This is a genomic window from Kribbella sp. NBC_01510 (assembly GCF_045040325.1).
In the GTDB taxonomy this organism is placed as follows: Bacteria; Actinomycetota; Actinomycetes; order Propionibacteriales; family Kribbellaceae; genus Kribbella.
This window is the reverse complement of sequence record NZ_CP109418.1, coordinates 1,362,373-1,418,379: the sequence shown is the minus strand read 5'-3', so window position 1 is coordinate 1,418,379 and position 56,007 is coordinate 1,362,373. Positions and strand designations below refer to the sequence as shown.

59 protein-coding genes (2 of these 59 cut by a window edge) are annotated in these 56,007 nt (G+C 68.2%); 39 read left to right on the top strand and 20 right to left on the bottom strand.

Features of this window, described 5'->3' with window-relative positions; translation table 11 throughout:
* The 8 genes from OG558_RS07040 to OG558_RS07005 form a co-directional block, all read left to right on the top strand.
* A protein-coding gene (locus OG558_RS07040) for a histidine phosphatase family protein (protein WP_329484788.1) crosses the window boundary here: on the top strand, positions 1-34 show its 3' portion. 590 nt of this gene lie to the left of the window's left edge; 34 of the gene's 624 nt are visible here — the last part of the coding sequence; the start codon falls outside the window, past its left edge; it ends in the stop codon at positions 32-34.
* On the top strand, positions 34-603 hold the full coding sequence (locus OG558_RS07035) for a TlpA family protein disulfide reductase (protein ID WP_405072121.1): 570 nt from the start codon (positions 34-36) through the stop codon (positions 601-603). Before OG558_RS07040 ends, OG558_RS07035 begins: the two co-directional genes overlap by 1 nt.
* Before the next feature lie 17 nt (positions 604-620).
* Complete coding sequence (locus OG558_RS07030; RefSeq protein WP_329482346.1) at positions 621-1,364, top strand: cytochrome c biogenesis protein CcdA; 744 nt, start codon at positions 621-623, stop codon at positions 1,362-1,364.
* Position 1,365: 1 nt separating this feature from the next.
* Positions 1,366-2,949 carry a cytochrome c biogenesis protein ResB gene (locus OG558_RS07025; protein ID WP_405069469.1) on the top strand — a complete coding sequence of 528 codons (1,584 nt, stop codon included), beginning with the start codon at positions 1,366-1,368 and terminating at the stop codon, positions 2,947-2,949.
* The gene (gene ccsB, locus OG558_RS07020; RefSeq protein WP_405069468.1) at positions 2,946-3,926 is read left to right on the top strand and encodes a c-type cytochrome biogenesis protein CcsB; all 981 of its coding nucleotides are present in this window, start codon (positions 2,946-2,948) and stop codon (positions 3,924-3,926) included. The genes OG558_RS07025 and ccsB overlap by 4 nt, the downstream gene beginning before the upstream one ends.
* 1 nt (position 3,927) lies before the next feature.
* Positions 3,928-4,179 (top strand): DUF4229 domain-containing protein, encoded by a 252-nt coding sequence (locus OG558_RS07015; protein WP_329482343.1) that lies wholly within the window; start codon positions 3,928-3,930, stop codon positions 4,177-4,179.
* A 392-nt stretch (positions 4,180-4,571) separates the two neighbouring features.
* Positions 4,572-5,177: a TetR-like C-terminal domain-containing protein gene (locus tag OG558_RS07010; protein WP_405069467.1), complete on the top strand. Its 606-nt coding sequence runs from the start codon at positions 4,572-4,574 to the stop codon at positions 5,175-5,177.
* Between the two features lie 59 nt (positions 5,178-5,236).
* Positions 5,237-6,820: an MFS transporter gene (locus OG558_RS07005; RefSeq protein ID WP_405069466.1), complete on the top strand. Its 1,584-nt coding sequence runs from the start codon at positions 5,237-5,239 to the stop codon at positions 6,818-6,820.
* Between the two features lie 70 nt (positions 6,821-6,890).
* On the opposite strand, the gene OG558_RS07000 is transcribed toward OG558_RS07005, so the two are convergent.
* Genes OG558_RS07000 through OG558_RS06990 form a run of 3 tightly spaced genes read right to left on the bottom strand, consistent with a single transcriptional unit; the run spans position 6,891 to position 8,748 of the window.
* Entirely contained in the window at positions 6,891-7,373 is a 483-nt protein-coding gene (locus OG558_RS07000; RefSeq protein ID WP_329482340.1) for a GNAT family N-acetyltransferase, read from the bottom strand.
* A complete protein-coding gene (locus tag OG558_RS06995) occupies positions 7,373-8,395 on the bottom strand; it encodes a M48 family metallopeptidase (RefSeq protein ID WP_405069465.1) in 1,023 nt (340 codons plus the stop codon). The genes OG558_RS07000 and OG558_RS06995 overlap by 1 nt, the downstream gene beginning before the upstream one ends.
* A complete protein-coding gene (locus OG558_RS06990) occupies positions 8,392-8,748 on the bottom strand; it encodes a hypothetical protein (RefSeq protein ID WP_405069464.1) in 357 nt (118 codons plus the stop codon). Before OG558_RS06990 ends, OG558_RS06995 begins: the two co-directional genes overlap by 4 nt.
* Before the next feature lie 82 nt (positions 8,749-8,830).
* Here OG558_RS06990 and OG558_RS06985 point away from each other — a divergent pair, with 82 nt between their 5' ends.
* A complete protein-coding gene (locus OG558_RS06985) occupies positions 8,831-9,955 on the top strand; it encodes a PLP-dependent cysteine synthase family protein (protein WP_329482337.1) in 1,125 nt (374 codons plus the stop codon).
* 11 nt (positions 9,956-9,966) lie between these two features.
* Here the strand turns inward: OG558_RS06985 and OG558_RS06980 are convergent, their stop codons facing one another.
* Positions 9,967-11,121: a hypothetical protein gene (locus tag OG558_RS06980; protein WP_329482336.1), complete on the bottom strand. Its 1,155-nt coding sequence runs from the start codon at positions 11,119-11,121 to the stop codon at positions 9,967-9,969.
* A 176-nt stretch (positions 11,122-11,297) separates the two neighbouring features.
* Positions 11,298-12,170 (bottom strand): 1,4-dihydroxy-2-naphthoate polyprenyltransferase, encoded by an 873-nt coding sequence (locus tag OG558_RS06975; RefSeq protein ID WP_329482335.1) that lies wholly within the window; start codon positions 12,168-12,170, stop codon positions 11,298-11,300.
* Between the two features lie 63 nt (positions 12,171-12,233).
* On the opposite strand from OG558_RS06975, the gene menE reads away from it, so the two are divergent.
* Genes menE through menD form a run of 3 tightly spaced genes read left to right on the top strand, consistent with a single transcriptional unit; the run spans position 12,234 to position 15,900 of the window.
* Positions 12,234-13,334 (top strand): o-succinylbenzoate--CoA ligase, encoded by a 1,101-nt coding sequence (gene menE / locus OG558_RS06970; RefSeq protein ID WP_405069463.1) that lies wholly within the window; start codon positions 12,234-12,236, stop codon positions 13,332-13,334.
* Positions 13,331-14,263 (top strand): o-succinylbenzoate synthase, encoded by a 933-nt coding sequence (locus tag OG558_RS06965; RefSeq protein ID WP_405069462.1) that lies wholly within the window; start codon positions 13,331-13,333, stop codon positions 14,261-14,263. The genes menE and OG558_RS06965 overlap by 4 nt, the downstream gene beginning before the upstream one ends.
* On the top strand, positions 14,260-15,900 hold the full coding sequence (gene menD, locus OG558_RS06960; protein ID WP_405069461.1) for a 2-succinyl-5-enolpyruvyl-6-hydroxy-3-cyclohexene-1-carboxylic-acid synthase: 1,641 nt from the start codon (positions 14,260-14,262) through the stop codon (positions 15,898-15,900). The genes OG558_RS06965 and menD overlap by 4 nt, the downstream gene beginning before the upstream one ends.
* On the opposite strand, the gene mptB is transcribed toward menD, so the two are convergent.
* The 4 genes from mptB to OG558_RS06940 form a co-directional block, all read right to left on the bottom strand.
* Complete coding sequence (gene mptB / locus OG558_RS06955; protein ID WP_405069460.1) at positions 15,887-17,329, bottom strand: polyprenol phosphomannose-dependent alpha 1,6 mannosyltransferase MptB; 1,443 nt, start codon at positions 17,327-17,329, stop codon at positions 15,887-15,889. The two genes, menD and mptB, sit on opposite strands and share 14 nt — an antisense overlap.
* A gap of 49 nt (positions 17,330-17,378) precedes the next feature.
* The gene (locus tag OG558_RS06950) at positions 17,379-18,179 is read right to left on the bottom strand and encodes an ABC transporter permease (RefSeq protein ID WP_405069459.1); all 801 of its coding nucleotides are present in this window, start codon (positions 18,177-18,179) and stop codon (positions 17,379-17,381) included.
* Complete coding sequence (locus tag OG558_RS06945; protein ID WP_405069458.1) at positions 18,176-19,177, bottom strand: ATP-binding cassette domain-containing protein; 1,002 nt, start codon at positions 19,175-19,177, stop codon at positions 18,176-18,178. The genes OG558_RS06950 and OG558_RS06945 overlap by 4 nt, the downstream gene beginning before the upstream one ends.
* A gap of 210 nt (positions 19,178-19,387) precedes the next feature.
* Positions 19,388-20,017, bottom strand: a complete 630-nt coding sequence (locus OG558_RS06940; protein ID WP_329482328.1) for a PadR family transcriptional regulator — start codon at positions 20,015-20,017, stop codon at positions 19,388-19,390.
* A 57-nt stretch (positions 20,018-20,074) separates the two neighbouring features.
* On the opposite strand from OG558_RS06940, the gene OG558_RS06935 reads away from it, so the two are divergent.
* Both OG558_RS06935 and OG558_RS06930 read left to right on the top strand, forming a co-directional pair.
* Complete coding sequence (locus OG558_RS06935; RefSeq protein WP_405069457.1) at positions 20,075-20,902, top strand: GNAT family N-acetyltransferase; 828 nt, start codon at positions 20,075-20,077, stop codon at positions 20,900-20,902.
* Complete coding sequence (locus OG558_RS06930) at positions 20,899-21,735, top strand: GNAT family N-acetyltransferase (protein WP_405069456.1); 837 nt, start codon at positions 20,899-20,901, stop codon at positions 21,733-21,735. Before OG558_RS06935 ends, OG558_RS06930 begins: the two co-directional genes overlap by 4 nt.
* Here OG558_RS06930 and OG558_RS06925 read toward each other — a convergent pair.
* Positions 21,728-22,345, bottom strand: coding sequence for an MBL fold metallo-hydrolase (locus tag OG558_RS06925; RefSeq protein ID WP_405069455.1), 618 nt, complete (start codon positions 22,343-22,345; stop codon positions 21,728-21,730). The two genes, OG558_RS06930 and OG558_RS06925, sit on opposite strands and share 8 nt — an antisense overlap.
* 2 nt (positions 22,346-22,347) lie before the next feature.
* The gene (locus OG558_RS06920; RefSeq protein WP_405069454.1) at positions 22,348-23,619 is read right to left on the bottom strand and encodes an isochorismate synthase MenF; all 1,272 of its coding nucleotides are present in this window, start codon (positions 23,617-23,619) and stop codon (positions 22,348-22,350) included.
* A gap of 142 nt (positions 23,620-23,761) precedes the next feature.
* On the opposite strand from OG558_RS06920, the gene OG558_RS06915 reads away from it, so the two are divergent.
* The 17 genes from OG558_RS06915 to OG558_RS06835 all read left to right on the top strand — a co-directional run bounded on the left by OG558_RS06915 (position 23,762) and on the right by OG558_RS06835 (position 42,441).
* Positions 23,762-24,460 carry a demethylmenaquinone methyltransferase gene (locus OG558_RS06915; protein WP_405069453.1) on the top strand — a complete coding sequence of 233 codons (699 nt, stop codon included), beginning with the start codon at positions 23,762-23,764 and terminating at the stop codon, positions 24,458-24,460.
* Between the two features lie 153 nt (positions 24,461-24,613).
* Positions 24,614-25,927, top strand: a complete 1,314-nt coding sequence (locus tag OG558_RS06910) for a geranylgeranyl reductase family protein (RefSeq protein ID WP_328526922.1) — start codon at positions 24,614-24,616, stop codon at positions 25,925-25,927.
* Positions 25,928-26,032: 105 nt separating this feature from the next.
* Positions 26,033-26,392: an NADH-quinone oxidoreductase subunit A gene (locus tag OG558_RS06905; protein WP_132147066.1), complete on the top strand. Its 360-nt coding sequence runs from the start codon at positions 26,033-26,035 to the stop codon at positions 26,390-26,392.
* A 3-nt stretch (positions 26,393-26,395) separates the two neighbouring features.
* Positions 26,396-26,950, top strand: coding sequence for an NADH-quinone oxidoreductase subunit B family protein (locus OG558_RS06900; RefSeq protein WP_329482322.1), 555 nt, complete (start codon positions 26,396-26,398; stop codon positions 26,948-26,950).
* A complete protein-coding gene (locus tag OG558_RS06895) occupies positions 26,947-27,654 on the top strand; it encodes an NADH-quinone oxidoreductase subunit C (protein WP_405069452.1) in 708 nt (235 codons plus the stop codon). The genes OG558_RS06900 and OG558_RS06895 overlap by 4 nt, the downstream gene beginning before the upstream one ends.
* Positions 27,654-29,006, top strand: a complete 1,353-nt coding sequence (locus OG558_RS06890; RefSeq protein ID WP_405069451.1) for an NADH-quinone oxidoreductase subunit D — start codon at positions 27,654-27,656, stop codon at positions 29,004-29,006. The genes OG558_RS06895 and OG558_RS06890 overlap by 1 nt, the downstream gene beginning before the upstream one ends.
* Positions 29,007-29,738 (top strand): NADH-quinone oxidoreductase subunit NuoE, encoded by a 732-nt coding sequence (gene nuoE, locus OG558_RS06885; protein ID WP_405069450.1) that lies wholly within the window; start codon positions 29,007-29,009, stop codon positions 29,736-29,738.
* A 2-nt stretch (positions 29,739-29,740) separates the two neighbouring features.
* Complete coding sequence (gene nuoF, locus OG558_RS06880) at positions 29,741-31,042, top strand: NADH-quinone oxidoreductase subunit NuoF (RefSeq protein WP_405069449.1); 1,302 nt, start codon at positions 29,741-29,743, stop codon at positions 31,040-31,042.
* The gene (locus tag OG558_RS06875; protein ID WP_405069448.1) at positions 31,039-33,474 is read left to right on the top strand and encodes an NADH-quinone oxidoreductase subunit G; all 2,436 of its coding nucleotides are present in this window, start codon (positions 31,039-31,041) and stop codon (positions 33,472-33,474) included. Before nuoF ends, OG558_RS06875 begins: the two co-directional genes overlap by 4 nt.
* Positions 33,471-34,781: an NADH-quinone oxidoreductase subunit NuoH gene (nuoH, locus tag OG558_RS06870; protein ID WP_405069447.1), complete on the top strand. Its 1,311-nt coding sequence runs from the start codon at positions 33,471-33,473 to the stop codon at positions 34,779-34,781. Before OG558_RS06875 ends, nuoH begins: the two co-directional genes overlap by 4 nt.
* Positions 34,774-35,331: an NADH-quinone oxidoreductase subunit NuoI gene (gene nuoI / locus OG558_RS06865; RefSeq protein ID WP_405069446.1), complete on the top strand. Its 558-nt coding sequence runs from the start codon at positions 34,774-34,776 to the stop codon at positions 35,329-35,331. Before nuoH ends, nuoI begins: the two co-directional genes overlap by 8 nt.
* Complete coding sequence (locus tag OG558_RS06860) at positions 35,328-36,137, top strand: NADH-quinone oxidoreductase subunit J (RefSeq protein ID WP_329482314.1); 810 nt, start codon at positions 35,328-35,330, stop codon at positions 36,135-36,137. The genes nuoI and OG558_RS06860 overlap by 4 nt, the downstream gene beginning before the upstream one ends.
* Positions 36,134-36,433: an NADH-quinone oxidoreductase subunit NuoK gene (gene nuoK / locus OG558_RS06855; protein WP_328525962.1), complete on the top strand. Its 300-nt coding sequence runs from the start codon at positions 36,134-36,136 to the stop codon at positions 36,431-36,433. The genes OG558_RS06860 and nuoK overlap by 4 nt, the downstream gene beginning before the upstream one ends.
* 11 nt (positions 36,434-36,444) lie before the next feature.
* On the top strand, positions 36,445-38,316 hold the full coding sequence (nuoL, locus tag OG558_RS06850) for an NADH-quinone oxidoreductase subunit L (protein WP_405069445.1): 1,872 nt from the start codon (positions 36,445-36,447) through the stop codon (positions 38,314-38,316).
* On the top strand, positions 38,313-39,836 hold the full coding sequence (locus tag OG558_RS06845; protein WP_405069444.1) for an NADH-quinone oxidoreductase subunit M: 1,524 nt from the start codon (positions 38,313-38,315) through the stop codon (positions 39,834-39,836). Before nuoL ends, OG558_RS06845 begins: the two co-directional genes overlap by 4 nt.
* Positions 39,836-41,422 (top strand): NADH-quinone oxidoreductase subunit NuoN, encoded by a 1,587-nt coding sequence (gene nuoN, locus OG558_RS06840; protein WP_405072120.1) that lies wholly within the window; start codon positions 39,836-39,838, stop codon positions 41,420-41,422. The genes OG558_RS06845 and nuoN overlap by 1 nt, the downstream gene beginning before the upstream one ends.
* Positions 41,419-42,441, top strand: coding sequence for a polyprenyl synthetase family protein (locus tag OG558_RS06835; RefSeq protein ID WP_405069443.1), 1,023 nt, complete (start codon positions 41,419-41,421; stop codon positions 42,439-42,441). The genes nuoN and OG558_RS06835 overlap by 4 nt, the downstream gene beginning before the upstream one ends.
* Here the strand turns inward: OG558_RS06835 and OG558_RS06830 are convergent.
* Entirely contained in the window at positions 42,438-43,952 is a 1,515-nt protein-coding gene (locus OG558_RS06830; RefSeq protein ID WP_405069442.1) for a phospholipase D family protein, read from the bottom strand. The two genes, OG558_RS06835 and OG558_RS06830, sit on opposite strands and share 4 nt — an antisense overlap.
* A gap of 125 nt (positions 43,953-44,077) precedes the next feature.
* Complete coding sequence (locus OG558_RS06825) at positions 44,078-44,590, bottom strand: hypothetical protein (protein ID WP_329482307.1); 513 nt, start codon at positions 44,588-44,590, stop codon at positions 44,078-44,080.
* A 74-nt stretch (positions 44,591-44,664) separates the two neighbouring features.
* Here OG558_RS06825 and OG558_RS06820 point away from each other — a divergent pair, with 74 nt between their 5' ends.
* Both OG558_RS06820 and OG558_RS06815 read left to right on the top strand, forming a co-directional pair.
* On the top strand, positions 44,665-45,429 hold the full coding sequence (locus OG558_RS06820; protein WP_405069441.1) for a hypothetical protein: 765 nt from the start codon (positions 44,665-44,667) through the stop codon (positions 45,427-45,429).
* Between the two features lie 52 nt (positions 45,430-45,481).
* Complete coding sequence (locus tag OG558_RS06815; protein ID WP_405069440.1) at positions 45,482-45,784, top strand: hypothetical protein; 303 nt, start codon at positions 45,482-45,484, stop codon at positions 45,782-45,784.
* A gap of 3 nt (positions 45,785-45,787) precedes the next feature.
* On the opposite strand, the gene OG558_RS06810 is transcribed toward OG558_RS06815, so the two are convergent.
* The 3 genes from OG558_RS06810 to rarD all read right to left on the bottom strand — a co-directional run bounded on the left by OG558_RS06810 (position 45,788) and on the right by rarD (position 47,764).
* On the bottom strand, positions 45,788-46,264 hold the full coding sequence (locus OG558_RS06810; RefSeq protein ID WP_329482305.1) for a cupin domain-containing protein: 477 nt from the start codon (positions 46,262-46,264) through the stop codon (positions 45,788-45,790).
* Positions 46,265-46,302: 38 nt separating this feature from the next.
* Positions 46,303-46,785 (bottom strand): Rrf2 family transcriptional regulator, encoded by a 483-nt coding sequence (locus tag OG558_RS06805; protein WP_329482304.1) that lies wholly within the window; start codon positions 46,783-46,785, stop codon positions 46,303-46,305.
* A gap of 61 nt (positions 46,786-46,846) precedes the next feature.
* A complete protein-coding gene (gene rarD / locus OG558_RS06800; protein WP_405069439.1) occupies positions 46,847-47,764 on the bottom strand; it encodes an EamA family transporter RarD in 918 nt (305 codons plus the stop codon).
* Between the two features lie 108 nt (positions 47,765-47,872).
* Here rarD and OG558_RS06795 point away from each other — a divergent pair, with 108 nt between their 5' ends.
* The gene (locus tag OG558_RS06795; RefSeq protein WP_405069438.1) at positions 47,873-48,625 is read left to right on the top strand and encodes a sugar phosphate isomerase/epimerase family protein; all 753 of its coding nucleotides are present in this window, start codon (positions 47,873-47,875) and stop codon (positions 48,623-48,625) included.
* Here OG558_RS06795 and OG558_RS06790 read toward each other — a convergent pair whose 3' ends face one another.
* From OG558_RS06790 to OG558_RS06775, 4 genes are all read right to left on the bottom strand, one after another.
* Entirely contained in the window at positions 48,626-49,660 is a 1,035-nt protein-coding gene (locus OG558_RS06790) for a hypothetical protein (protein ID WP_405069437.1), read from the bottom strand.
* Positions 49,657-50,205, bottom strand: a complete 549-nt coding sequence (locus tag OG558_RS06785) for a SigE family RNA polymerase sigma factor (RefSeq protein WP_405069436.1) — start codon at positions 50,203-50,205, stop codon at positions 49,657-49,659. Before OG558_RS06785 ends, OG558_RS06790 begins: the two co-directional genes overlap by 4 nt.
* An 82-nt stretch (positions 50,206-50,287) precedes the next feature.
* The gene (locus tag OG558_RS06780; RefSeq protein ID WP_405069435.1) at positions 50,288-51,535 is read right to left on the bottom strand and encodes a DUF445 domain-containing protein; all 1,248 of its coding nucleotides are present in this window, start codon (positions 51,533-51,535) and stop codon (positions 50,288-50,290) included.
* Between the two features lie 35 nt (positions 51,536-51,570).
* Positions 51,571-52,785 carry an MFS transporter gene (locus OG558_RS06775; protein WP_405069434.1) on the bottom strand — a complete coding sequence of 405 codons (1,215 nt, stop codon included), beginning with the start codon at positions 52,783-52,785 and terminating at the stop codon, positions 51,571-51,573.
* 163 nt (positions 52,786-52,948) lie between these two features.
* Here OG558_RS06775 and OG558_RS06770 point away from each other — a divergent pair, with 163 nt between their 5' ends.
* The 5 genes from OG558_RS06770 to OG558_RS06750 form a co-directional block, all read left to right on the top strand.
* Complete coding sequence (locus OG558_RS06770) at positions 52,949-53,392, top strand: SRPBCC domain-containing protein (RefSeq protein ID WP_329482297.1); 444 nt, start codon at positions 52,949-52,951, stop codon at positions 53,390-53,392.
* Positions 53,393-53,485: 93 nt separating this feature from the next.
* The gene (locus OG558_RS06765; RefSeq protein WP_405072119.1) at positions 53,486-53,728 is read left to right on the top strand and encodes a putative quinol monooxygenase; all 243 of its coding nucleotides are present in this window, start codon (positions 53,486-53,488) and stop codon (positions 53,726-53,728) included.
* 104 nt (positions 53,729-53,832) lie between these two features.
* Positions 53,833-54,984 (top strand): alpha-hydroxy-acid oxidizing protein, encoded by a 1,152-nt coding sequence (locus tag OG558_RS06760; protein WP_329482294.1) that lies wholly within the window; start codon positions 53,833-53,835, stop codon positions 54,982-54,984.
* On the top strand, positions 54,981-55,625 hold the full coding sequence (locus tag OG558_RS06755; RefSeq protein ID WP_405069433.1) for an HAD family hydrolase: 645 nt from the start codon (positions 54,981-54,983) through the stop codon (positions 55,623-55,625). The genes OG558_RS06760 and OG558_RS06755 overlap by 4 nt, the downstream gene beginning before the upstream one ends.
* Before the next feature lie 119 nt (positions 55,626-55,744).
* Positions 55,745-56,007: the beginning of a serine hydrolase domain-containing protein gene (locus OG558_RS06750; protein WP_405069432.1), read on the top strand. Its footprint extends 889 nt past the window's final position; 263 of the gene's 1,152 nt are visible here — the first part of the coding sequence; the start codon lies at positions 55,745-55,747; the stop codon falls past the right edge of the window.

The window sequence follows — 56,007 nt, the reverse complement described above, 5'->3', positions numbered from 1 at the left end:
CAAGAACCCGAAGAAGTTCGTGGGCGGCGCGTGATGTTCCGCCGTACGACGCTCCTGGTCGCCGGGCTGTTGCTGATCGCAGGCTGCAGCTCCGGCCAGCAGGCCGCGCAGAACCGGGAGGGGCAGGCCGGGTTCGTCAGCGGTACGGGGAACGTCTCGCTGTTCGCCCCGGCGGATCGCAAGCCGGCGCCCGCGCTGACCGGTACGACGCTGGACGGGAAGCCGTGGAGCCTGGCCGACCAGACCGGCAAGGTAGTCGTGCTGAACGTCTGGGGCTCGTGGTGCCCGCCCTGCCGCAAGGAAGCACCGGACCTGGTCGCGGCCGCCAAGGAGCTCGGCCCGACGGTGCAGTTCATCGGGCTGAACACCCGTGACCTCGACCCGGCGCCGGCCCGCAAGTTCGTGCAGGAGTTCGGCGTGCAGTACCCGAGCATCTACGACCCGAACGGCAAGGCCCTGCTGCGGTTCCGCGGCCAGATCTCGCCAAAGGCGATCCCGACCACGCTGGTGATCGACAAGTCCGGCAAGGTTGCGGCGCGGGTGGTCGGCGAGGTTTCCAAGGACACCTTGCTCGGCATGGTCCATGATGCTGCCGCCGGCTGACCGAAGGAATCAGCACCGTGGGTGAGTGGTTCGCCGAGTCGATGACGGGTTCGATGCTGGTGGCATTGCCGATCGCGGTGCTGGCCGGTGCGATCTCGTTCTTCTCGCCCTGCGTCGTACCGCTGCTGCCCGGCTACCTCTCCTACGTCACCGGACTGTCCGCGGCCGAGCTCGGATCGGACAAGCGCGGCCGGATGCTGGCCGGGACGGCCTTGTTCGTGGCCGGGTTCTCCGCGGTCTTCATCCTGACCGGGGTGGTGTTCGGCAAGGCCGGCGACCTGCTGATCGATCACCAGACCGCGATCACGCGGGTACTCGGCGCGCTGACCGTCGTACTGGGTCTGGTCTTCCTCGGCGGGTTCGGCTTCCTGCAGAAGGACATGCGGGTGCATCGGGTGCCGGCGGTCGGGATCGCGGCGGCGCCGCTGCTCGGCGTACTGTTCGGATTCGGCTGGACGCCCTGTATCGGGCCGACGCTCGGGACCGTGATGACGCTGGCCACGACCGAGGGCAGCACCGCGCGGGGTGCGATGCTGGCTCTGGTGTTCAGCCTCGGGCTCGGTATCCCGTTCATCGTGGCGGCGCTGGCGTTCCGGCGGATGCTGGGCGCGGTGGCGTGGGTCCGCAGGCACCAACTGCTGGTGATCCGGATCGGCGGCGTACTGATGATCGCGGTGGGGCTACTGCTGCTGACAGGAGTGTGGGATGCGATGACCGCGGACCTGCGGCAGTGGGTCGCCAACTTCGGGTCGGCGGTGTGACGTGACCGAGGTCAAGGACCACATCACCGCACCGACCGGGGGCTCCGGCAACGAACCGCCCGCCCTCGGCCTGGTCGGCTGGCTGCGCTGGACCTGGCGGCAGCTCACCTCGATGCGGACCGCGCTGGTGCTGCTGTTCCTGCTCGCGCTCGGCGCGGTGCCGGGCTCGCTGATCCCGCAGACGGCGATCGACCCGATCAAGGTGTCGGACTTCCTCACGGCGCATCCGAAGCTCGGGCCGTTCTACGACAAGCTCGGGCTCTTCGACGTCTACAAGTCGCCCTGGTTCTCGGCCATCTACCTGCTGCTGTTCATCTCGCTGATCGGGTGCGTGGTGCCCCGGCTCGGCGTGTACCTGAAGGCGATCCGGGCCAGGCCGCCGAAGCCGCCGCGCAACCTCAACCGGCTGCCCGGGTACGAGCGCTTCACCGTCGACTCCGAGGGCGACGTCCTCGAGCTCGCGACCCGGGAGCTGAAGCGCCGCCGCTTCCGCGTCCAGGCGTACGACGGTGCCGTCGGGGCGGAGCGTGGTTACCTGCGTGAGGCGGGCAACCTGCTGTTCCACTTCTCGCTGATCCTGGCGCTGATCGGGGTCGCGTGGGGTTCGCTGTTCGGCTACCGCGGCACCGTCCTGGTTGTCGTGGGCAACGGTTTCTCCAACACGGTCGCGCAGTACGACGACTTCACGCCGGGGCGGGCGTTCAGCGGTGATCAGGATCTGCCGCCGTTCTCCCTGACGGTGAAGGACTTCCAGGTCAAGTTCCAGGAGGACGGGCCGCAGCGCGGTGCGGCGCGGGAGTTCAAGGCCCAGCTGTCGTACCAGGAGACACCGGACGCGCCGGAGAAGTCGTACGAGCTGCAGGTCAACCACCCGCTCAAGCTCGACGGCAGCAGCCTCTACCTGCTCGGCCACGGCTACGCGCCGCGGGTGACCGTGCGGGACGGCAACGGGCAGGTCGCGTTCTCCGGGCCGGCGCCGTTCCTGCCGCAGGACAGCAACTTCTCGTCGTTCGGCGTGATCAAGGCGCCGGACGCCCGGCCGATGACGCTGGGCTTCGAAGGCTTCTTCCTGCCGACCGCGGTGATCGACCAGCGCGGTCCCGCCTCGGTGTTCCCCGACGACCTGAACCCGATGCTGGTGATGACCGGGTACTACGGCCGCCCGCAGCCGGAGACCGGGAAGCCGGAGTCGGTGTACCAGCTGGACAAGACCAAGCTCACGCAGTTCGAGCAGAACGGCGACAAGTGGCGCTTCCAGCTCGCGCCGGGCCAGACCCAGGCGCTACCGGACAAGGCCGGCACGATCACCTTCGACGGCTACAGCCGCTGGGTGAAGCTGCAGGTCAGCCACACTCCCGGCACGGATCTCGCGCTCGCGGGCATCCTGCTGGCCATCCTCGGGCTGATGGGCTCGCTGTTCGTGCATCCGCGCCGTACCTGGGTGCGGGTCCGGACCGAGGACGGGCGTACGGTGGTCGAGGTAGCAGGGCTGGACCGCGGACCCGAGCGTGGCCTCGGGGACGAGATCCGGGCCATCGGTGCGGTACTCAGACCTGATCGATCGAGCACGCAGGAGACATCATGAGCCCGGAGACCTACGCGCACGTCTCCAACCTGCTGATCCCGACCGCCACCGTGATCTACGCCCTGGCGATGATGTCGCACGCGATGGAGTGGGCCCTCGGCCGCTCGGCGATGGCGAACACGGCCGCGGTGAAGGAGGAGGTCCTGGTCGCCTCCGACGGCGAGCAGGTCACCGCGGGCTCGACTGACCTACCTGACGCCACCGGGAGCATGGAGCGGCTGGAGGCAGCCAGCAGGATCGGGCTGCTGCTGACCTGGCTGGCGTTTGTCTTCCACCTCGGCGGAGTGGTCACGCGCGGCCTGGCGGCCGGCCGGGTGCCGTGGGGCAACATGTACGAGTTCTCGATCACGGCGTCGCTGGCGGTCGCGATCGTCTATCTGATCTTCGTGCAGCGCTACAAGCTCCAGTGGCTGGGGCTCGGCGTGACCCTCGTGGTCGCCGCCGTACTGGGGCTCGCGACGCTCGCGCTGTACACGCCGGCCGGTCCGCTCGTGCCGGCGCTGCACTCGTACTGGCTCGTCATTCACGTGTCCTCGGCCGCGATCTCCGGTGGTGCGTTCACCGTCGGCGGCCTCATCTCGGTGCTCTACCTGATCAAGGCCCGGGCCGAGCGGAAGGTGCTGGCCGGCGGCACGATGTCGGCGTCGCTGCGCCGGCTGCCGAGTGCGGAGTCGATGGACAGTACGGCGTACAAGGTGCTGGCGTTCGCGTTCCCGCTGTGGACCTTCGGGGTGCTGGTGGCCGGGCCGATCTGGGCCGAGTACGCCTGGGGCCGGTACTGGGGCTGGGACCCCAAGGAGGTCTGGTCGCTGGTGACCTGGGTGGTGTACGCCGCCTATCTGCACGCGCGGGCGACCGCGGGCTGGCGGGGCCGCCGGGCCGCGACGATCGCGATCGTCGGCTGGTTCGTGTTCATCTTCAATTTCGTCGGGGTCAACCTGTTGGTTTCCGGTCTGCACTCCTACGCTGGGGTGTGAGATGAAGGAGTTCGCCATCTACACCGGCCTGCGGGCGGCGCTGTTCGCCGTCTGCTTCGCGGTGCTGTGGTTCGCGCTGAACACCTGGCTGAGCCTGTTCCCGCTGCTGCTGCTCGCGCTGATCGCCTCGTCGATCCTGTCGATCTTCGTCCTCCGGGCCGCCCGCGACCGGCTGGCCGGCAAGATCGAGCACCGGGCCGAGAGGATCTCGCACCGGATCGAGCAGGCCCGCACCGCCGAAGACGACGACTGACCCCACGGCCGACGACTGACCCCACGGCCGACGACTGAGCGCACGGCCGACGACTGACCCCACGGCCGACGACGCCGACCGGGCTCACCGGCGTACGTCGCCTGCCCCACCGGCAGCTCGTCTCGGGGCAGAAGCCGGGGGCTTGACCACCCACTGGTGGGTTTGGACAGGCAATAACTTGTCCCACCCCACCAGTTGTTGTCTCAGCCCCCTGGACCTTGGTGGCGCGGCAGGCAGGTGTACCAGTGGAACAACTGGTACGCAGAGTGACGTAGCCCACTCTTGATTCCTCCGGAAAATCCTTTGTGCATCCCTTCACATCAGTCGTAGTGTGGTTGATGAAACGAAACCGTTTCGTTCTATCAGCTACTAATGGCTTACGCAGGGTGATTATGGTCGAGACAGCAGGAGTGCGGCAGCGGCCGCGGGTCGAGGGTGGTCGCGAGGAGGAGATCCTCGACGCGACCGTCGCGGTGGTGGCCGAGCTGGGCTACGACCGGCTGACCATGGACGCGGTGGCGACGGCGGCGAAGGCCAGCAAGGCGACGCTGTACCGGCGCTGGACCACCAAGGCCGAGCTGGTCGTCGACGCGATCAGCCGGGCCAAGGGCTGCCCGATCCCTGAGGACGTCGACACCGGCAGCCTGCGGGGCGACCTGATCTCGATGTCGTGTGGTGACGGCGGCTTCACCGACGAACTGCCGATGTCGGTGATCGCCGGTCTGCTCACCGCCCTGCACCGCGACCCGGAGCTGCAGAAGGCGTTCCAGGAGCGCTTCCTCGCGCCCCGGCAGGACGTGGTCGCCACGGTCTACGCCCGAGCCGTCGAGCGGGGCGAGATCGCACCGGACGTCGACATCGAGCTGCTGTCGGTGACGCTGCCGGCGGTCGTCATCCACCACGCGTACATCCTCGGCGTCGAGCCCACGGACGAGCTGATCCTCCGAGTGATCGACAACGTGATCCTGCCTGCGGCGCGGGGGTCGCAGGTGAGCTGACCGGTGAGGGGCCGGTTCGCGACAAGCAAGACAGTCTGCCCAAGAGGGGAAGTTTTCTTATGTCCGAAGAAGTCATCAACGCCGATCCGCCGGAGAACCGGCCGGTCGACTCGGTGACCGAGCCAACTCTGTCCGATTCAGAGGCAGGCCACGGTCACCGCAACCTAGGCATCGCGCTCGCGCTGATCTGCATGGCGCAGCTGATGGTGGTCCTGGACGGCACCATCGTCAATATCGCGTTGCCGCACATCAAGGACGATCTGGGCTTCAGCAACGCGACGCTGCCGTGGGTGGTCAACGCCTACGCGCTGGCGTTCGGCGGCCTGCTGCTGCTCGGCGGCCGGATCGGGGACATCCTCGGCCGCCGCAAGGTCTTCGTCTTCGGCGTCGTGCTGTTCGGCCTGGCGTCGTTCGTCGGCGGTATCGCCCAGACCGAGGGAGTGCTGCTGGTCAGCCGGATCCTGCAGGGCGTCGCGGCCGCGGCGGCTGCGCCGAACGCGCTCGCCCTGATCACCACCACCTTCCCGGCCGGTAAGGAGCGCAACCGCGCGATGGGCGTGTACGCCGCGATGTCTGGGGCCGGTGCGGCCGTCGGTCTGATCCTGGGCGGCCTGCTGACCGAGGCGTCCTGGCGGTGGACGTTCTTCATCAACACGCCGATCGGCCTGATCGTGGCGGTGCTGGCGTTCCGGTTCCTGGGTGAGTCGGCCCGGCAGACGGGCAAGTTCGACCTGCCCGGTGCGATCACCGGCACGCTGGGTCTGACCTCCCTGGTCTACGGACTGACCCACGCCGCCTCGAACGGCTGGGGCGACGCGGCAACACTGGCCTACATCTTCGGCGGTCTGGCCCTGATCGGGATCTTCCTCGTCATCGAGGCCCGCTCGCGGCACGCGCTGCTGCCGTTCCGGATCCTCGCGAACCGGACCCGTGGGGTCAGCTTCTTCGTGATGCTGATCGTCGGTGCGGCGATGTTCTCGATGTTCTACTTCCTGGGCATCTTCGTGCAGAGCATCATGGGCTACAGCGCGCTGAAGACCGGTATCTCGTTCCTGCCGTTCAGTGTCGGCATCGTGCTCGCGGCGCAGGTCGCGTCGACGCTGGTGGCCCGGATCGACCCGCGGTGGATCGCCGGTACCGGTGGCGTGCTGGTCTCGGCCGGCATGTTCGGGTTCAGCCGGCTCGAGATCGACTCGACGTACCTGACCCACCTGCTGCCGTACATCCTGGTGCTCTCGTTCGGGATGGGCCTGATCTTCGTGCCGATCACGCTGACCGCGGTCAGTGGAGTCGCGCACGAGGACTCCGGTGTCGGCTCCGCGGTCCTGAACACGGTCCAGCAGATCGGTGGTGCGATCGGTCTGGCGCTGCTCGGCACGATCTCCACCAGCGCGATCAAGGACAAGTTCACCGAGCTGGCCCCGGGCCTGCAGAAGGCTGCCGAGGCTGGGCAGTCGCCGGACCAGATCAAGCAGTTGCAGGGTCAGTTCACGGCGCTGGCGACGACGCACGGCTTCACCCGGGCCTTCGTCTGGTCCGCGTTCCTGGCGCTGGGCGCGGCCGTGATCACGCTGATCGGCTTGTCGATCAAGCACGAGGATCTGGCCACGGACAACGCTGACGGACCCGTCCACGTGGGCTGAGGCTCCGAAGAAGACCCGAAGGGCCCGCTTCCCGGGAGGGGGGAAGCGGGCCTTTCGTCGTACTCGAGGGTCAGAGCGGCTTGCGCATCACGATCTCGCGGTGGATACCGTCCGCCATCAGGTCGCCCAGCTCGTCGGTGTCGGCGAAACCGCTTCGGAGGTAGAGGTTGTGCGCCGGGTCGTTGCCGTCGACAACCGACAGCTTCAGGACCCGGGCGCCGGCGTCACGGGCCCAGTCCTCGATCGCGGTCATCAGTGCGTCACCGACACCCTGGCCGCGGCCGGCCGGGGCGATCCACATCGACACGAGCTCGGCGGCCTCGGGCTCCTCGGCAAGGAGTCCGCCGGCCATGCCGACCGGCGTACCGTCGAGCGAAGCGATCAGCTGATACGCGCCGGGCACGCTGAGCCGCTCACGCCAGCGGTCCTCGGGCGCGTCCGCCCAGTCCGCGAGCTGAGAGCCGAACGCGTACGGCGCTTCCGTGAGCGCGGCCAGCCGGAGTTCGCGCCAGAGCTTCCAGTCGTCCGGCCCGATGTCTTGTAGCTCGATCATCAGGCGCGCGGCGGTGGGAACTTGGAGGAGACCCAGTCGCGGACGCCGCCCAGGCCGTCGCCCATGTCCCGCACCAGTTTGGCCAGCGGGTCCTGGGAGCGGTTGAAGGCGTCGGTGTACGACTTGGCCGCGTTCTTCGCCTCCTGGGACATGGACGCCGTGGCGTCGTCCTGGCGCTTCGGATAGTCGCCGGAGACGATCGTCGTGTACTCGCCGTCGTCGACCCAGCGCCGCAGCTCGTGCGCGCGGATCACAGCCATCGGGTGCGTCTGCGCCTCGAGCAGCAGCAGCTTCAGCACGCTGTCGCGCAGGTCGCCGGCGCTCTCGTACTCCGTCCCCTGCGCGAGGAAGGCCGTGGTGTCGAGCTCGCCGAGCTGACCGCCGCTGGCCAGCTTCATCTGGACGCGCAGCGCGACCGCCGGGTCCTGGACCGCGAGCAGGCCGGCCCGGTCGCCGGACAGCTCGGCCTTGCGGGACCACTCGTGCAGGGCGGCGATGATCGCGCGGAGGCCCAGCGCGCCGATCGGCATCCAGTTGATCGCGCCGGTCAGCCGCATCAGCCACAGCAGCAGCGACTGGTAGAGCGCGTGCCCGCTCTGTGCGTGGCCGAGCTCGTGACCGAGGATGAACCGCAGCTCCTCCTCGTCCAGGCCCTGCAGCAGGGCGCTGTTCACCACGATGAACGGCTTGTCCATGCCGATCGTGACGGCGTTCCAGATCGGGCTGTTGGTCACGTACAACTCGGGCAGCTGCCGGACGTCGAGCGTCGTACCTGCCTCGGTGAAGAGCCGGTGCATGTCCGGGAACTGCCGCTCGTCGACCCGGATCGCCCCGCCGAGGAACTGCAGCCGGAAGGCCCGCTCGTTGATCATCCCGGACATCTTCCGCAGGACGTAGTCGAAGCCCTTCAGCTGCCGCAGGGCCACCAGCGCGCCCCGGTCCGCCGGGTGCTCCCACGCTCGCGAACTGATATCGGTCAGCGTCGTCCGATGCCGCGTCGGCCGATCGTCGTTCTCGCTCATCGCTCCCCCTGCCCAGTCGTCATGTCACCCCAACCTAGCTCGCCGCCGGGTCGCCGCGTCCTGGTATTGAGTGCCCACGCGAGCAGCAGCGGGAGTGGCCAGCTCAGCGGGATCGACCACCATGAGAGGTGCAGGTAGAGGAAGGCGACCACGCTCCCCAGCGTGAGGGCGGTGCCCCATAACCAGTACCAGAACGCGTTCCATCCGCGGTGCTGCCCGCCGCGCCGGTGTCCGACCGCGGCGAGCGTGGCGGTCGCAGGCAGAGCCGTCAGTACGCCGAAGCCGATGACGACCACCGCGATCAGCACCACGTCACCGGTGGAGAAGTGCGGTTCGAATCCCAGGGGCACCATGGGTCCCATCCTTTCGGCCGGGAGCGGTGATTGCTGAGCGTAGGAATACTCAAATCGCGCTGTACGCCCTAGCCTGGCCCGCATGAGTGAGGTTGACGGGGTGTGTCGTGAGGTGGATCGCCGGGACGACAAGGCGCGGGCCTGGGTCTCGGAGGCGATCCGGATCGTGGACGCGGACGCGAACCGCAGCGCGGACACCCACCTGCACGTGTTCCCGATGCCGGACGGCACCGGCGTGGACCTGTACCTGAAGGACGAGTCCGTGCACCCGACCGGCTCGCTCAAGCACCGGCTGGCTCGCTCGCTGTTCCTGTATGCGCTGTGCAACGGCTGGATCCACGAGGGCACCACGGTGATCGAGGCGTCCAGCGGCTCGACCGCGGTCAGCGAGGCGTACTTCGCCCGCCTGCTCGGCCTGCCGTTCGTCGCGGTGATGCCGCGCTCGACCAGCCCGGAGAAGGTCGAGCTGATCGAGTTCTACGGCGGCCGCTGCCACTTCGTCGAGCGCTCCGGCCAGATCTACGGCGAAGCCAAGCGGCTGGCCGAGGAGACCGGCGGCCACTACATGGACCAGTTCACGTACGCCGAGCGCGCCACCGACTGGCGGGGCAACAACAACATCGCCGAGTCGATCTTCGGTCAGCTGAAGCTCGAGCAGCATCCGATCCCGGCCTGGGTCGTGGTCGGCGCCGGCACCGGCGGCACGTCCGCCACCATCGGCCGCTACGTCCGGTACCAGCGCTACGACACCTCGGTCGCGGTCGTGGACCCGGAGAACTCGGCCTTCTTCCCCGCCTTCGAAGCCGGTGACGACGACTACTCCACCGGTCGCCCGTCCCGCATCGAAGGCATCGGCCGGCCCCGCGTCGAGCCGTCGTTCGTGCTCGGTGTGGTCGACCGGATGATCTCGGTCCCCGACGCCGCCTCGATCGCCGCGATGCGCTTCTGCTCCCGCGTCACCGGCCGCCTGGTGGGTGGCTCGACCGGCACCAACCTGTGGGGCTCGCTGCGGCTGGCCGCGGAGATGCGCCGTACCGGGGTCCGCGGCAGCATCGTCACACTCCTCTGCGACAGCGGCGAACGCTACGGCAACACGTACTACGACGACGCCTGGCTACGGACGAGCGGCATCGACATCACGCCGTACATGACAACCCTCGAAGCCTTCGCAACCACCGGCCACTGGAGCGAGCCCGGGCCGGTGTAACCCACGCGTGCCTACAGGTAGTCCGCCTGGTGTCGGGCTCGGGACCGGGCGAGGTAGGTGCCCAACTCCACACGTCCGCCGTCGTGGTCGTCGTCGCCCTCCAAAATGCCTTGGAGATAGATTCGGTTCGCCATGCCCTCGAGCACAGCCTCCCTGACCTCTTCGGGTTGATTGGCGATGAATCCATGGACGGTCCGCAGCCGAAGATCGGCTCGCTTGGCTCTTCGTGATTCACGATGATTGACGGACCCGCGGCGGAAGCAGAGACAGGCGAGCCCGATTGCTGTGAGGGCGATCCCGAGCCTGGTCAAGGTGATGGTCGTCGATGACAGGACATTTGAATCCGAGCTGAAGTAGTGGGTCAGGAGGATGACCAGCGGAACCCCGCCGACCGCAAGTCCCAGCAAATCCCAGGTCCACCCGGCGAACGCCTTGTTGCGCGCATTCTCTCCGTAGCTGTCGGCGACCGCCTGTTGAGTAAGCGCAGTCAAGACATTCGCACCCTGGGATCGCATCTCCGTCAAGCTGGCCAAGTCTCGACTTGCCCCGAGTACGGCCGTCATGAGCGTTTCCTCGAGCTCATCGAGGTTCGCCCGATAAGTCTGCGTACTAGCCGAGATCTGCAGCTCCAGCGAATCCTTGATCTCCTTCTCCAGCTCTTCCTTGTACTGCGTGATCGTGACTGCGACGGCCTGACGAATTTCCTCCACCTGGCGAAGTAGCTGATCTCGATCTCCTTGGAGAGCCTCGAGCGAAACCTTCATCGAGGCTTCGTACTGTGAGTGCGCCTTCCGCGCGGCTTGCCCGGCACCTTTCGGACTCAGCGGCGGCCAGGTTCCCAGGTGCTCGAGCACAGCGTCGATGCCGTCAGCGGCAGTCCGCAGGTGCGACGCGAAACCGTCGGGATCCCGCGCATACTGAGAGAGGTGGGGCTGCACGTGTGCCGCGATATGAATGTGGACATTGTCCAGCATGCGCGTCGAGTAGCGTCGCGGGTCTTCCTGCCGATGCGCATCAATTGTCTCGACCAGCCACTGCAGGCGCGACAGTGAATCCGCTAAGCCCACATCATCCGGCAGCGCGAGGCCATTGAGTTCGCCAGTGATCTGATTGATCAGCGCCCAGAGCGGATGATTGTTGAATCTGGTCTCCCAAATCGACCCCATGATCCCCCTACAGACGTGATGCCAGGATGCGCTCCTGACCCAAACACGTCAACGCGTGCACGTCCCGGGTATCGACAAAGCGTGTGCAATCGTTACCCACCGTAGGAATGGAACCGGGCGGTCTCGGAACAATGCGCGACACGCTGCCCGATCGAGGCCTCCTCGGGTGGCAGACGCTAGCCGCCGAGGGCGAGGCCGATGGCCAATCCGATGGCGTAGAGGAGTTCGGTCAGGCCGGTGTTCTTGAGGACTGGGATGAGGGCTGGGCCGACGGCGTCGCTCAGGACTACTCGGACCGCCTTGACGGCGAGAGGCAGCGCGATGAAGGCAAGCAGTGTCCATGGGGTTGCGATCGCCGAGACGGCCGCAAGGACGAATGCGAGTGCGACGAGCGCGGCGTACAGCTTTCGTGAGCGGGAAGCGCCGAGGACTACGGCCAGGGTGCGTTTGCCGGTGGTGGTGTCGGTGGGGATGTCGCGGAGGTTGTTCGCGACCAGGAGGGCGCAGGCGATGGAGCCGACGGCGACCGCGCCGGCGACCGCTGTCCAGCTGAGCGTCTCGGCCTGCACGTAGGTGGTGCCGAGTACGGCGACCAGTCCGAAGAAGAGGAAGACGCTGACCTCACCCAGTGCGCGGTACCCGTACGGCCGCTTGCCGCCGGTGTAGAACCACGCTCCGATCAGTGAGGCCGCGCCGGCGACCAGTAGCCACCAGTTGGAGGTGGCGCACAGGATCACTCCGAGTACGGCGCCCACGCCGAAGCAGGTGAACGCTGCGGTCTTCACCTGTCTCGGAGTGGCGACCTTGGAGCCGACCAGACGCAGTGGGCCGACCCGGTTCTCGTCCGTGCCGCGGATGCCATCGCTGTAGTCGTTGGCGTAGTTGACCCCGATCTGGAGGGCCAGAGCGACGCCGAGGGCGAGCAGTGCCTTCCACCAGACGAAGCCGTCCAGGTACGCCGCCGCACCGGTTCCGACGAGGACAGGGGAGATCGCGGCGGGCAGCGTCCGTGGGCGCGCGCCTTCGATCCACTGGGCAGGGGTAGCCATGACCGTCGATTGTGTCAGCCACTCGGTCGGCACCCGCAACGAGGGCCGTACGCTCGGACTGACATGTCTACCTTGCGCCTGGTCCCCGGTACTCCGGATGCCGTGTTGTCCGCGCTCACCGGCGTACTGGACGGCAGCGGTACGCCGTTCGCACCGGTACCGTCCGATCCGGCGGCGGCCGCCCGTGTCCGGCAGGCCGCGGCGCCGGATGAGCCGCTGGAGGACGACTGTGCGGTGGTGCTGACCACCTCCGGGTCGTCCGGTGAGCCCAAGGGTGTGCTGCTCTCCCGAGAGGCCTTGCTCGCGTCCGCGGTCGCCACCCACGACCGCCTCGGCGGAACGGGCCAGTGGCTGCTCCCGATGAAGCCGTACTTCGTCGGCGGCCTACAGATCCTCACTCGCTCGGTGGTGGCCGGCCTGGCACCGGTGATGCTCGGCGAGAGCTTCACCGCGAGCGCCAAGGCCATGACCGGGTCCCGGCGCTACACGGCGATGGTGCCGACCCAGCTGGCGCGCTATCTGGACACCGACCTGGACGCATTGCGATCGTTCGACGCGATCGTCATCGGTGGCGCCTCCACACCGGCACCTCTGAAGGCCCGAGCGGCGGAGGCCGGCATCACTGCGATCCCGGCGTACGGCATGACCGAGACGGGCAGCGGATGTGTGTACGCCGGGGAGCCGCTGGACGGGACGTGGATCGACTTGGACGACGGGCGGATCCTGATCAAGGGCAGCACACTGTTCTCCGGGTACCGGCTGCGGCCGGAGCTCACCGCGGAGGTGCTGCGGGACGGGTGGTTCCGGACCCAGGACCGCGGCGAGTTCGTGAACGGGCGGCTGCGAGTGGTCGGTCGGGTGGATGACGTGGTGATCTCGGGCGGGGTGAACGTCACGCTGACGACTGTGCAGGCGCGGTTGCTCGAGCATTCGCAGGTGGCGGACGCTGCGGTGCTGGGGGTTCCGGACGCGGAGTGGGGGACGCGGGTGGTGGCGTTCGTGGTCACCAAGCCCGGCGGTCCGGGTCGGGACGAGGTGCGGGATTTCGTGGCGGAGGTGCTGCCGCGGACCTGGGCGCCGCGGGACGTGATCCGGCTGGACGCGTTGCCGATGCTTGCCTCGGGCAAGGTTGACCGCCAGGCGCTGCTGGAGGGCGTGCGGTGATCACCTACTCGATCGGGTTGAAGAACAGGTTCCGGGGCATCACCCTCCGCGAGGGCATGCTGTTCGAGGGACCCGCGGGCTGGGCCGAGTGGAGCCCGTTCCTGGAGTACGACGACGCGACCTGCGTGGCCTGGTTGCGGGCGGCGCGTGAGGCAGCTGACGACGGGTGGCCGGCACCGGTGCGGGACGTCGTACCGGTGAACTGCACTGTGCCGGCGGTCGGCCCGGTGACGGCGGCGAAGATCGTGAGAGCGTCCGGCTGCAGCACTGCGAAAGTGAAGGTGGCCGAGCCGGGCCAGACACTCGCGGACGATGTGGAGCGCCTCGAAGCGGTCCGGGACGCCATCGGATCGGGCCGGGTGCGGATCGACGCCAATGGTGCGTGGACGGTCGACGAGGCCGTGCGATGCCTCAAGGAGCTCAAGCGCTTCGAGTTGGAGTACGTCGAGCAGCCGTGCGCGACCGTGGAGGAGTTGGCTGCGGTCCGGCGACGCACCGACGTGCTGGTTGCGGCGGACGAGTCGATCCGCCGGGCCGAAGACCCCTTGCTGGTGAAGAAGCTGGACGCGGCGGACATCGCGGTTCTGAAGGTGCAGCCCATCGGTGGAGTGCGTGCGTGCTTGGAGATCGCTGAGCAGATCGGACTGCCCGTCGTGGTGTCGTCCGCGCTCGAGACCTCAGTAGGGATCGCTGCCGGCGTCGCCCTCGCCGCTGCGCTGCCGGAACTGCCCTACGCCTGCGGGCTGGCCACAGTGTCGATGTTCACGCAAGAGGTCGTGGCTGAGCCGCTGCTGCCGGTGGACGGCTTGCTGTCGGTGAAGCGGGTGCAGCCGGACCCAGCACTGCTGGAAGCGGCCCGCGCATCAGAGTCCAGGACCGCGGTGTGGGAAGAGCGGATGACCCGAGTGCAGAAGAGGAGTGCCGGATGAACCCGTCCACAGCGTTCGCGACGGTGGTCGTCGACGAGCTGATCCGGAACGGCGTCCGCGAGGCCGTGGTGGCTCCGGGCTCGCGGAGCGCCCCCCTGGCGCTGGCCTTCGCCGCTGCGGACCGGGACGGCAGACTTCGGCTACACGTCCGGATCGACGAGCGTACGGCGGGATTCCTAGCCATCGGCCTGATCCGGGGGACCGGACTGCCAGTGCCCGTGGTGACAACGTCCGGTACTGCGGTGGCCAACCTGCACCCGGCTGTGCTCGAGGCATCGCACAGTGGACTGCCGTTGATCGTGCTGAGCGCGGACCGGCCGCCGGCGTTGCGGGGGAGCGGTGCCAATCAGACGACGGACCAGCTGAAGGTGTTCGGCTCCGCGGTCCGGCTGTTCCACGAGATGGGTACGCCGGTCCGCGAGATCGGTCAGGTCGCGTACTGGCGCTCGCAGGTCGCGCGGGCCGTGGCCAACGCAGTGGGCGCGCGGTCCGCCGATCCGGGGCCGGTGCAGCTCAACTGCCCGTTGTCGGAGCCACTGGTGCCGACGGACGGTCCTGAGTGGCCGGAGTCGCTGTCTGGGCGCAGTACTGGGCCGTGGACCGCCGTGCATGCCGCAGCCGGGCCGCCGTCGGCGGTGGCGCCAGGCCCGAAGACCGTGGTGGTCGCGGGGGACGGCGCGTCGCAGGCCGCGCGGTTGGTGGCCGAGGCGGGTCAGTGGCCGCTGTTCGCGGAGCCGTCCAGCCGGGCCCGGATCGGTCCGTCGGTGATCACGGCGTACCGCTTGTTGCTGCAGGCAAGCTCTTTGGCGGCTGAGATCGAGCGGGTACTGGTGTTCGGGCACCCGACGCTGTCGCGGCCGATCTCCAGGTTGCTGGCGCGGCCGGACGTCGAGGTGGTCGTGGTCTCGCCGACCGGGCTGTGGCCGGATCCGGCCCGCCGGGCGAAGGCCGTCGTCACCGGGCTGGAGGTCACCGCGGCCGATGCAACCAACTGGCTGGACAGATGGCAGCAGGCGGACCAGCTGGCGCGTCCGGCGATCGACAAGGTGCTCGCCGACACCCTGAGCGGACCGCGCGTCGCGGCGATCGTCGGCGAGGCGGTCGGTGCCGACGGCATGCTCGTGGTCGCCTCGTCGAACCCGGTGCGCGACCTCGACCTCGCCCCGGTCGTCCCGATCCGGACCATCGCCAACCGCGGCCTGGCCGGGATCGACGGCACCATCTCGACCGCGATCGGCGCCGCGCTGGCGAACGCCGGCCCGACGCACGCGCTGATCGGCGACCTGGCGTTCCTGCACGACAGCAATGGGCTCGTCATCGGTCCCGACGAAGCCCGGCCCGACCTGCGCATCGTGGTGGTGAACGACAACGGCGGCGGCATCTTCTCCACCCTCGAGCAGGGCGACCCGACCCACTCCACCCATTTCGAGCGCGTCTTCGGCACTCCGCACAACGTGGACCTCGCCGCGCTGTGCGCCGCCACGGGTACGCCGTACAAACTCGTGGAGACGCCGGACGCACTCCGAGCTGCGCTCTCGCCGACGGTCGCCGGTCTGGACGTTGTGGAAGCGCGCATTCCTCGGAGCAGCCACCGGCCTCTGAACGAGGCGCTTGTGGCCGCACTCAGCCAGTCGTAACCGGGCTGCTGGGCGGCACCTCGGCCGTCGCCACTTTCCTCGCCGGATGCAGCGTGCGCAGGTGGTTGAGCAATGGCAGGACCGAGGCGATCACCAGCGCAGTCGTGGTGAGGATCGGGATCGTCGCGCCGCGCAGCGACGAGTTGAGTGGCGCGGCGATGGTGAAGATGAGGCTGACCGCGGTCATGGTCGTGATCAGCCGGCGGCCCGGCCGGGCGACGGCCAGGAACGGCAGACACCACAGGAAGTACCAGTCGTGCGCGCTGGGACCCAGCAGGACCACGGCCAGCAGTGCGATGCCCACAGCCCGGGCAGCGTGGTGGATCGACGAACGCAAACTCAGTACGGCGATCAGGCTGACCGCCACGACCATTCCGACCAGGCGGACGATCTGCAGCGCCTGTTGAGCCGCTGAGTCGTCGCCCAACCACTGCAGTACGCCGGAAGCCGCCATGCCGATCAGGTTGGCGATGGAGAACGGCGAGCGGACCAGTCCGGGTACGTCGAGCGCACCCATCCAGCCCGAGCCCACACCGGTCAGTTCGCCGATGGTGACGAGCGTGAGCACCGAGACTGCTCCCGCGATCACCAGACTGGCGAACCGCAGCGCCCGTCCGGCCAGCGGGCTCATCACTGCGGCGATAGCGATCACCACTAGCCCGCCCGGCAGTTTCACCGCAGCCGCGGCACCCGCTACGACGGCCGCCGTACCCCATCTGCCCGTGAGGGCCAGAGCGAACGCGCTGCAGGCCAGTCCGAGCATCAGTACGTCGTTGTGGGCGGCGCCGATGCCATGGGTGATCAGCATCGGGTTCAGCACCACCAGCCAGGTCGCGAAGGTCGGATCCACGCGGCAGGCAGTTGCGAGCCGCGGTACGGCCCAAGCGATCAGCACGATGCCCAGTACGGCGAGGAGCCGGTGGGCCAGCATCAGGAGGTACGGGTCCATCGTCAGGTGCGCGACCAGACCGCCGTACGCGAGTGGCAGTGGACCGTACGGCGCGGGTGTCTGCATCCACATCGGGTCGACTGCCTCGACGATGTGGCCGGACAGTACGCCGGGGCCCACGTCGTACGGGTTGTAGCCCTCGGCGACCAGTGCGCCTTGCGCCGCGTAGCTCCAGGCGTCGCGGCTGAACAGTGGCGGGATGAGAAGCAGCGGTGCACTCCAGTACGCCGCCATCCGCAGCAGCGGCGCCCGTTGCCCGGTCATGACCTGGCGGCCCATGGTCAGCCAGGCCCAGGCCATCAAGCCGAGTCCGGCCACCATGAACGTCAGTCCGGCCATCCGGCCTGGCAAGGAGTGCCGCAGGTCGCCGGCGATCGGCAGCGCGGCGACCCACGAGGAAGGCGGCACCACCGACGTCACCAGACTCGCCAGGGCGACTACGACGGAGCCGACGAGCCCACGGACCATCGGCGAGCGCATGGCCGGACGCTAACCCGGCCATGCAACCCACTGATGAACAACGGCTTACCTAAGCGGATTCCTTCCGGAAGGTCCGAGCGCCGACCGCCAGGCCGATGACTGTCAGCAGGACCACCCAGAACAGGCCCCACAGCGACGCGCTGCTGCTGATGTCGCCGCGGAACAGTGCCCGGACGCCGGTCACGACGTGCTTGAGCGGGCTGATGTCGGACAGCCGCTGCAACCAGGTCGGGCCGATCTGCATCGGCAGCAGGATGCCGGACAGCAGCAGCAACGGCATGGCGATCCCGTTCAGCAGCGGGGCCAACGCGTCCTCGCTCTTGGTGATGAGCGCGACCGAGTACGACAGCGAGGCGAACGTCGCGCCGAGCAGGGCGACGACCACCAGCGACAGCAGTACGCCGTCCCACGGGGCGCGCAGGCCGAGCGGGAGAGCGGCGAGCAGCAGCAGGATCGACTGGACCACGAGTACGACGACATCGCGCAGTACTCGCCCGGCCATCAGGGCGATCCGGGACGCCGGGGTGACGCGGTCGGCCTCGATCACGCCGGCCCGGTACTCCGCGATCAGGCCGAAGCCGACGAACATCGCGCCGAACATGCCGAGCTGGACGATCAGGCCCGGGATGAACACCTGGTAGGCGTTCGTGGTCGTGCCCTGGCTGATCTGCGCGGTGATCGGCTTCAGCAGCGGGCCGAACAGGAACAGGTACATCAGCGGCTGGCTGAGCATCAGGATGGACCACATCGGGTTGCGCAGCGACAACCGCATCGCCCGGTGGAACACGATCCAGGTCTCGCGGAGCACGTTGCCGGGGTAGTGGAGTCGGGTCAGGGCTGGCGCAGTCATGCCACGGCCTCCTTCTCTGCGTCCTTCTCGGGTGCGGGCGCGGGGGCGTCCTCGTCCCGCAGGGAGCGACCGGTCATGGTCAGGAACACGTCGTCGAGGGTCGGGCGATGCACCTCGACGCCGTGCAGTTCGATGCCCTGGGCATCGATCGAGCGGAGCAGGCCGGGCAGCACCGAACCACCCTGGGGGATCCGGAAGCCGACCACGTCGCCGTCGGTCTCGACCTCGACCGCGCCTTGGAGATCGGCCGCGATCTTGCTCACCGCGGGAGCCTGGGTGGCGTCGGCCAGGCTGAGCCGGACCGCGTCGCCGGAGACCTGCTGCTTCAGTACCTCCGGGGTGCCGGAGGCAACGATCTTGCCGTGGTCGATGACCAGGATCCGGTCGCAGAGCGCGTCCGCCTCGTCCAGGTAGTGCGTGGTGAGGAAGATCGTCGCGCCGCGGTCGCGCAGGCCGCGGATGTGCTCCCACAGATTCGCCCGCGCCTGCGGGTCGAGGCCGGTGGTCGGCTCGTCCAGGAAGATCAGCTTCGGATCGTGGACCAGGCCCATCACGATGTCCAGCCGGCGCCGCTGGCCACCGGACAGCGTCTTGCACTGCCGCCGCCACAGGCCGGGCAGGTCGAGCTCCTCGAACAGCCGTTGCCCGTCCGCGATCGCCTTGGCCTTCGGTACGCCGTACAGGCGGGCGTGGTCGACGACCTCGTCACCGGCGACCGCCTCGGGCAGCGTCGACCCGCTCTGCGGCACGTAACCGATGCCGCGGCGAACGCCGACCGGATCCCTGGCCAGGTCGCAGCCTGCCACCGTCGCGGTTCCGCTGGTCGGCTTGATCAGGGTCGCCAGCATCCGCAGCGTGGTGGTCTTGCCGGCCCCGTTCGGGCCGAGAAAGCCGACGATCTCCCCGTCGGCGACATCCAGGTCTACCCCCTGCACGGCCTGCACCGGCCCGCGCTTGGTCTTGAAGGTGCGGACAAGTCCGCGAGCTTCGATCATCATCCCGCCAGTCTGGAATACTCAACCTTGACTAGTCAATGTTGATTAATCGAACTGCCCGATCGCCGAGTCGTGCATCAAGGTCCCCCCGTCCCCGGAGATCTGTCGTCGAGTCGCGGATCCGGGTGCGAATCGCCGGCATGTCGGCAACCACGATCCACGAATCAGGGCTGGCCGGCTCAGCTCGGTTGTCCCGGAGAGGGGGGCGCGACCTCACTCGGTGGGTGGGTCGGGGATTTCGCCCCAGTGGGTGACCATGCCGGGGTAGGGTTTCCAGTCGGCTGGTTCGCCGGCGAAGGCGTAGGCGCCGTCGAGGACCCGGCGGCGGAAGCTGCGGGTCCATTCGAGTTCGCCGTTGTCGCGGGCGGTGCTGATGCGGAACATCTCCACCACGTGGTTCGGCGTACCGGGGTCCTCCTCGATCTGGCGCTCCGCGAACGGCTCGGCCTTCAGGCGTTGCTCCATCTGCACGATCCGCGCCTCGAGTGCGGCCAGCACCTCGTCCCGCCGTAGCGACCACAGGAAGACCAGCGCCGCCTGCATCCGGTCCGGGTGGAAGCCGTCCACGGTCCACAACATCTGCCGCAGCAGCGAGAAGTACTCCGTCTCACCGTCGGTCGTCAGCTTGTACGACGTACGCCCGGGCCGGTGGGCGCCGTCCTGCTCGAGCTCCTGCAGGTACCCGTGCTTGGCCAGGGTGCGGAGACCGGTGTAGACCGAGCCCGGGTTGATGTTCGCCCAGTCCTGCACGTTCCAGGTGAGCAGCTCGCGGCGCAGCTGGTAGCCGTAGGCCGGCTGGAAGATCCGCACGACCCCGAGCAACAGCAACCGCGTGGTGGACATGTTCGCAGTGTAAATCCGGGCGACGCAAACAAGGTCGAAGGCGTACTCTCCGGGGGCATGGACGTGCGTGTGACGAGTGACCCGGGGGCCTTCGAGCGGACGGTGTTCCCTTTCCTGCAACAGGATCCGGTGCTGCACACGATCATCATGAGCAACGTCCATGAGCGCGCGAACGGGACCGCCCGCGCCGAGGACGAGCCGTCGTACTTCGTCTCTGTCCACGACGGCGACGTGGTCGGCGTCGCGATGCGGACCCCGGGCCGCGGGGTGTACCTCGGCGCGCTGCGGGAGGACCTCGCGGAGGTGATTGCCGATGCGTACGTCGACGTACTGCCGGAGCTGAGCGGTGTCGCGGGGGATCGCCCGGCCGCCCGGCGGTTCGCGGCGCGGTGGTGCGAGCGGCGGGGTGGTCGGGCGACCGAGACCAAGGGCACCCGGCTGCACAAGCTGGGCGAACTCACGCCGCTGCCAGCGGACGGGGGCAGTCCGCGGCCGATGCGCGCGGACGAGGTCGACCTGGTCAGCAGTTGGGGGAACGACGGGTTCGCCGAGGAGCTGGGGACCGGCTACCGGGAGTGGGCGGAGCGGCAACTGCGGCAGCAGACCATGTGGATCTGGGCGGCGGACGGTGAGCCGGTGAGCATGGTCGGCTACCACCTCCCGATCTTCGGGGTCTGCCGGGTCGGGCCGGTCTACACGCCGCCCGAGCAGCGGCGGCACGGGTACGCCGGAGCCCTGACCAGTCACGTCTCCGCCGAGATCCTTGCGCAGGGCAACCAGGCCTGCCTCTACACCGACCTCGCCAACCCGACCTCGAACAAGATCTATCACCAGGCCGGTTACCGCCCGCTGACCGACTTCGTCGATGTGGAGTTCACCGCATGATCGTCCGAACCACCAGTGATCCGGCCGCGTTCAAGGACCTCGCTTTCCCTTTCCTGCAACGCGATCCGGTGCTCAACACCGGCGTCCTGAGCAACACCGCCGACCGGATCCGCGGCATCCTGAACGATCCGGAGCCACCGGTGTTCGTCTCGGTGCACGACGGTGACGAGGTGGTCGGCACGGTCCTGAGTACGGCGTTGCGCGGTATCAACCTGGGCAATCTGCCGGCCGGGCTGGTGCCGCTCGTGGTCGATGTACTGGCCGAGGCCGCACCGCGGGCCAGCGGAGTCGCGGGCTCGGCGGACGCCGCGCGCTTGTTCGCCGAGCTGTACTCAGCGCGGACCGGCCGAAGCGTCCTCGAAGCCGAGCGGGTCCGCCTGCACAAGCTCGAGGAGTTCGTCGAGCAGAAGGCCGACGGCACGCCGCGGCCGGCGACCGAGGCCGACCTGACCGTCCTCACTCCGATGGTCGGCGCCTTTCGCGCCGACGTCGGCCACCCTGGCGAAGGTGTCGCCGAAGACCGCCGCTGGCTGGAGCAACGGATCGCGCGAGAACGCCTGTGGGTGTGGGAGGACGACGACCGCATCGTCAGCATGGTCGGCCACCAAAGCCCGGTCTTCGGCGTGGTCCGCGTCGGTCCGGTCTACACCCCACCGGACTTCCGCGGCCACGGCTACGCCAGCGCCTTGACCGCCGAGGTGACCCGTCGCCTGCACGACGGAGGCAATCAGGTCTGCCTCCACACCGATCTCGCCAACCCGACCTCGAACAAGATTTACGCCGCGATCGGCTACCGCCCGGTCCAGGACTTCGTCGGTTACGCCTTCAGTTGATCTCGGTCGACTCGCCGGGGGCGAGGCCGACGAAGGGGCGTTCGTCGGAGTTGAGGAACCGGGGGAACATGCCGAGCCCGATCGGGCTGAGCAGGGCGTCGTGGATGCCGACGAGTTGCTCGGACTTCACCGAGCGGGCGTAGTCCACTGCCGGCGGGAGCGAGAACCACGGGCCGGAGATCGGGACGAGGTTGGTGTGGACGGCGCGATCGGGCTGGGTGAAGGAATCACCGGGGTGGTAGACGGCGTCGTCGATCAGGAAGCCGATGTTCTCGCACGGAACACCCCACTCAGGCAGGATCACCGCGTGGTCCTTGCCGTAGGCACTGATCGAGAAGCCGGCCGTCTCGAACGACTGCCCGCCGGCGATCACGTGCACCCGGTCGCCCAGCTCGGTCAGCTGCGCGGCGACACCGGCGTTCGTGTAGACGGGGACGTCGAGCGCCTGGACCCGCTCGATGTCGAGGTGGTCCTGGTGTTCGTGCGTGACCAGGATCGCGTCGGCGCGCTCGAACGCGGCCGCCTCGCTGAACGTGCCCGGATCGACCAGCAGGACCTTGCCGTCCTTCTCCAGCCGGACACAGGCATGTGCGAACTTCGTGAGCTTCACTCTCAGTCTCCCAACGCGTCTCTCATCGGAACCAGCTTGGCGTTCGTCTCGGCCAGCTCGGCCACAGGGTTGGAGCCCGCCACGATCCCCGCGCCGGCGAACAGCCGCATCCGGCGTGGGTCGTCAGGGTCGGCCTGACCGCAGCGCAGCGCGATGCACCATTCGCCGTCCCCGGCCGCGTCCATCCAGCCGACCGGTCCGCTGAACCGGCCGCGCTGCATGCCCTCGACCTCACCGATCAGGTCGCGCGCGACGGAGGTCGGCGTACCGCAGATCGCGGCGGACGGGTGCAGCGCGGCGGCCAGGCCGAGCGCGTTCGCTCCGTTCGCGGCGACGCCGGCGACGTCGGTGGCCAGATGCATCACGTTCGGCAGGTGCAGCACGAACGGCGTCTCGGGCACGTTCATCGACTTGCAGTGCGGCTTGAGCGCGTCGGCCACCGACCGTACGGCGTACTCGTGCTCCTCCAGGTCCTTGCTGGACCGGGCCAGCGATGCGGCCAGCGCCAGATCGTGCGCGTCGTCGCCGGTACGGCGGATGGTCCCGGCCAGCACGCGGGACGTGATCAGGCCCTTCTCCCGCCGGACCAGCAGCTCCGGGGTGGCGCCGATCAGCCCGTCGACGGAGAACGTCCAGCAGTTCGGGTACGACGTCGACAGCCGGCGCAACGGCCAGCGCAGGTCGATCGGCTGCGCGGCGATCGCGATCAGGTCGCGGGCCAGCACCACCTTGTCCAGCTCGCCGGCGGTGATCCGCTGCACGGCGTCCGCGACGATGCTCGACCAGTCCGTGCCGGACCGGGCCCCGTCCGCGAACGTCACGTCGTACACCGGCGACGGCTCGTTGGTGACGAGATCGGGAAGTGCGGGCAACGAGCTGGCGAGCGAGATCGTGGTCACCCAGGTGGTGCCGCCCCGGCGGCCGACGATCACCTCCGGGACGACCAGCTCACTCGGGTCCTGATCGGTGAAGCCGAACGACCCGAAGCAGACCAGTCCCGAGCCTGGTACGCCGACCTCGTCGCGGATCACCGCAGCCGCGGTCAGCTCGTTCCACCAGTCCACCGCCTCCTGGAAGCGGTTGCCACCGGCAACGTCGAGCCGGGCGGCGACGCCCCAGCCGACCTGACCGTCGCCACGTCGTACCCAGGCCAGTCCGCCGTCGGGCGGCAGATGGTCCATCAGCTGCGCCGACACTCCGTCGGCGGGCTGGCTGCGGATCACTAGATGGGGAGCGGGCTGATGACCGGATCGGACCGGGTCAGACAAGGCCACAGGACCCCTCCTCGCTCGCGCTCCGGCCCCGGATCACGATGGCCGGCCGCCTCCCTGGAGATGCACTCACGAGATGCAAGCGTATGCCTGTCCGATGTCCAGCGAATTTCGGTGCCTGTCACGCCCGTGATGAACTAGACATGTGACCCGCGCAGATCTCAGCAAGGAACCGCATGCCGTGGCGGCCATGTTCGACAACGTGGCCGAGGGGTACGACCGGACCAACGCGGTGGCGACGATGGGTCTGGAGAAGCTGCACTGGCGGCCGGCCACGCTGGCCGAGATCGCGCCGCGCAAGGGGCTGAAGATCCTCGACCTGGCCGCTGGGACCGGCGCGTCCAGCATCAAATTGCGGGAGGCCGGCGCCGAGGTGGTGTCGTGCGACTTCTCGGTCGGCATGCTCCGGGTCGGCAAACGCCGCTACCCCGAGCTCGACCTGATCGCCGGGGACGCGCTGCGGCTCCCGTTCGCCGACGACACGTTCGACGTGGTGACGATCTCGTGGGCGCTGCGGAACGTGAACGACGTCACGGTCGCGCTGCGCGAGATGCTCCGGGTGACCCGGCCCGGCGGGCGGCTCGTCGTACTGGAGAACTCGCATCCGACCTGGAAGCCGTTCCGGGTCGCCTACCTGGAGTACATGATGCGTGCCGTGCCGGTAGTCGCGAAGGCGGTGTCGACGAACCCCGAGGCCTACGAGTACCTGGCCGAGTCGGTCCGCGCCTGGCCGGCCCAGGAACCGCTGGCTCGCACCATCGAGGACGCCGGCTGGACCCGCGTCCAGTGGCGCAACCTGACCGGTGGTCTGGTCGCCATCCACCGCGCGGTGAAGCCGGTCTAATTTTCGCAAGGAAAGCCGCGCGTAAATCGGTTGCTACCAAGGGATTCCGGGCCGGTTTCGTGTCGAAGTCAGGCAGTTCTAGACTGTCGGATGACGAGCATTCGTGAATCGCTTCACGAGCGCACACCCCCCAACTTCCAGGCCGGGATCGAGATGAGCCAGAGCGTGCCGAACGGGCAGCAGGCGGAGACCGCTGATGTGATCGTCGTCGGCGCCGGACCCGCAGGCTCGGCCGCGGCGTACCACCTGGCCAACGCCGGACTCGACGTCCTGTTGCTGGAGAAGACCGCGTTCCCGCGGGAGAAGGTCTGCGGCGACGGGCTCACCCCGCGGGGCACCAAGCAGCTCATCAACATGGGCATCGACATCTCCGAAGAGGCCGGCTGGATCCGCAACTACGGTCTGCGGATCCAGGGCGCCGGGCACGTCCTGCAACTCGACTGGCCGGACCTGGCCAGCCACCCGAACTACGGCCTGACCCGGAACCGGATGGACTTCGACGACATGCTCGCCCGGCAGGCCGTGAAGGCCGGGGCGCGGCTGCGCGAGCGGACCAACGTGAGCGGCCCGATCCTGGACGACCGGGGCCACATCGTCGGCGTCACCGCGAAGCCGGTCGACGACAACGGCCGGCGGGCGGGCGCCGACGTGGAGTTCCGGGCGCCGCTGGTGATGGCCGCCGACGGCAACTCGTCGCGGCTCAGCATCGCGATGGGCCTGCACAAGCGCGACGACCGGCCGATGGGTGTCGCCGTACGGACGTACTTCACCAGCCCGCGGACCGACGACGACTACCTCGAGTCGTGGCTCGAGCTGTGGGCCGACGACCCCAAGCAGCCGGGCCAGCGGGTGCTGCTGCCCGGGTACGGCTGGATCTTCGGGATGGGCGACGGCACCGTCAACGTCGGGCTCGGCATCCTGAACACCTCCGACGCGTTCGGCAAGGTCGACTACGCCGACCTGCTGAAGCAGTGGCTGAAGAACACGCCGGAGGAGTGGCAGTTCCGCGACGAGTTCCAGACCATCCCGATTCGTGGGGCGGCGCTGCCGATGGGCTTCAACCGGCAGCCGCACTACACCCGCGGACTCATGCTGCTGGGTGATGCCGGCGGCATGGTCAACCCGTTCAATGGCGAAGGCATCCCGTACGCGATGGAGTCCGGGGCGTTCGCCGCCGAGGTCGCCGCCCAGGCCCTGCACCGGCAGCCGAACCAGCGGGAGCGCGCGTTGTCGGCGTACCCGAAGGCGCTGAAGCAGGAGTACGGCGGTTACTACACGCTCGGCCGGATCTTCGTGAAGCTGATCGGAAATCCGGAGGTGATGCGGCTGTGCACGAAGTACGGTCTGCCGCGCACCACTTTGATGAAGTTCACCTTGAAGTTGCTGGCCAACCTCACCGACCCGCGCGACGGCGACGTGATGGACAAGATCATCAACGGTCTCACCAAGCTCGCACCGGCGGCCTGACCGGCGGGGCGGGTGAGCTGACCCACAGCGGTACTGATAACACAGTGCTGTTCCGAAACACAGACAGACAAGACCACCGGCTGAAGGAGAGGGAGCACGAGAACGATGCACCCTTACGTACCGATCCTCGTTCTCGGTGTGCTCGCGGCGATCTTCGTGGCGGGCACTCTGGTGACGAGCGCGCTGGTCGGACCCAAGCGCTACAACCGGGCCAAGCTCGACTCCTACGAGTGTGGGATCGAGCCGACCCCGCAGCCGGTCGGTGGCGGGCGGTTCCCGGTCAAGTACTACATCACCGCGATGCTCTTCATCGTGTTCGACATCGAGATCATCTTCCTCTACCCCTGGGCGGTCGCCTTCGACCAGATGGCGCTGTTCGGGCTGATCGAGATGGTCATCTTCATCGTCACCGTCTTCGTCGCGTACGCCTACGTGTGGCGTCGGGGCGGACTGGAGTGGGACTGAACTATGGGTGTTGAGGAACAGCTTCCGGCCGGCGTACTGCTGACCACCATCGAGGGCCTGTCCGGCTACATGCGGAAGGCGTCGTTGTGGCCGGCAACCTTCGGGCTCGCCTGCTGCGCGATCGAGATGATGACGACGGGTGCGCCGCGGTACGACGCCGCCCGCTTCGGCATGGAGGTCTTCCGGGCGTCGCCGCGGCAGGCCGACCTGATGATCGTGGCCGGCCGGGTGAGCCAGAAGATGGCCCCGGTACTGCGCCAGATCTACGACCAGATGCCGAACCCGAAGTGGGTGCTGGCGATGGGTGTCTGCGCGTCGTCCGGCGGCATGTTCAACAACTACGCGATCGTGCAGGGCGTGGACCACGTCGTACCGGTCGACATGTACCTGCCCGGCTGCCCGCCGCGGCCGGAGATGCTGCTGGACGCGTTCCTGAAGCTGCACGACAAGATCCAGCACAGCAAGCTCGGCGCCAACAAGCGCGCGGAGCTGCAGGAGCGGGAGGTGGCCGCGCTGGCCGCTGCCCCGACGATCGAGATGAAGGGGCTTCTCCGGTGAGCGACACGCAACCCGAGAACCTGCCGGCGACGTCGGCGGCCGGTGACGCTCAGACCCCGGCGGCCGAGGTGGTGGACCAGCGCGAGGGCATGTTCGGTGTCCGCGGCACCGGTGACACCTCCGGCTTCGGCGGCCTGCGCCGCCAGGTCGCACTGCCCGGCGGTACGCCGAAGCCGTACGGCTCGTGGTTCGACGGCGCGACCGACCGGCTCGAGGGCCTGGCCGGCGACGGCGCGATCGAGAAGGTCGTGGTCGACCGCAGCGAGCTGACCCTGCACATCAAGCGCGAGCATCTGGTCGATGTCTGCCGGCACCTGCGCGACGACGAGGCGCTGCGGTTCGAGTTCTGCTCCGGTGTCAGCGGGGTGCACTACCCCCACGAGACCGGCCGCGAACTGCACGCCGTCTACCACCTGCTGTCGATCACCCACAACCGCCGGATCCGGCTGGAGGTGTCGGCGCCCGACAGCGACCCACACATCCCGTCCGTCGTCTCGGTCTACCCGGCCAACGACTGGCACGAGCGCGAGACCTGGGACTTCTTCGGCATCGTCTTCGACGGTCACCCGGCGCTGACCCGGATCCAGATGCCCGACGACTGGCCGGGCCACCCGCAGCGCAAGGACTACCCGCTCGGCGGGATCGACGTCGAGTACAAGGGCGCCGTCATCCCACCGCCCGACACGCGGAGGTCGTACAACTGATGACCCAAACACATTCGACACCGTCAGACCCGTACGCGACCACTCGCGACACCACCGAGGGCAAGGTCTTCACCGTCACCGGTCAGGACTGGGACGCGGTCGTGGCCGGCCTCGGCGACGAGCCCGAAGAGCGCATCGTCGTCAACATGGGGCCGCAGCACCCGTCCACCCACGGCGTACTCCGGCTGATCCTCGAGATCGAGGGCGAGACAGTGACCGAGGCCCGCTGCGGCATCGGCTACCTGCACACCGGTATCGAGAAGAACATGGAGTTCCGCTCCTGGGTGCAGGGCGTCACGTTCTGCACCCGGATGGACTACCTGTCGCCGTTCTACAACGAGGCGGCCTACAGCCTCGCGGTCGAGCGGCTGCTCGGGATCGAGGACCAGATCCCCGAGAAGGCGAACGTGATGCGGGTGCTCCTGATGGAGCTCAACCGGATCAGCAGCCACCTGGTCTGCATCGCCACCGGTGGCATGGAGATCGGCGCGCTGACCGTGATGACGATCGGCTTCCGTGAGCGGGAGATGACACTCGACCTGTTCGAGCTGATCACCGGCCTGCGGATGAACCACGCGTTCATCCGGCCGGGCGGTGTCGCCCAGGACCTGCCGCCGGGTGCGCTGGACAAGATCCGCGAGTACATCACCTGGATGAACAAGCACCTGCCCGAGTACGCCGAGCTCTGCAACGCGAACCCGATCTTCAAGGCCCGGCTGCAGAACGTCGGCTACCTGGATCTGGCCGGCTGCATGGCCCTCGGCATCAGCGGCCCGCCGCTGCGCTCGACCGGCTACGCGATGGACCTGCGCAAGTCCCAGCCGTACTGCGGCTACGAGACGTACGACTTCGACGTACCGACCTGGGACTCCGCGGACTCCTACGGGCGGTTCCGGGTCCGGCTGCAGGAGATGCACGAGTCGCTGAAGATCGTCGAGCAGTGCGCCGACCGGCTGGCGAAGATGGAAGGCGAGCCGGTGATGGTGGCCGACAAGAAGATCGGCTGGCCGAGCCAGCTGGCCGTCGGCTCCGACGGGATGGGCAACTCCCTCGACCACATCAAGCACATCATGGGCGAGTCGATGGAAGCACTGATCCATCACTTCAAGCTGGTCACCGAGGGCTTCCGGGTGCCGGCCGGCCAGGCGTACGTCGCCCTCGAGTCGCCGCGTGGTGAGCTCGGCTGCCACCTGGTCTCCGACGGCGGCACCAAGCCGTACCGGGCGCACTTCCGTGACCCGTCCTTCGCAAACCTGCAGGCGATGCCGATCATGTGCGAGGGCGCACAGGTCGCCGACGTGATCGTCGCCGTCGCCAGCCTTGACCCGGTGATGGGTGGAGTGGACCGATAGATGGCCGAGAACCACGCGACCGCAACCGACAAGCCGGTGCCGTACAGCACCGGTGACTCGAAGATCACCGACGCCACGATCGCGGAGATGCGCGAGATCATGGCGCGGTACCCGCAGGCCCGGTCGGCGCTGCTGCCGATGCTGCACCTGGTGCAGTCGGTGGAGGGCCGGGTCACCCCGGAGGGCATCGAGATCTGCGCCGACCTGCTCGAGCTGACCGGCGCCGAGGTGTCCGCGGTGGCGACCTTCTACACGATGTACAAGCGCCGCCCGGTCGGCGACTACCACGTCGGGGTCTGCACCAACACGCTCTGCGCCGTGATGGGTGGCGACCTGATCTTCGACCGGCTCAAGCAGCACCTCGACGTCGGCAACGACGAGACCACCGAGGACGGCAAGATCACCCTCGAGCACCTGGAGTGCAACGCCGCCTGCGACTACGCGCCGGTGATGATGGTGAACTGGGAGTTCTTCGACGACATGACGCCGGAGTCGGCCACCAAGCTGGTCGACGACCTGCGCGAGGGCAACGAGGTGAAGTCGCCGCGCGGTGCGACGATCTGCACCTGGCGCGAGGCCGAGCGAGTGCTGGCCGGCTTCCCCGACGGCCGTGCCGACGAGGGCCCGACCGGCGGCAAGGCGACGCTGGCCGGCCTCCGGCTGGCCCGCGAGCGCAACTGGACCGCCCCGGGGCAGCGGTCCCGGACCGACCGGACCCAGAAGGAGGACTGACCATGCTGACCCCGGTACTGTCCGACAACTGGGACCAGATCCGTTCCTGGCAGCTCTCGTCGTACCAGCGGTCCGGCGGGTACGAGGCCCTCCGTACGGCGCTGCAGATGCAGCCGGCCGACGTGGTCACCGCCGTCAAGGACTCCGGTCTGCGCGGCCGTGGCGGCGCGGGCTTCCCGACCGGGATGAAGTGGTCGTTCATCCCGCAGGACAACCCGAAGCCGAAGTACCTGGTGGTGAACGCGGACGAGTCCGAGCCGGGCACCTGCAAGGACATCCCGCTGATGCTCGCCTCGCCGCACACGCTGGTCGAAGGCGTCATCATCGCGTCCTACGCGATCCGCGCGAGTGCTGCGTTCATCTATGTCCGCGGCGAGGTCCTGCACGTGGTCCGCCGGCTGCAGCAGGCGGTTGCCGAGGCGAAGGAAGCCGGCTTCATCGGCCAGAACATCCTCGGCAGCGGCTACGACCTGGACGTGATCGTGCACGCCGGCGCCGGCGCCTACATCTGCGGCGAGGAGACGGCGCTGCTGGACTCGCTGGAAGGACGTCGCGGTCAACCTCGGCTGCGTCCTCCGTTCCCGGCGGTGGCGGGTCTCTACGGCTCGCCCACTGTTATCAACAACGTCGAGTCGATCGCGTCGGTTCCCGTCATCCTCAAGAACGGCGCCGACTGGTTCGCCTCGATGGGCACCGAGAAGTCCAAGGGCATGACGCTGTACTCGCTGTCCGGGCATGTCACCCGCCCGGGGCAGTACGAGGCGCCGATGGGCATCACGCTGCGGGAGCTGATCGACCTGGCCGGCGGTGTCCGTCAGGGCCATGAGCTGAAGTTCTGGACGCCGGGTGGTTCGTCCACGCCGCTGCTGACCTCGGAGCACCTCGACGTCCCGCTGGACTACGAGGGCGTCGGCTCGGTCGGGTCGATGCTGGGCACCAAGGCGCTGCAGATCTTCGACGACAGCACCTGCGTCGTCCGCTCGGTGCTGCGCTGGACCGAGTTCTACAAGCACGAGTCCTGCGGCAAGTGCACGCCCTGCCGCGAGGGCACCTGGTGGCTGGTACAGATCCTCGAGCGGCTGGAGCACGGCAAGGGCACCGAGGAGGACCTGGTCACCCTGCTCGACCTGTGCGAGAACATCACCGGCCGTTCGTTCTGCGCGCTGGCCGACGGTGCGACCGCGCCGATCACCAGCTCGATCCAGTACTTCAAGGACGAGTACCTGGCGCACTTCGAGAACGGCGGCTGCCCGTTCGACCCGATGGCAAGCACTGTCTTCGCTACCGCTGGAGCAAGCGCATGACGATCGCTAACAACACAGTGAACCCGTCGTCTGCCGAGGTGGAGCGGACCGACCTGATCACCGTGACCATCGACGACATCGAGGTCAAGGTTCCGAAGAACACCCTGCTGATCCGCGCCGCGGAGCAGATCGGGATCCAGATCCCGCGGTTCTGCGACCACCCGCTGCTCGACCCGGTCGGCGCCTGCCGGCAGTGCCTGGTCGAGATCACCGACGCCGGGAACGGCCGGGGGATGCCGAAGCCGCAGGCCTCCTGCACGATCACCGTCGCCGACGGCATGGTGGTCCGGACCCAGGTGTCCTCGCCGGTGGCGGACAAGGCCCAGCACGGGAACATGGAGTTCCTGCTGATCAACCACCCGCTGGACTGCCCGGTCTGCGACAAGGGCGGCGAGTGCCCGCTGCAGAACCAGGCGATGAGCAACGGCGGCGGCGAGAGCCGGTTCCACGAGATCAAGCGGACCTACCCGAAGCCGATCAACATCTCCGCCGAGGTGCTGCTGGACCGCGAGCGCTGCATCCTCTGCGCACGCTGCACCCGGTTCTCCGAGCAGATCGCCGGTGACCCGTTCATCGCGCTGATCGAGCGCGGCGCGCTGCAGCAGGTCGGCATCTACGAGAAGGAGCCGTTCGAGAGCTACTTCTCCGGCAACACGATCCAGATCTGCCCGGTCGGTGCGCTGACGAGTGCGGCGTACCGGTTCCGGTCCCGGCCGTTCGACCTGGTGTCGGTGCCGTCGGTGGCCGAGCACGACTCCTCCGGTGCGGCGATCCGGGTCGACTACCGGCGCGGCAAGGTGATGCGCCGGCTCGCCGGTGACGACCCGCAGGTCAACGAGGAGTGGATCTCCGACAAGGACCGGTTCGCGTTCAACTACGCGACCACCGGCGACCGGCTGACCCACCCGATGATCCGCGAGGACGGCGAGCTGCGGCCGGCGTCCTGGCCGGAGGCACTGTCCTTCGCGGCGGAGAACCTGACCGCGGCCCGTGGCAACGCGGCCGTGCTGACCGGCGGCCGGCTGACCGTCGAGGACGCCTACGCCTACTCGAAGTTCGCCCGGGTCGCCCTCGGCACCAACGACATCGACTTCCGGGCCCGGCCGCACTCCGCGGAGGAGGCGGACTTCCTCGCCGCCGCGGTGGCCGGCACCGGTCTCGGTACGACGTTCGGCGACCTCGAGCGGGCCGGATCCGTGCTGCTCGTCGGGTTCGAGCCGGAAGAGGAAGCGCCGTCGGTCTTCCTCCGGCTGCGCAAGGGCGTCCGGGCCCACGGCACCAAGGTCTTCACGGTCGCGGCCTACGGGTCCCGCGGCGTCGAGAAGCTGGACGGCGTCGTCGTACCGGCATCGCCGGGCACCGAGGCCGCCGTACTGGCCGACCTCGGTGCCGCCGGTTCAGCCGGGGCCGCGGCGCGGGCCGCGCTCGGTGCGGACTCGATCATCATCGTGGGTGAGCGGCTCGCGAGCGCGCCGGGTGGTTACTCGGCCGCGCTGCGGCTGGCGCTCGACACGGGTGCGCAGCTGGCCTGGATCCCGCGGCGTGCGGGTGACCGCAGCGCGCTCGAGGCCGGCTGCCTGCCGGGACTGCTGCCCGGTGGCCGGCTGGTGTCCGACCCGCAGGCGCGCGTCGACCTGCAGGCCGCGTGGGGTGTGGAGCACCTGCCGGCGAACGTCGGCAAGGACCTGACCGAGATCCTGGCTTCGGCCGGATCCCTGGCCGCCCTGGTGGTCGCGGGGGTCGAGATCGACGACCTGCCCGACCCGGCGGCTGCTCTGGCCGCGCTCGGGGCCGCGCCGTTCGTGGTCAGCTTCGAGGTCCGCAACTCGCAGGTGACCGAGCACGCAGATGTCGTCTTCCCGGTGGTACCGCCGGCGGAGAAGGACGGCACCTTCGTCAACTGGGAGGGCCGCGAGCGGTCGTTCCCGGTGGTGCTGCCGGTCCCGGCCGCGATGCCCGACGTCCGGGCGCTGGCCGCGCTGGCGCAGGAGATGGACCGGTCGCTCGGGTTCGCCACTCCGGCCGGGGCGAAGAAGGAGTACGACGAGCTCGGCCGCTGGGACGGGGATCGCGCGCAGGAGCCGACGTACCCGGCCGGTCCGTCGCTCGGCGCGTTCGACTCCACCCGGCTGGCGACCTGGCGGATGCTGATCGACGACAGCCGGGCGAACGACGGTGAGCCGCACCTGACCGCCACCGCGCGGACGCCGGTCGCACGGATCTCGCTCACCACCGCGCGGCGGCTCGGTGTCGCCGACGGGGACGAGTTGGCGGTCAGCACCGACGCCGGCTCGATCCGGCTGCCGGTGGTGATCACCGACATGACCGACAACGTGGTCTGGCTGCCGACCAACTCGGCCGACTCCCATGTCCGCCGGTCTCTGCACGCCGACCATGGCTCGATCGTCACGATCGCCGGAGGGAACGCATGACCAACATTCCGCTCGCGGTGCCGGACGCAGGGGTCGGGAACGACGAGTGGTGGGTCGTCGGCCTCAAGGTGCTGCTGGTCTTCGTCTTCCTGATCGTGCTGACGCTGTTCAACATCTGGTGGGAGCGCCGGGTCGTTGCCCGGATGCAGCACCGGATCGGACCGAACGTGCACGGCCCGTTCGGTCTGCTCCAGTCGCTCGCGGACGGCATGAAGCTGATGTTCAAGGAAGACCTGATGCCGAAGGGTGTGGACAAGCTCGTCTACGTCCTGGCGCCGGTGATCGTGTCGATCCCGGCCTTCCTGACCTTCGCAGTGATCCCGTTCGGGCCGACGGTGAGGATCCCGTTCACCGACACCTACACCCGGCTGCAGATCACCGACCTGCCGGTCTCGGTGCTGTACGTGATGGCGGTCGCGTCGATCGGCATCTACGGCATCGTGCTCGGCGGCTGGTCGTCCAACTCGACGTACTCGCTGCTCGGTGGCCTGCGGTCCAGCGCGCAGATGATCTCGTACGAGGTCGCCATGGGCCTGGCGCTGGTGACCGTGTTCCTGTTCGCCGGCTCGATGTCCACCTCGGAGATCGTCGCGGCGCAGTCGCACCAGACCGTGCACGTGCTCGGTACGGCGATCTCGCTGCCCGGGTGGTACGCGTTCCTGCTGTTCCCGTCGTTCGTGATCTACGTGATCTCGATGGTCGGCGAGACGAACCGGGCGCCGTTCGACCTGCCGGAGGCCGAGGGCGAGCTGGTGGCCGGCTTCCTGACCGAGTACTCGTCGATGAAGTACGCGATGTTCTTCCTGGCCGAGTACATCAACATGGCGACCGTGTCGGCGCTGGCCACCACGCTGTTCCTGGGCGGCTGGCGGGCCCCGTGGCCGATCTCGCTCTGGGACGGCGCGAACTCCGGCTACTGGCCGGTGCTGTGGTTCGTCGGCAAGATGATGTGCTTCATCTTCTTCTACATCTGGCTGCGCGGCACGCTGCCGCGACTGCGCTACGACCAGTTCATGCGGCTCGGCTGGAAGATCCTGATCCCGATCTCGCTGGCCTGGATCCTGCTGGTCGCGACCGTCCGCGCGGTCGGCCGGGAGACCACCTTCAGCCGCAGCACGCTGCTGGTCGCCGCCGCCGTCGTGCTGGTGATCGCGGTGATCACCCTGTTCGTGCCGGGGAAGCCCAAGGAAGACAAGACCGAGGTCGACGACGGCGAGGAGTTCGATGCCTTCGCCGGCGGCTTCCCGGTGCCACCACCGCTCGTCAAGACTCCGAGCCGAAATGAGGCGGACGTCAGCCGTGGCTGAGAAAAAGACAGTCAAAGAGTCCCTCTGGGATCCGGTAGCCGGGTTCGGGGTCACCTTCCGGACGATGTTCCGGAAGACGTTCACCGAGGAGTACCCGTTCGAGAAGAAGCCGACGGCCCCACGCTTCCACGGCCGGCACCAGCTGAACCGCTGGCCGGACGGCCTGGAGAAGTGCATCGGCTGTGAGCTGTGCGCGTGGGCCTGCCCCGCAGACGCGATCTACGTCGAGGGCGCGGACAACAGCGAGGGCGGACGGTTCTCCCCTGGTGAGCGCTACGGTCGCGTCTACCAGATCAACTACCTGCGCTGCATCCTCTGCGGTCTGTGCATCGAGGCCTGCCCGACCCGGGCGCTCACGATGACCAACGAGTACGAGCTCGCCGACAGCAGTCGCGCGTCCCTCATCTACGAGAAGAAGGACCTGCTGGCGCCGCTGCTCCCGGGCATGCAGGAGCCGCCGCACGACATGCAGCTCGGCAGCACCGAGAAGGACTACTACCTCGGTCTGACCGGTGCCGCCGTACCGGCCGAGGGTGGTGACGCCAAATGATCGGCATGGTCACCGGCGGGCAGTTCGCGTTCTGGATGCTGGCCCCGGTCATGATCCTGGCCGCGATCGCGATGGTCCTGGTCCGCAAGGCGGTGCACTCGGCGCTGCTGCTGGCGACGGTGATGATCTGCCTCGCGGTGCAGTACGCCGCTCAGGACGCGCCGTTCCTGTTCGCCGTACAGATCATCGTCTACACCGGCGCGATCCTGATGCTGTTCCTCTTCGTGCTGATGCTGGTCGGTGTGGACGCCTCCGACTCCCTGGTCGAGACGATCCGCGGGCAGCGACTGCTGGCCGCGGTGGCGTTCCTCGGCTTCGGGATCCTGCTGGTCGCCGCCGTCGGCAACGGGATCTGGGGGCACCCGCTCGGCCTGGCCGACGCGCAGCCGGAGGGGAACGTCAGGGGCCTCGCGCAGCTGCTGTTCGGCAAGTACGTGTTCGCCTTCGAAGTGACCTCGGCGCTGCTGATCACCGCGGCGATGGGCGCGATGATGCTGGCCCACCGTGAGCGGCTGACCAAGAAGAGGACCCAGCGCGACCACGCCGAGGAGCGGATCCGCAAGTACGCCGAGCAGGGGATCCATCCGGGTCCGCTGCCGACTCCCGGCGTACTGGCCCGGCACAACGCCGTCGACACGCCGGCGCTGCTGCCGGACGGGTCGATCGCACCGACGTCGGTTTCGCGTGTGCTGCAGGCACGTGGCACCGTGTTCCCCGAAGCCGAGGAGCGGGCCGACATCGACGAGGTCCGCCAGCTCGACTCGGGCGACGACTACGACGACTCCGACGAGGGAGCGAAGGCATGACGACCGAGCCGTACATCGTGCTCGCGGCGATTCTTTTCAGTATCGGCGCACTCGGCGTGCTGGTGCGCCGCAACGCCATCGTCGTCTTCATGTGCGTCGAACTGATGCTGAATGCAACGAACCTCGCGTTCGTCACCTTCGCCCGCCAGCACGGCAACCTCGACGGCCAGATCGCCGCCTTCTTCGTGATGGTGGTGGCCGCGGCCGAGGTGGTCGTCGGACTGGCGATCATCATGGCCATCTTCCGCACCCGTCGCTCGGCCTCGGTCGACGACGCCAACCTGCTCAAGTACTGAGGTAAGCACCGATGAGTCATGAGCTGACGTGGCTGCTGATCGCGGTCCCGGCCGTGTCCGCGGCGATCCTGCTGCTCGGTGGCAAGGCCACCAACGCGTGGGGTCACCTGCTGGGCACGCTGGCACCGCTGATCTCCTTCGCCTTCGGCGTCGTTCTGTTCGTCCAGATGCAGGGCAAGCCGAGCGACGACCGGGCCGAGACGGTCCGGCTGTTCGAGTGGTTCTCTGTCGGCAACATCAAGGTGGAGTTCAGCCTGCTGATCGACCCGCTGTCGATCCTGTTCGTGCTGCTGATCACCGGTGTGGGTTCGCTGATCCACATCTACTCGATCGGCTACATGGAGCATGACGAGCGCCGGCGCCGGTTCTTCGGTTATCTGAACCTGTTCATCGCGTCGATGTTGCTGCTGGTTCTCGCGGCCGACTACCTGGTGGTCTTCGTCGGCTGGGAGGGTGTCGGCCTGGCGTCGTACCTGCTGATCGGGTTCTGGCAGTACAAGACCACGGCCGCGGTCGCCGCGAAGAAGGCCTTCGTGGTGAACCGGGTCGGTGACATGGGCCTGTCGCTCGCGGTGATGAGCATGTGGGCGCTGTTCGGCTCCTCGGCCTTCGCGACCGTGAACGCCGGCGCGGACAAACTGTCGGGCACCTGGGCCACGCTGCTCGGGCTGATGCTGCTGCTGGCGGCGTGCGGCAAGTCCGCGCAGGTGCCGCTGCAGTCCTGGCTGCTGGACGCGATGGAGGGGCCGACCCCGGTGTCGGCCCTCATTCACGCCGCGACCATGGTCACCGCGGGCGTCTACCTGGTGGTCCGCTCGAGCGCGATCTACAACGTCACCGACGCCGCGTCCACCGCGGTGGTGGTCGTCGGCACGGTGACCGTCCTGTTCGGCGCGATCATCGGTTGCGCCAAGGACGACATCAAGAAGGTCCTGGCCGGTTCCACGATGAGCCAGATCGGCTACATGATGCTCGCCGCCGGCCTCGGTCCGGTGGGCTACGTCTTCGCGATCTTCCACCTGCTCACGCACGGTTTCTTCAAGGCCGACATGTTCCTCGGTGCCGGTTCGGTGATGCACGGCATGAACGACGACGTGAACATGCGGCGTTACGGCGCCCTGCGGAAGTACATGCGCGTCACCTACGTGACGTTCGCCTTCGGCTACCTGGCGATCCTGGGCATCCCGCCGTTCTCCGGCTTCTTCAGCAAGGACCACATCATCGAGGTCGCCTTCGCGGAGAACACGGTGGTCGGTCTGTGTGCGCTGCTCGGCGCCGGGATCACGGCGTTCTACATGACCCGGCTGATGATGATGACCTTCTTCGGCGAGAAGCGCTGGGAGGAGGACGTGCATCCGCACGAGTCGCCCAAGGTGATGACCGGTCCGCTGATCGTCCTGGCGATCCTCTCGCTCGTCGGCGGCGCGCTCTACTTCGTCGGCCACTGGATCGTGAAGTGGCTGGAGCCGGTCACCGGTTTCGAGGAGGCTGAACCGCCGATCGGCGCGCTGGCGATGACGCTGATCATCCTCGCGGTCGTGATCGTCGGTGCTGCCATCGGTGTCGTGCTGTTCCGCCGGGACATCCCGCGCCTGGCACCGGTGAAGGTCTCGCCGGTCACCACCTTCGCCCGCCGTGACCTGTACGGCGACGCGCTGAACGAGGCGGTCCTGATGCGTCCGGGCCAGTACCTCACCCGCACGCTGGTCTGGTTCGACAACCGCGTTGTGGACGGCCTGGTGAACGGGCTGGCCGCACTGTTCGGTGGACTGTCCGGAAGGCTCCGGCGGGTCCAGACGGGCTTCGTCCGTTCCTACGCACTCAGCATGGTCTTCGGCGCCGCACTCGTGGTCGTCGCCCTCCTCGCGGTGAGGTTGTCGTGAACATCGGTTGGTTGACCCTCCTACTGCTCCTGCCGTTCGTCGGGGCCATCGCGACGATGCTGGTGCCCAAGGCGAAGGCGCTGCTGGCCAAGCAGGTCGCGCTCGGGTTCTCGCTCGTCACGCTGGCACTGACCGCGGTGATCACGATCGGCTACCAGCGCAACGGCCCCGCGGACTACGACGAGGTCCACAACTGGATCAAGCCGTTCGGTGCGCACTTCGCGCTCGGCCTCGACGGGGTCGGGGTGGTGCTGCTGGTGCTGACCGCGCTGCTCACCCCGGTCGTGCTGATCGCGTCCTGGAACGACGCGCAGAACGGCCGCTGGTCGGAGAAGGCCTTCTTCGCCTGGATCCTCGGCCTGGAGGCACTGTCGCTCGGCGTGTTCGCCGCCACCGACGTGTTCCTCTTCTACGTGCTGTTCGAGGCCACGCTGATCCCGATGTACTTCCTGATCGGTGGCTTCGGCGGCCCGCAGCGCTCGTACGCCGCGGTGAAGTTCCTGCTCTACTCGCTGCTCGGCGGTCTGCTCATGCTGGCCTCGGTGGTCGGCCTGTTCGTCGTTTCGTCGCGCCAGGGCGATCCGTCGTACCTGCTGTCCGACATGATGAAGCTCGACATGAGCCAGAACACGGAACGCTGGCTGTTCCTCGGCTTCTTCTTCGCCTTTGCGGTGAAGGCGCCGATGGTGCCGTTCCACACCTGGCTGCCGGACGCGGCCGGCGAGGCGACACCGGGTACGTCGGTGCTCCTGGTCGGCGTCCTGGACAAGATCGGCACCTTCGGGATGATCCGGTACTGCCTGGGCCTGTTCCCGAACGCGTCCGAGTGGGCCACCCCGGTCGTCCTGGTGCTGGCGCTGATCTCGGTCCTGTACGGCGCGCTGCTGGCGATCGGGCAGACCGACATCAAGCGGCTGATCGCGTACACCTCGATCTCGCACTTCGGCTTCATCGTGATGGGCATCTTCGCGCTGACCTCGCAGGGCCTGACCGGATCGACGCTGTACATGTTCAACCACGGGCTCTCCACCGCGGCACTGTTCCTGATCGCCGGGTACCTGATATCCCGGCGCGGATCCGCCCGGATCGCCGACTACGGCGGGGTGGAGAAGGTGGCGCCGGTGCTGGCCGGCACGTTCCTGTTCGCCGGCCTGGCCAGCCTGGCACTGCCCGGTCTGTCGCCGTTCATCTCCGAGTTCATGGTGCTGGCCGGGACGTTCAGCCGGCACAAGACGATCGCGGTGATCGCGGTGTTCGGTATCGTGCTCGCCGCGCTGTACATCCTGCTGATGTACCAACGCACGATGACCGGACCGGTCCGGGACGGGATCGAGAAGCTGAAGGACCTGAACACGCGTGAGGTACTGGCGATCGCGCCGCTCGTGATCCTGATCATCGGCTTCGGCATCTACCCGAAGCCGGTGGTCGACATCATCAAGCCCGCGGTCCAGTCGACCATGCAGCGGGTGGGCGTGACCGACAAGGCTCCGCAGATCCCCGTGACGGAGGGACAGAAGTGATCGCGCACATCCTGCCGCTGGCGGATTTCACGGCGCCCAAGATCGAGTACAACGAGCTGGCTCCGCTGCTCGTGGTCTTCGGTGCGGCGTGTGTCGGCGTCGTGGCCGAGGCGTTCCTGCCCCGGCAGTTGCGGCATCTGGTGCAGCTGGCGATCACGGTGGTCGCCCTGGTCGTCGCGGGCGTGCTGACCGCCATCCTGATGGGCGGCGACAAGGAGGTGATCGCGGCCCAGGGCGAGATCTCGGTCGACGGCCCGGCGCTGTTCACCTGGATCCTCCTGCTGGGGCTGACGCTGATCAGCGTGCTGCTGTTCGCCGAGCGGTCGGTCGACGGTGGACTGTCCGCGTTCGCCGGCCAGGCGGCCGCGGTACCGGGGTCCGAGGCCGAGCGCGAGGGCACCGCGGCGCGGGTCGAGCACACCGAGGTCTTCCCGCTGACGCTGTTCGCGGTCGGCGGCATGATGCTGTTCGCTTCGGCCAACGACCTGCTGGTGCTGTTCGTCGCGCTCGAGGTCTTCTCGCTGCCGCTGTACCTGCTGTGTGGCCTGGCGCGTCGTCGCCGGCTGATCTCGCAGGAAGCCGCGATGAAGTACTTCCTGCTCGGTGCGTTCTCCTCGGCGTTCCTGCTGTTCGGCATCGCGCTGCTCTACGGGTATGCCGGGACGATGTCGCTCGGCGGGATCTCGGACGTGCTGGCCACCCAGACCGGTGGTGACGTGATCCTGCTGGCCGGGACGGGTCTGGTGGCGGTCGGGCTGCTGTTCAAGGTCGGCGCCGTACCGTTCCACTCCTGGACGCCGGACGTCTACCAGGGCGCCCCGACGCCGGTCACCGGGTTCATGGCGGCCTGCACCAAGATCGCCGCGTTCATCGGGCTGATGCGGGTCTTCTACGTCGCCCTCGGCGGGACGCGCTGGGACTGGGCGCCGATGATGTGGATCGTCGCGATCCTCACCATGGTGGTCGGCTCGATCGTCGCGATCACCCAGTCCGACGTGAAGCGGATGCTGGCGTACTCGTCGATCGCCCACGCAGGCTTCCTGCTGACCGCGTTCGTCGGGCTCTCGCAGGCAAGTAGCGGCAACCACAACGGGATCACCTCGACCCAGGCGGTGCTGTTCTACCTGGTCTGCTACGGTTTCCCGACCGTCGGCGCCTTCGCCGTCGTGACGCTGGTGCGGGACGCGGGTGGCGAGGCGACGCACCTGTCGCGCTGGGCCGGACTGGGCAAGAAATCGCCGCTGCTGGCCGGCATCTTCGCCTTCTTCCTGATCTCCTTCGCGGGGATCCCGCTGACCGCCGGCTTCACCGGCAAGTGGGCGGTGTTCACCGCGGCGTGGAGCGGTGGCGCGTGGCCGCTGGTCGTGGTCGCCGTACTGTGCAGCCTGATCGCCGCGTTCTTCTACGTCCGCGTGATCGTGCTGATGTTCTTCTCCGACCTCCCGGCCGACGCACCGGACGTGGCCCTGCCCGGCTGGCAGACCACGACCGCCGTCGCCCTCGGTCTCGCCGCCACCGTGGTCCTCGGCCTGGTCCCCGGACCGGTGCTCGACCTGGCGGCCCGCGCAGGTGAGTTCATCCGTTGAGTCCGACCCCGCTGCCGGCCGAGAGCCTGGGATTCGCGTTCGCCGACGAGGCGCTCGAATCCCGGGTTCGTGCCGGCCTGGAGACCGTCGAGCAGGCGCTGCGCGACGCGACCCAGTCCGAGGCGCCGTTCGTCACCGCGGCCGCGCAGCACGTCATGGTTGCCGGTGGCAAGCGGTTCCGGCCGCTGCTGGTACTGCTGGCGGCCGAGTTCGGGTCTGCTCCGGACGCCTCGGAGGTCGTCAAGGCGGCCGTGGTGGTCGAGCTCACCCATGTCGCGACCCTGCACCACGACGACGTGATGGACGAGGCCGCGCTGCGGCGGGGCTCGTCCACCGCGAACGCACGCTGGGACAACTCGGTCGCCATCCTGTCCGGTGACTGGCTGTTCGCCCGGGCGTCCTACCTGCTCGCCGACCTCGGGCCGGAGGCGGTCCGGATCCAGGCCCGGACCTTCGGCCGGCTGGTCGAGGGCCAGATCCGCGAAACCCTGGGGGTCGGCGAGGGCCAGGACCCGCTGAAGCACTACCTGTCGGTGGTCGCCGACAAGACCGGCTCGCTGATCGCGACGTCGGTGCTCTTCGGAGCCCGGTACGCCGGTGCCTCCGAGCAGATCCAGGAATCGCTGCGCGCCTTCGGCGAGGAGATCGGCGTCGCCTTCCAGCTCGCCGACGACATCCTCGACATCGCCTCGGAGTCCGGCCAGTCCGGTAAGACTCCCGGCACCGATCTGCGCGAGGGCGTCCCGACCCTGCCGGTCCTGATCTTCCGCGCTCAGGCCGACCCGTCGGACCCGACGGACGCACGCCTGCTCGAGCTGCTCGACTCGGACCTGTCCGACGACACCCGCCTGGCCGAGACCCTCGACCTCCTCCGGGCCCACTCGTCCTTCCGGCAGGCCGAGGACGACGTACGCCGCCGCGCCGCCGACGCCCGCAAACTCCTCGCCGACCTCCCCGAAGGCACCGCCCGGGACGCCCTCGACTCCCTCTGCGACCTGGTCGCCACCCGCTCGGTCTAGAAGGCGTTGCGGCGCCGCATCGCGCGCGGCCGCCCGTCCGGGTCGTAGACGTGACGGGCCAGCCGGCTCGCCCAAGCAGTCTGCAGGCGGGACACGGGGTGCGGGCTGTGCCGGCGGATCCGGCCGGGAGGTCGTGGCCCGAGGCAACCATTCGCGATCCACTCGTCGAGCGTGGCGGCCTGCTCCTGCCAGAGCTTGAAGCCGCTGATCGGGTCGAGGTCGGGGGCGTCGGTGGCGAGATGTTCGGACCACAGCTCCGAGCGGAGCGACCGGGCCAGGTCCGCGGACTCGATCGCGCAGGTCAGTTCGCTGTCGTTGGTCCAGGACCTGCGATTGAAGTTGTCCGAGCCGCAGGTCAGCCACTGGTCGTCGACGATACAGACTTTCGCGTGCACATAGATCGGTACGCCGTACTCGTTCTCCAGGTTGTAGACCGCCACGCGATCCGACTCCAGCAATCTCAGTGCCTCGAGCTGGGCGTAGCGGGCCGGCGGGCCGCTGATCCGGCCGTCCTGGTCCGGATACCGTGGCACGACGGCGATGATCCGCAGCTCGGGCGACCGGTCCAGCGCCTCCCGCAGGCGATGCGTCACCTCCGCTGACCACAGGTACTGATCCTCGACGTAGACCAGGGTCTTCGCTCGCGCGAACGCCTTCAGATAGCCGCGGGCCACGCTGTATTCACCGTGCGGCGCGAACGGGAAAGCCGGATGCTTGTGCGCGTAGGTCCGCAGCACCTGCACCGGATGCGGCCCGGCCGGCGGCGGATCCGGGAACGTCTCCGGCAACTTCGACGGGTGTCGCGGCATCCGGGCCAGCCGCTGGACCACCATCCGGTACGGCGTCCGGCGGTCCAGCGGATGCGGATCGTCCCAGCGTTCGACGAAGCAGCGCAGGAGCTCGCCTACCGCCGGACCGTGGATCTCGAGCACGACGTCGTGCCAGGGAGCCCGGGACCCGTAGCGCGGGTCCATCGGTGCGGTTTGCGGATCGCCCAGGTGCCGTGCGTCGTCGCGTCGTCCGTGACACAGGTCGATACCTCCGACGAAGGCGACATCGGCGTCCGGATCGCCGCGATGCCGGATCACGAACAGCTTCTGGTGGTGCGACGCCAGCCGGCGGACCCGCTGGTCGAGCAACACCTCGGCGCCGGCCTCGTTCAACTCGGTCCCGAGCCGCTGGTTCTCCTGCGAGTTGAAGTTCATGCGGTCGGAGTGGGACCGCCACAACAGCGCCCGGATCGCCACCCCGGTTCGCGCGAGGTCGCAGAGGAGCGACCCGATGCTCGGACCGTCTTCGAACAGCACCTCATCCGGATCCCCGCGCCAGTCGGTGAAGTACACCCGGTCACCGGACCGCAGGCCGCACAGCTCGTCGTACAATCGCCGGAAGTACGTCGCTCCATGCACCAACGGCCGCACCAGATTCCCCTCGGTCCACGCCCCACCCTCGTCGATGCCAGTGGCCGCATTGCCACGCTCGCCCGCGCTGAGAAACCAGTCGTACGTCATACCCACCCCAGTGCCCTCCCAGTCCCGGCACACACTCGATACCACCCCACCGACCTCCACCAGGCCCCGCCCGAGACGCCCTCTGCGACCTGGTAGCCACCCGCTCCGTCTGACCCACGGCGCGGTCACTCCAGCGTCAGGACGATGGCTTGCCCCCCAGGCTCCGACCTGACTGCCAAGTCGTCGCCCGGAGAGGCGTCGACAACGCCCCGGCCGTAGGCGGCGACCTCGACGTCTCCGTTGCCGGATCGGAAGGTGGTTCTCCCCGCAAGGCGGTAGGTGTGGCTGCCCGCGCTGGTCACCGGCACGTCCAGCACCGCTGTCGGGTCGTTGAGACTGACGGTCAGCAGACCCGCGGGCCGGCCGTCCATGACCACCGAGATCTCTCCGGCAATCTGCTGAGCTGCGAGTGTGTAGAAGATCCTGACGCTGCTGGACGACGACGGTTCGGGCTCGGGGCTACTACCGGTGGGAGCAGGACCGCTGACCGTGATAGGAGGCGCCGAGCCGGTGTCCGGGCCGCTGGACTGACTCAGCAGGCCCAAACCGACCGCCCCGACAAGCAACGTGAGCGCCAGCAATCCAACCGAAAGTGACACTTTCAGGCCGCGCCCGCTCATCGGTCCGGCATTGCTCATGTCTCCCCCTCTGCTTACGATAGGCCCGAGCGAACCGGCGCAGCAAGAGCGACCTCTCCTCACGGAGGTGCTGGGTGTTTTTCAAGGACCATCCCGCGCTGGTCACGGCAGCACTCTCTGCCTTGCTGATTGCCGCGCGACTGCTGTCCATCGCGCGTTTTGACGTAAGTACCGCTGCAACAATTCTGCAAACCTCAGGAACAGCAACCGCGGTCGCCGGGACCACGCTCACTCTGCTGCCCTTTGCGTTGATGGTGGCAACTTGCCTGCTGGCAGTTGTCGTCCTGATCGACCCTTCTCTGATCAACCTGAGTCCAGGGTGGGCGTGGACTCTTTTCAGCCTGGCCCTGGGTGCGACGCTCTGCCTGACGGCCACCGCACTCGTGGTGGCCACGGTGGCCGTCGTAGTCGTCGTGGCCGTCATCGGCCGCTATGTTCGCCGAAACTCGCGGACGGTTCATATCGCTGAAGCTGTTGCCTCGAGCCGGCTGCTGAGAATTCAGCTCACGGTGCTGCTGGTGGTCGCCGCAATGACTCCGATCATCTTGCAAAGACCGTGGCTACCGGTGCAGACCATTACCATGACGGATGGAAAGCTCCGGGTCGGTTACGTACTCGGCGAATCGCAAGGGGCATTGGTGCTCATGAGTGAAGCCGATCGATCTATCGAGTTTCTTGATCCTGACAACGTCAAATCTCGGGCTATTTGCAGCGGACCGCCGGCGGTCAGTGGAGCGCTCCGGAAAGCACCACAGCTGGAATTCAGGGGATCATTTCTCGGAGCGCTGCTCTGGGGCCGAAACACCCCGCGCTATCCACCGTGCCCCAAAGGCCGGTGAGCCCACCGACGCCGACGACGGAAGTGACGCCGTTGAGCTCTACGTCACGGTCATGGGGTACGACGACTCCCGCGCCGCTGCCCGCCGGATCCAGCGCGACCGGGACGAGGCGGAGAGCGATGGCGAGGCTGTCGTCGACCTGCAAGTCGGCGACGACGCCCTCCGCCGCACCTTCGACGGCTCCATCGGAGCTGACGACTCCCTCGGCTACGCCGTGGAGGTCCGCATCGACAACGTCCTCCTCGAAGCAGAATTCGATCAGTCGGCAACACTCGGCAGACCCGACTCCGATGCCTTGGAAGCGCTGGCAGCCGACCTGGTCCGTGAGATCGGGAGCCGGCAGCCCCACCGCTGAGGGCTAGCGGTTCTGCCAGGTGGGACTTTCGACGTAGTGGTTGTCGTAGCGGTCGCTCGTCCTCCCGAGCTCGGCCGGGTCGGTTTCACCGCGGTACACGGATTCCAGGAGGCGGTAATAGCCGAAGCGTGGCTTGGCGTGGGTGAGGACGAAGAGGACCTCGGTATCGTGGTCGCCGGCGGCTTCGAAGGCGTGCGGAGTGTTCGGGGGTACGACGAGGAAGTCGCCTGGCTCCAGCGTGGTGATGTTGTCGCCGGTGAGGACGCGGAGGGAGCCGTCCAGGACGAAGAAGAGTTCGGCGGCCTCATGGTGGAGGTGCGGGGGAGCGCCTTCCTTGCCGGGCTTGAAGATCGAGCGGTGGCTGGTGAGGTGTCCGTTGGTGTCGGGTACGTCGGCGAGCAGCGTGACGCCGCTGGCGGACAGGACCTCGGCCTCGATGGAACGGGTCAGGACGGCCGCGGGGTTCTGGATATTTGACATCTTGAATCAACTCCTTGGGTAGGAACAGGCGTGGTGGATCAGGACTTGAGGTTGGCGAACCAGGTGCGGGTGTTCTCCGGAGCGGCCGGCGTCTGCTGCACTACGCGCGTGGCGATGTCGGCGATTGTCGTTCCGGCCAGCTCGCGGCGGTAGGTGAGCTCCGCCGCACGCATTGCCTGGGAGACCAGGCAGGCTTCCCGGTAGTCGGCGCGGGCGTCTGCGCGAGGCCCGGACTTCAGGATCTGGGTGCAGCGGAAGGCGTCGTCGGTGCCGTCGATGGCGACGACGATGTCGAGCAGCGTGATGTTGCGCGGGTCGCGGGCCAGTTGGAAGCCACCCTTCGGCCCGGAGACCGAGGAGAGAATGCCGGCCCGGGTCAGCGCCTGCAACTGCTTGTTCAGGTACGCCGTGGGAAGGTCGTAGAAGGCGGCGAGTCGCTTGGCGGTCACCGCCTCACCGGGCAGCCAGCCGAGGTTCACGCAGCTGTGCATCGCCCATTCGACGCCCTCGTTCATCTTCATAACCTGGATATTAAATGTCCTGAATAGCGGGAGTCAAGAGACCCGGCGGAAGCCGGAAAATTCAGACTGCGGAGGCGGTCATTGCGGCTCGTTCGAGGGCTATAGAGCGGCGGCGGCGGTTCATGCTGTCCCAGGTGAAGATGACGAGGGCGAGCCAGACCAGGCCGAAGCCGGCCCAGCGCATCGTGGACATGGCCTCGTGGAAGACCAGGACGCCGACGATGAACTGCATGATCGGCGCGATGTAGTTCAGCAGGCCGAGCGTCGTCATCGAGACCCGCGTCGCGGCGGCTCCGAAGAGCAGGAGCGGTACGGCGGTGATCGGGCCGGTCAGCAACACCAGCACCAGGTAACCGGCACCCTGGTGGGTGACCGTCGAATCACCGTGGAGTCCGAGTACGGCGATCGCCGCGAGCGCGAGCGGGAACGCGGTTCCGGACTCGATCGCCATCCCCTCGATCGCCCCGGCGCCGGCCTGCTTCTTCGCCAGGCCGTAGAGACCGAACGAGAACGTCAGGATGATCGCCACCCAGGGCGGCTGCCCGTTCTCGATGGTCAGCCCGACGACGGCGACGAACGCGATGGACAGCGCCACCCATTGCGCCGTACGCAGCCGTTCCTTCAGGACGAAGACGCCGAGCAGCACCGTGAACAGCGGGGTGATGAAGTACCCCAGCGACGTCTCCACCACCCGGCCGTGGTTCACCGCCCAGATGTACGTGCCCCAGTTCGCCGAGATCAGGAACGCCGCGGCGATCAGCGGCCACCGCCGCCGCGGCTCCCGCAGCAACGCCTTCACCTGGCCGAACTTCCGCAGTACGACGACCAGGATCGCGATCGTGACCAGGGACCAGAGGACCCGGTGGGCGAGCAGTTCGATCGCGCCGGAGTGGTCCAGCAGCTTCCAGTACAGCGGAAAGAGGCCCCAGATCAGGTACGCGGTGAAGCCGTAGGTGAACCCTTTTCGCTGTTCTGGCACGCCGTCAGCCTAAGCCCGCGCGACAGTGGCATCCAATTGCTTTGCTCATGACGTGAGACGGGCTGGTGCGATGGGGTTGGATAGAGAGGTGGAAATGAGGAGGCACCAGTGGGTGTGAGGACCGGTCTGGTCTCGGTGACGTTTCGCCAGTTGCCGGCCGACGAGGTGGCGGAGGTGGCGGCGAAGGCCGGGCTCGCGGCGATCGAGTGGGGTGGTGACGTGCATGTCCCGCTCGGCAATCTGGTCGCCGCCCAGCGGGTGAAGGCGCTGTCCGAGGTCCACGGCCTCGAGATCGCGGCGTACGGCTCGTACCTGCGGGCCGGCAGTGTCGACCGCGAGGAGATGCGTTCGGCGGTCGCCACCGCCGAGGCGCTCGGCGCGCCCCGGATCAGGGTCTGGGCCGGCAATGTCAGTACGGCGGAAGCCGGCGTGGGGGACCGGATGGCGGTGACCCGCGGGCTGGCCGAGTTGGCCGACGTTGCCGCGACTGCCGGGATCGAGGTCGCGCTGGAGTTCCACCGCAACACGCTCACCGACGAGGTCGACTCGACGATCACGCTGCTGCTCGACGTCGGTGCGCCCAACCTCAAGACCTACTGGCAACCGCCGGTCGATCTGGACGACGCCCAGTGCCTCGAGCAACTCGAGGCCCTGATGCCGTGGCTCAGCACTGTCCACGTCTTCTCGTGGTGGCCGTCCAACACCCGCCTGCCACTAGCGGCCCGAGCGTCCCTCTGGCGCCCCGTCCTGGACCGCCTCGCCGCCGAACCCCGCGAAATCAACGCCCTCCTGGAATTCGTAGCCGACGACTCCCAGGACCAGTTCGCCAAGGACGCCGCCGACCTGCACTCCTGGGTCTGATCAGTCGGTCGTGTAGACGCCGACACCGATCGTCCCCCTGGGCTCGGTCGTCGGCCCGTTGGTGCCGTACACGAGCGTGGCGGTCACGGTCACCGGCTGTCCCTTCGGGACGGCCGGCGTGATCGTCGCGCTCGGGTCCGGCCCGGCCTGGTAGCCACCCCGCGGCCGTCGGCTGATCACGGTCCCGTCACTCAGCCGGAGCTGGATCCGGTACGGCGCGCCGAACTTGTAGCCGTTCGTGGTGGAGAGCAGGCGCAACGCGACCGGACCGCCGGTGGAGGTGAAGGTCGTGGTGACCTGTGCCTGGCCCCGATCCCCGATAGTCGCCGCGAGGAGCGTCTGAGGTCCGACCTTGCGCCGGATGATCAGCTCGTTCTTCACATAATCGCCGGGCTGTGCGGGGACGACGGCGGGGAACGGGCCGCCACGTTCGGCGTAGATGTCCAGGCCGATCTGCTGGGCCGGGTCGTCCGGCGCCGGCGGGCCGGACGGGGGTGCGACGAGGTCCATGGTGACCTTGGCCGGCTGCCCCAGGGGAGCGGGAGCGTCGGCCCAGACCCCGCTCTCGCCGGCGATGCTCAGGGGGTACGTGGTGCCGGGGGGCGGGCAAGACCCAGCCAGAACCGTGTAACCGTTGATCCGGACCCAGACCTGGTCCTTCGTCGCGATCCGGCAGATCGGGGCGAAGGCGACCCCCTTCGTGGTCGGGGCCCAGTCGAACTCGAGGTGGGTCCGACCGGGCTCGCCGGACGCGCTCCGCAGCAGCGTGTTGCCGGGGAAGGCGCCGGGAACGGGCAGGTCGTTCTGGAGGTGCTGCGTTCGGTCCGTCGGCTCCGGCGTGGAGGTCGACAGGGCACCCGGCAGTACCGCGACGGAGATCGCGACCGCAGCCGCTGCGGCGGTCGCGGCGGCGATCAGGCGCCGGCGCCGGGTGCGCCGGATCTTCGTTCGGACGCCGGGGAGAAGGTCGGCAGGGCGGTCGTCTGCGGTGGCGGCGCGCGTGGTCAGTTCGTCGCGGAGGTTCTGGAGGTTCATCGCGAGGGCTCCTGGTCGGCGGAGGCGACGGAGGCGAGTGCTGGGTCGAGGCGGAGTCTGGCCAGCGCCTTCGCGGCTTGGCTCTTGACGGTGCCGACGGCGCAGCCCATCAGGCGTGCGGTCTCGGCTTCGGTGAGGTCCTCGTAGAAGCGGAGTACGACGACGGCGCGCTGGCGCCGGGGGAGGCGGCCGAGGGCGTCCCAGAGGTCGACGCGGTCCTCGCCGGCGGGGGCCGGCGACTCCGGCAGTTCGTCGGTCGGGATCTCGCCGGTCCAGCGGCGGCGCCACCAGGACGAGTAGGTGGTGACGAGGATCCGCCGTACGTAGGGCTCCGGGTCGTCCGTGCGGATCCGGGACCAGTGGAACCAGGCCTTGGCCAGCGCGGTCTGGACCAGGTCCTCGGCGAGCGCGTGGTCGCGGGTCAGCAGGTACGCCGTCCGCAGCAGAGCCCGGGAGCGGGCCGCGACGAACGCGTCGAAGCTCTCCACGGTCCGCACCGCCACCCCCGTCTCGCGCGCGGTCAACGCGCCGTTCTCGATGCTCACATCGTGCTCGACCGGCTGGGCCATCCGGATGGTTGCCCGGCCGTGCGCCAGTTGCAGATCCGGGTCCGCCCAACTGCGGGATCTAGAGGAGTTGGCTGAATGTGTGGATGAGGAGGCCGACCAGGGCGCCGACGACGGTTCCGTTGATCCGGATGAACTGCAGGTCGCGGCCGACGTGCAGTTCGATCCGGGCGGCGGCCTCGCGGCCGTCCCAGCGTTCGATCGTGTCGGAGATGATCGAGACGATCTCGTTGCCATAGGTGCGAACGACGTACCCGACCGCCTCGGCGGCGCGGGCGTCGACCTTGCCGCGGAGTCCGTCGTCGTCCTGCAGTCGTTTGCCCAGCTCCTGCAGGGCTGTCGTCGCGCGCACCTGCAACGTGCTGGCCGGATCGTTGATCGCCTCGATCAGCGCCTTGCGTACGGCGTCCCACACAGCGGTCAGGCTCGAGCCCATGTCGGGGTGCGTTAGCATCCGGGCCTTGAACGCCTCGAAGCGGCCCATCATGTCGGGGTCGTTCTGCAGATCGTCGGCGAGCTGGCCGAGGAGCCGGTCGAGCGCCTGGCGGGTCGGGTGCGAAGGGTTGTCCCGTACGTCGGCCAGCCACGCCAGCGCCTCCCGGTGGATCCGGTCGATCACGATCCGGTCCACCCATTGCGGCGACCAGCTCGGCGCGCGCGAACCGACGATGTCGGCGACCACGTCCCGGTTGTCCCGCAGCCAGTCGTGCGCCTCGACCAGAACCAGCTCGAGCAACGCGTGGTGGGCGCCGTCCTCGACCACCGACTGCAGGAAATGCCCGGCGATCGGGCTCAACGGCTCTCGCACGAACCGCGGTAGCAACGATCCCCGCACGAACGCGGTCACGTCCTCGTCGCCCAGCCTCGGCAGCGCCGCGCCGACCGTCCGGGCTCCCTCGGCCACGATCCGCTCGGCGTGGTTGCCGGCGGCAAGCCACTCGCCGACCCGGCGGCTCACCTCGGCGGTGCGCATCTTCTCCGCCACCACCTCTTCGGAGAGGAAGTTCTCGGTGACGAACTGCTCCAGGCTCTCGGCGAGGCTGTCCTTGCGGGTCGGCACGATCGCGGTGTGCGGGATCGGCAGCCCGAGCGGATGCCGGAACAGTGCGGTGACCGCGAACCAGTCCGCGAGCGCACCCACCATCGCCGCCTCGGCCGCGGTGTTCACGTAACCCCATCCGCCCTCGAGGTGCAGAGTGGCCACGTAGATCGCGACTGCCAGCAGCAACAACCCCAACGCGACCGATCGCATCTGCCGCAACCCGCGCCGCCGAACCTGGTCAGCGGCGCTCAACGTCATTGTCGCCATACACCGATCTAACCAAGTGGGCGGTGATCAGGTGGTCAGGCGACGGCCTGGTCGACCCCTGAGTTCCGCACGATCCGTCGATCCATCAACCCGGAGATGAGCGCCAGCGCCAGCCCGGCGACGGCCAGTACGGCGCCCAGCCGGCTCGGCCACTCGTAGCCGAAGCCGGCGGCCAGCACGAGGCCGCCGAGCCAGGCACCGAGGGCGTTCGCGATGTTGAGCGTCGAGTGGTTTAGTGAGGCAGCCAGCGACTGGCCTCCGTGCGCGACATCCATCAAGCGGGTCTGCAACGCCGGGACCAGGATGCTCGCGGAGAAGCCCATCGCGAACACCCCGATCAGCGCACCCGGCTTGGTCTGCGCCAGCCAGCCCAACGTTCCGAGGACGACGGCCACCGCGATCAGGCCGCCGTACAGGCTCGGCATCAGGGCGCGGTCGGCCAGGCGGCCGCCGACCACGGTGCCGCAGGTCATGCCCACGCCGTACGCGGCCAGCACGACGGTGACCGCGGACTCGGAGAAACCGGCCAGCTCCGTCATCGTCGGGGTGATGTAGGAGTAGGTGGCGAACATGCCGCCGAAGCCGACCATGCCGACCAGCAGGGCCATCCACACCTGCGGCCGGGCCAGCGCACTGAGCTCGCTGCGGATGTTGACGTCGCTGCCGACCGGCTGCGGCGCGACCCAGAACCACACCGCCACCAGCGTGAGCAGTCCGAGGCCGCCGACCGTGAGGAACGGTGCCTGCCAGCCGAGCCGCTGGCCCATCAGAGTGGTGAGCGGTACGCCGATGATGTTGGCGACCGGGAGTCCGACCATCGTCATCGAGACCGCCCAGGCCCGCCGGTTGGCCGGCACCAGCGTCGTGCCGACCACCGTGCCGATCCCGAAGAACGCGCCGTGCGGCAGGCCGGTCAGGAAGCGCGCGGCCATCAGGAACTCGTAGCTCGAGGCAACGGCCGAGAGCAGGTTGCCGAGCACGAACACCGCCATCAGCCCCAGCAGCAACCGCTTCCGCCCGGTCCGCGCGCCGAGTGCCGCGATCACCGGTGCGCCGACCACGACCCCCAGCGCGTACGCCGAGATGACGTGACCGGCGGTCGGGATCGAGATGTGCACGCCGTCCGCGATCTGCGGCAGCAACCCCATCGTGACGAACTCGGTGGTTCCGATCGCGAAACCACCGGTCGCCAGCGCGAAGAACGCCAAGCCGACGTGGCGCGCGGTAGTCGTGCGAGTGTCAGGAGTCACCGAGTTTTTCACGGCTGATTGTCGCATCCAACCGCATTCCCGGACGATCGGACAACCATCGCGGCTGCTCAAACATTGGCGTGGCGGCGTCGGAGCGAGACGCTGAACTCGCAAGGGATCCCCGCAGTCGCGGAGTCCCGGCCGTCACGTCAGGAGCCGCCGTATGAAGACCATCCATCACGTACTCGACATCGATGGGCCGGTGGACTCGGTGTGGAGTGCGCTCACCGAAGGCCCGCGCCTCGCGTCGTGGTGGTCGACGCGCGTGGAGACGGCGCCGGCAGCGCTCGGCGTTCAGGCTCACTGGACGTTCAGCGGCGACTTCAACCCCATCATGCAGGTGACTGAGATCGTGCCGCGTTCCGCGGTGTCCTGGCGGTGCATCGGTGGACATGACAACTGGCAGGACAACGACTTCCGCTTCCAACTCGTTCCACTCGAGTCCGACCGCACCCGGCTGCGGTTCTGGCAGGAGTACGCAACCGAGCTCTCCGACGACGACTACGGCATCTACAACTTCAACTGGGGCTACTACCTCGAGAGCTTGCGGCTCCTGTGCACCCGCGGCCGCGGCCGACCTTACGTCCCCAGCGCCGGACCGACGTAGCACCCCGCACCATCCGAAGGAGATCCTGATGCCCATTTACCAGACCGCGCACTACGAGTCCGGGCCGACGCCGTTGATCGTGTCAAGGCTGCGATCACCGAGTTTGTCCGCTACGTCACGGACAATGAGCCAGGCAGCCGCCTGTACGCGGCGTGGCAGGAGGTCGATGATCCGACCAAGTTCGTTCATCTGTTCATCTTCGAGGACGAGGCGGCCCATGAGGCTCACAGTCGATCTGACGCAGTCGCCGCGTTCGAGGCTGTCTACACGCCCGAGTTGACGGCCGGCCCTGTCGTCTTCACGGACTACGACCTCGTCGCAGCCACCATGAGATAGGCGCGGTTGCGCTGTGCGCACGTTGTTCGTCTGGCTGTGCGGTCTGGTCGACTTGGCCGGGATGGCGTGGTTGAGGTCGCGAGGTGGGCGTGGGAGCATCCGGCATGGCCAACTTTGGGGACTACCAGTTGCAGATCTACCTGCAGGGGATGTTGCAGGGGATCCGGCCGGAGATCACAACCGACCTGGCCCGGCTGGAGTCGCAGGCGGCCGGCAAGCTTCCGGTGGAGGCGATGGGGTACATCGTTCCGAGCGCGGGGAGTGGCGCTACGGCACGAGCCAACCAGGTGGCGTTCGATCGGTGGCGGCTGGTGCCCCGGATGCTTCGCGGCAGCACCGAGCGCGACCTGTCCTGCACCATCCTCGGTACGGCGATGCCCGCCCCGGTGGTGGTCGCACCGATCGGCGTCCAGACGCTGGCGCATCCGGACGGCGAACTCGCGACGGCCCGGGCCGCCGACACCCTAGGCCTGACCTACACGCACTCGACCCAGGCGAGTCACGCGATCGAGCAGATCGAGGCCGGCAGCAAATGGTTCCAGCTCTACTACCCGACCGACCGGGACGTCTGCCTCAGCTTCCTCCAGCGTGCCAAGGCCGGCGGGTACGGCGTACTCGTCGTCACGCTCGACACCGGAACGATCGGGTGGCGGCCGTCCGACCTGGACCGCGGGTTCCTGCCGTTCCTCAAGGGTGAAGGGCTGGCGAACTACTTCAGCGACCCGGCCTTCCAGGCGAAGCTGGTCAAGCCGGTCGCCGAGGACCCGGGTGCCGCGGTGATGCACTGGGCGCAGATGTTCCCGAACGTCGGCCTGGCCTGGGACGACCTGTCGTTCCTGCGCGACAACTGGGACGGCCCGATCGTGCTGAAGGGGATCACCGCGGTCGAGGACGCCAAGCTCGCGGCCGAGCACGGCGTGGACGGCATCGTGGTCTCGAACCACGGTGGCCGCCAGGTGGACGGCGCGGTCGCGTCGCTGGATGCGTTGCCCGCGATCGCGGATGCGGTGGGCGAGCAACTGACGGTCCTCTTCGACTCCGGCGTACGCACTGGCGCCGATGCCGCCAAGGCGCTCGCGCTCGGTGCCAAAGCGGTGCTGCTCGGACGTCCGCTGCTCTACGGCCTGGCGCTGGCCGGGCAGGCGGGTGTCGAGCATGTACTGCGATGCTTCCTGGCCGAGCTCGACCTGACGCTGGCGCTGGCCGGGTACGCGAACCATCGTGAGCTCAACCGCGACTCGGTGGTCCGGGCGTGAAGGCGGTCATCTTCGACCTGGACAACACGCTGTTCGACCACACCGCGTCGGCGACGTACGCGATCCGCACCTGGATCCCCGAGCTCGGTGGCACGCCGTCGGACGAACTGGTCGCGCAGTGGTTCGTGATCGAGGACCGCGTTTACCCCCAGTGGCTGGCCGGTGCGCTCACCCACCAGGGCCAGCGGCGCGCCCGGCTGCGGGACTTTCTGCCGCTCCTCGGCCATCCGGTCCCGCCGACCGACGCGGAGCTGGATCAGCTGTTCACGGGCTACCTGCGCCACTACCGGGGCAGCTGGACCGCGTTCCCGGACGCCCGGCCCGCGCTGGAAGTTGCCCGGGGCAACGGTTGGCGGATCGGCGTGCTGACCAACGGGAGTACGACGCAGCAGAACGCGAAGCTGGCCGCGATCGGGCTGGCCGAGCTGGTCGACGTGGTCTGTACGTCGGAGTCGCTCGGCGCCGGCAAGCCGGCGCCCGAGGCGTATCTGAAGACCTGCGAGGCCCTCGGCACCGAGCCCGCGGACACTCTGATGATCGGCGACAACCTCGAGCTCGATGTCGTGGCGGCGCGGGCCGTGGGGCTGTCCGCGCGGCATCTCGATCGGCCGGCCGGGATCACTCTCCTGCAGTTGCTTTGACGCCGTCCACGAGCAGACGGATCAGGCGGTTGGCGCGAGCGGATGCCGGGGTGACGGTTGTCGTGTAGCGACCATTTCAGATATCTTCTTGTCTGAAGTAGACGTTACAAGGAGGTTCGATGGAGCGCGTCACAGCGGTGGCCCGGCGGTACGTCGACGCGGGCCGGTGCCCGGGGACGATCACGGTGGTCGCCCGGCGGGACGAGGTGGTCTGCTTCGACGCGTACGGGCGTTCCGACGTGGAGCGGGACCGGCCGATGCGAGCGGACACCATCTTCCGGATCTACTCGATGACCAAGCCGATCGTCAGCCTCGGCCTGATGCAGTTGTACGAGGAAGGGCTGTTCCAGCTCGACGATCCGGTGGTGAAGTTCCTGCCCGC

Bases quoted from the DNA above. Each gene is read 5' to 3' on its own strand.
- OG558_RS07035 (WP_405072121.1), top strand. From the start codon at position 34: ATGTTCCGCCGTACGACGCTCCTGGTCGCCGGGCTGTTGCTGATCGCA.
- ccsB (WP_405069468.1), top strand. From the start codon at position 2,946: ATGAGCCCGGAGACCTACGCGCACGTCTCCAACCTGCTGATCCCGACC.
- OG558_RS07015 (WP_329482343.1), top strand. From the start codon at position 3,928: ATGAAGGAGTTCGCCATCTACACCGGCCTGCGGGCGGCGCTGTTCGCC.
- OG558_RS07010 (WP_405069467.1), top strand. From the start codon at position 4,572: ATGGTCGAGACAGCAGGAGTGCGGCAGCGGCCGCGGGTCGAGGGTGGT.
- OG558_RS07005 (WP_405069466.1), top strand. From the start codon at position 5,237: ATGTCCGAAGAAGTCATCAACGCCGATCCGCCGGAGAACCGGCCGGTC.
- OG558_RS07000 (WP_329482340.1), bottom strand. From the start codon at position 7,373: ATGATCGAGCTACAAGACATCGGGCCGGACGACTGGAAGCTCTGGCGC.
- OG558_RS06995 (WP_405069465.1), bottom strand. From the start codon at position 8,395: ATGAGCGAGAACGACGATCGGCCGACGCGGCATCGGACGACGCTGACC.
- OG558_RS06990 (WP_405069464.1), bottom strand. From the start codon at position 8,748: ATGGTGCCCCTGGGATTCGAACCGCACTTCTCCACCGGTGACGTGGTG.
- OG558_RS06985 (WP_329482337.1), top strand. From the start codon at position 8,831: ATGAGTGAGGTTGACGGGGTGTGTCGTGAGGTGGATCGCCGGGACGAC.
- OG558_RS06980 (WP_329482336.1), bottom strand. From the start codon at position 11,121: ATGGGGTCGATTTGGGAGACCAGATTCAACAATCATCCGCTCTGGGCG.
- OG558_RS06975 (WP_329482335.1), bottom strand. From the start codon at position 12,170: ATGGCTACCCCTGCCCAGTGGATCGAAGGCGCGCGCCCACGGACGCTG.
- menE (WP_405069463.1), top strand. From the start codon at position 12,234: ATGTCTACCTTGCGCCTGGTCCCCGGTACTCCGGATGCCGTGTTGTCC.
- menD (WP_405069461.1), top strand. From the start codon at position 14,260: ATGAACCCGTCCACAGCGTTCGCGACGGTGGTCGTCGACGAGCTGATC.
- mptB (WP_405069460.1), bottom strand. From the start codon at position 17,329: ATGCGCTCGCCGATGGTCCGTGGGCTCGTCGGCTCCGTCGTAGTCGCC.
- OG558_RS06950 (WP_405069459.1), bottom strand. From the start codon at position 18,179: ATGACTGCGCCAGCCCTGACCCGACTCCACTACCCCGGCAACGTGCTC.
- OG558_RS06945 (WP_405069458.1), bottom strand. From the start codon at position 19,177: ATGATGATCGAAGCTCGCGGACTTGTCCGCACCTTCAAGACCAAGCGC.
- OG558_RS06940 (WP_329482328.1), bottom strand. From the start codon at position 20,017: ATGTCCACCACGCGGTTGCTGTTGCTCGGGGTCGTGCGGATCTTCCAG.
- OG558_RS06935 (WP_405069457.1), top strand. From the start codon at position 20,075: ATGGACGTGCGTGTGACGAGTGACCCGGGGGCCTTCGAGCGGACGGTG.
- OG558_RS06930 (WP_405069456.1), top strand. From the start codon at position 20,899: ATGATCGTCCGAACCACCAGTGATCCGGCCGCGTTCAAGGACCTCGCT.
- OG558_RS06910 (WP_328526922.1), top strand. From the start codon at position 24,614: ATGAGCCAGAGCGTGCCGAACGGGCAGCAGGCGGAGACCGCTGATGTG.
- OG558_RS06905 (WP_132147066.1), top strand. From the start codon at position 26,033: ATGCACCCTTACGTACCGATCCTCGTTCTCGGTGTGCTCGCGGCGATC.
- OG558_RS06900 (WP_329482322.1), top strand. From the start codon at position 26,396: ATGGGTGTTGAGGAACAGCTTCCGGCCGGCGTACTGCTGACCACCATC.
- OG558_RS06890 (WP_405069451.1), top strand. From the start codon at position 27,654: ATGACCCAAACACATTCGACACCGTCAGACCCGTACGCGACCACTCGC.
- nuoE (WP_405069450.1), top strand. From the start codon at position 29,007: ATGGCCGAGAACCACGCGACCGCAACCGACAAGCCGGTGCCGTACAGC.
- nuoF (WP_405069449.1), top strand. From the start codon at position 29,741: ATGCTGACCCCGGTACTGTCCGACAACTGGGACCAGATCCGTTCCTGG.
- OG558_RS06875 (WP_405069448.1), top strand. From the start codon at position 31,039: ATGACGATCGCTAACAACACAGTGAACCCGTCGTCTGCCGAGGTGGAG.
- nuoH (WP_405069447.1), top strand. From the start codon at position 33,471: ATGACCAACATTCCGCTCGCGGTGCCGGACGCAGGGGTCGGGAACGAC.
- OG558_RS06860 (WP_329482314.1), top strand. From the start codon at position 35,328: ATGATCGGCATGGTCACCGGCGGGCAGTTCGCGTTCTGGATGCTGGCC.
- nuoK (WP_328525962.1), top strand. From the start codon at position 36,134: ATGACGACCGAGCCGTACATCGTGCTCGCGGCGATTCTTTTCAGTATC.
- nuoL (WP_405069445.1), top strand. From the start codon at position 36,445: ATGAGTCATGAGCTGACGTGGCTGCTGATCGCGGTCCCGGCCGTGTCC.
- OG558_RS06830 (WP_405069442.1), bottom strand. From the start codon at position 43,952: ATGACGTACGACTGGTTTCTCAGCGCGGGCGAGCGTGGCAATGCGGCC.
- OG558_RS06825 (WP_329482307.1), bottom strand. From the start codon at position 44,590: ATGAGCAATGCCGGACCGATGAGCGGGCGCGGCCTGAAAGTGTCACTT.
- OG558_RS06815 (WP_405069440.1), top strand. From the start codon at position 45,482: ATGGGGTACGACGACTCCCGCGCCGCTGCCCGCCGGATCCAGCGCGAC.
- OG558_RS06810 (WP_329482305.1), bottom strand. From the start codon at position 46,264: ATGTCAAATATCCAGAACCCCGCGGCCGTCCTGACCCGTTCCATCGAG.
- OG558_RS06805 (WP_329482304.1), bottom strand. From the start codon at position 46,785: ATGAAGATGAACGAGGGCGTCGAATGGGCGATGCACAGCTGCGTGAAC.
- OG558_RS06790 (WP_405069437.1), bottom strand. From the start codon at position 49,660: ATGAACCTCCAGAACCTCCGCGACGAACTGACCACGCGCGCCGCCACC.
- OG558_RS06780 (WP_405069435.1), bottom strand. From the start codon at position 51,535: ATGGCGACAATGACGTTGAGCGCCGCTGACCAGGTTCGGCGGCGCGGG.
- OG558_RS06770 (WP_329482297.1), top strand. From the start codon at position 52,949: ATGAAGACCATCCATCACGTACTCGACATCGATGGGCCGGTGGACTCG.
- OG558_RS06760 (WP_329482294.1), top strand. From the start codon at position 53,833: ATGGCCAACTTTGGGGACTACCAGTTGCAGATCTACCTGCAGGGGATG.